54 protein-coding genes and 2 pseudogenes are annotated in these 46,373 nt (G+C 66.2%); 29 read left to right on the top strand and 27 right to left on the bottom strand.

Annotation, left to right across the window (positions count from 1 at the left end; all coding sequences use genetic code 11):
- A partial coding sequence (locus VQ02_RS39890) for a DUF6118 family protein (protein ID WP_048444556.1) occupies positions 1-218 on the bottom strand: 218 nt, incomplete at its 3' end.
- A gap of 71 nt (positions 219-289) precedes the next feature.
- Between VQ02_RS39890 and VQ02_RS40025 the strand changes: the two genes are divergently transcribed.
- Positions 290-379: an ATP-binding protein gene (locus VQ02_RS40025; protein ID WP_363325447.1), complete on the top strand. Its 90-nt coding sequence runs from the start codon at positions 290-292 to the stop codon at positions 377-379.
- A gap of 106 nt (positions 380-485) precedes the next feature.
- Here VQ02_RS40025 and VQ02_RS37045 read toward each other — a convergent pair whose 3' ends face one another.
- Positions 486-629, bottom strand: coding sequence for a hypothetical protein (locus VQ02_RS37045; RefSeq protein WP_157080608.1), 144 nt, complete (start codon positions 627-629; stop codon positions 486-488).
- Between the two features lie 3 nt (positions 630-632).
- Here VQ02_RS37045 and VQ02_RS37040 point away from each other — a divergent pair, with 3 nt between their 5' ends.
- Positions 633-875 (top strand): hypothetical protein, encoded by a 243-nt coding sequence (locus tag VQ02_RS37040; protein ID WP_157080607.1) that lies wholly within the window; start codon positions 633-635, stop codon positions 873-875.
- 175 nt (positions 876-1,050) lie between these two features.
- The gene (locus tag VQ02_RS12695; protein WP_048444554.1) at positions 1,051-1,482 is read left to right on the top strand and encodes a hypothetical protein; all 432 of its coding nucleotides are present in this window, start codon (positions 1,051-1,053) and stop codon (positions 1,480-1,482) included.
- A 215-nt stretch (positions 1,483-1,697) separates the two neighbouring features.
- Here the strand turns inward: VQ02_RS12695 and VQ02_RS39125 are convergent.
- Positions 1,698-1,834: pseudogene (locus VQ02_RS39125) on the bottom strand (tartrate dehydrogenase); the annotation flags it as partial.
- 242 nt (positions 1,835-2,076) lie between these two features.
- Between VQ02_RS39125 and VQ02_RS12690 the strand changes: the two are divergent.
- Both VQ02_RS12690 and VQ02_RS35605 read left to right on the top strand, forming a co-directional pair.
- Complete coding sequence (locus tag VQ02_RS12690) at positions 2,077-3,240, top strand: nucleoside triphosphate pyrophosphohydrolase family protein (RefSeq protein WP_048444553.1); 1,164 nt, start codon at positions 2,077-2,079, stop codon at positions 3,238-3,240.
- Positions 3,237-3,908, top strand: coding sequence for a uracil-DNA glycosylase (locus VQ02_RS35605; RefSeq protein WP_245239713.1), 672 nt, complete (start codon positions 3,237-3,239; stop codon positions 3,906-3,908). Before VQ02_RS12690 ends, VQ02_RS35605 begins: the two co-directional genes overlap by 4 nt.
- Here VQ02_RS35605 and VQ02_RS39120 read toward each other — a convergent pair whose 3' ends face one another.
- Genes VQ02_RS39120 through VQ02_RS40020 form a run of 5 tightly spaced genes read right to left on the bottom strand, consistent with a single transcriptional unit; the run spans position 3,909 to position 7,080 of the window.
- A complete protein-coding gene (locus VQ02_RS39120) occupies positions 3,909-4,688 on the bottom strand; it encodes a thymidylate synthase family protein (RefSeq protein WP_082167261.1) in 780 nt (259 codons plus the stop codon).
- On the bottom strand, positions 4,660-5,346 hold the full coding sequence (locus tag VQ02_RS35595; protein WP_082167260.1) for a C1 family peptidase: 687 nt from the start codon (positions 5,344-5,346) through the stop codon (positions 4,660-4,662). The genes VQ02_RS39120 and VQ02_RS35595 overlap by 29 nt, the downstream gene beginning before the upstream one ends.
- Positions 5,343-6,356 (bottom strand): ImmA/IrrE family metallo-endopeptidase, encoded by a 1,014-nt coding sequence (locus tag VQ02_RS12685; protein ID WP_083469185.1) that lies wholly within the window; start codon positions 6,354-6,356, stop codon positions 5,343-5,345. The genes VQ02_RS35595 and VQ02_RS12685 overlap by 4 nt, the downstream gene beginning before the upstream one ends.
- A 5-nt stretch (positions 6,357-6,361) precedes the next feature.
- On the bottom strand, positions 6,362-6,733 hold the full coding sequence (locus VQ02_RS12680; protein ID WP_048444552.1) for a helix-turn-helix domain-containing protein: 372 nt from the start codon (positions 6,731-6,733) through the stop codon (positions 6,362-6,364).
- Positions 6,733-7,080: a hypothetical protein gene (locus VQ02_RS40020; protein ID WP_048444551.1), complete on the bottom strand. Its 348-nt coding sequence runs from the start codon at positions 7,078-7,080 to the stop codon at positions 6,733-6,735. Before VQ02_RS40020 ends, VQ02_RS12680 begins: the two co-directional genes overlap by 1 nt.
- 162 nt (positions 7,081-7,242) lie before the next feature.
- Between VQ02_RS40020 and VQ02_RS40015 the strand changes: the two are divergent.
- The 4 genes and pseudogenes from VQ02_RS40015 to groL all read left to right on the top strand — a co-directional run.
- Positions 7,243-8,052, top strand: a pseudogene (locus VQ02_RS40015) (metallophosphoesterase); the annotation flags it as partial.
- A gap of 796 nt (positions 8,053-8,848) precedes the next feature.
- Entirely contained in the window at positions 8,849-9,457 is a 609-nt protein-coding gene (locus VQ02_RS39110; protein WP_048444549.1) for a hypothetical protein, read from the top strand.
- Positions 9,458-9,621: 164 nt separating this feature from the next.
- Complete coding sequence (locus tag VQ02_RS12660; protein WP_048444548.1) at positions 9,622-10,857, top strand: hypothetical protein; 1,236 nt, start codon at positions 9,622-9,624, stop codon at positions 10,855-10,857.
- Between the two features lie 2,597 nt (positions 10,858-13,454).
- On the top strand, positions 13,455-15,065 hold the full coding sequence (gene groL, locus VQ02_RS39105; RefSeq protein WP_280818943.1) for a chaperonin GroEL: 1,611 nt from the start codon (positions 13,455-13,457) through the stop codon (positions 15,063-15,065).
- A gap of 138 nt (positions 15,066-15,203) precedes the next feature.
- On the opposite strand, the gene VQ02_RS12650 is transcribed toward groL, so the two are convergent.
- A complete protein-coding gene (locus tag VQ02_RS12650; protein WP_048444547.1) occupies positions 15,204-16,265 on the bottom strand; it encodes a site-specific integrase in 1,062 nt (353 codons plus the stop codon).
- A 468-nt stretch (positions 16,266-16,733) separates the two neighbouring features.
- Here VQ02_RS12650 and VQ02_RS12640 point away from each other — a divergent pair, with 468 nt between their 5' ends.
- The 3 genes from VQ02_RS12640 (at position 16,734) to VQ02_RS12635 (ending at position 17,725) form a co-directional block, all read left to right on the top strand.
- Complete coding sequence (locus tag VQ02_RS12640) at positions 16,734-17,114, top strand: type II toxin-antitoxin system VapC family toxin (protein ID WP_245239711.1); 381 nt, start codon at positions 16,734-16,736, stop codon at positions 17,112-17,114.
- Positions 17,115-17,118: 4 nt separating this feature from the next.
- Positions 17,119-17,259, top strand: a complete 141-nt coding sequence (locus tag VQ02_RS37015) for a hypothetical protein (protein ID WP_156295498.1) — start codon at positions 17,119-17,121, stop codon at positions 17,257-17,259.
- Positions 17,260-17,365: 106 nt separating this feature from the next.
- Complete coding sequence (locus VQ02_RS12635; RefSeq protein WP_280818942.1) at positions 17,366-17,725, top strand: CrcB family protein; 360 nt, start codon at positions 17,366-17,368, stop codon at positions 17,723-17,725.
- Between the two features lie 105 nt (positions 17,726-17,830).
- Here the strand turns inward: VQ02_RS12635 and arsH are convergent, their stop codons facing one another.
- Positions 17,831-18,583 (bottom strand): arsenical resistance protein ArsH, encoded by a 753-nt coding sequence (gene arsH, locus VQ02_RS12630; RefSeq protein WP_048444545.1) that lies wholly within the window; start codon positions 18,581-18,583, stop codon positions 17,831-17,833.
- A 50-nt stretch (positions 18,584-18,633) separates the two neighbouring features.
- Between arsH and VQ02_RS12625 the strand changes: the two genes are divergently transcribed.
- Genes VQ02_RS12625 through VQ02_RS12605 form a run of 5 tightly spaced genes read left to right on the top strand, consistent with a single transcriptional unit; the run spans position 18,634 to position 22,437 of the window.
- Positions 18,634-18,993, top strand: coding sequence for an ArsR/SmtB family transcription factor (locus tag VQ02_RS12625; protein ID WP_048444565.1), 360 nt, complete (start codon positions 18,634-18,636; stop codon positions 18,991-18,993).
- Positions 18,986-19,513 carry an arsenate reductase ArsC gene (locus tag VQ02_RS12620; RefSeq protein WP_048444544.1) on the top strand — a complete coding sequence of 176 codons (528 nt, stop codon included), beginning with the start codon at positions 18,986-18,988 and terminating at the stop codon, positions 19,511-19,513. The genes VQ02_RS12625 and VQ02_RS12620 overlap by 8 nt, the downstream gene beginning before the upstream one ends.
- Positions 19,513-19,938: an arsenate reductase (glutaredoxin) gene (arsC, locus tag VQ02_RS12615; protein ID WP_048444543.1), complete on the top strand. Its 426-nt coding sequence runs from the start codon at positions 19,513-19,515 to the stop codon at positions 19,936-19,938. Before VQ02_RS12620 ends, arsC begins: the two co-directional genes overlap by 1 nt.
- Positions 19,939-19,971: 33 nt before the next feature.
- Positions 19,972-21,267, top strand: coding sequence for an arsenic transporter (locus VQ02_RS12610; RefSeq protein ID WP_048444542.1), 1,296 nt, complete (start codon positions 19,972-19,974; stop codon positions 21,265-21,267).
- Between the two features lie 6 nt (positions 21,268-21,273).
- Positions 21,274-22,437, top strand: coding sequence for an MFS transporter (locus tag VQ02_RS12605; protein WP_048444541.1), 1,164 nt, complete (start codon positions 21,274-21,276; stop codon positions 22,435-22,437).
- A gap of 14 nt (positions 22,438-22,451) precedes the next feature.
- Here the strand turns inward: VQ02_RS12605 and VQ02_RS12600 are convergent, their stop codons facing one another.
- The gene (locus VQ02_RS12600) at positions 22,452-22,679 is read right to left on the bottom strand and encodes a DUF1289 domain-containing protein (RefSeq protein ID WP_048444540.1); all 228 of its coding nucleotides are present in this window, start codon (positions 22,677-22,679) and stop codon (positions 22,452-22,454) included.
- Positions 22,680-22,772: 93 nt separating this feature from the next.
- On the opposite strand from VQ02_RS12600, the gene VQ02_RS12595 reads away from it, so the two are divergent.
- Complete coding sequence (locus VQ02_RS12595) at positions 22,773-23,051, top strand: metal/formaldehyde-sensitive transcriptional repressor (protein ID WP_048444539.1); 279 nt, start codon at positions 22,773-22,775, stop codon at positions 23,049-23,051.
- Positions 23,052-23,065: 14 nt separating this feature from the next.
- Positions 23,066-24,181: a nickel/cobalt efflux transporter gene (locus VQ02_RS12590; protein ID WP_048444538.1), complete on the top strand. Its 1,116-nt coding sequence runs from the start codon at positions 23,066-23,068 to the stop codon at positions 24,179-24,181.
- A gap of 65 nt (positions 24,182-24,246) precedes the next feature.
- Here VQ02_RS12590 and VQ02_RS12585 read toward each other — a convergent pair whose 3' ends face one another.
- Genes VQ02_RS12585 through VQ02_RS12575 form a run of 3 tightly spaced genes read right to left on the bottom strand, consistent with a single transcriptional unit; the run spans position 24,247 to position 26,017 of the window.
- Positions 24,247-24,444, bottom strand: coding sequence for a hypothetical protein (locus tag VQ02_RS12585; protein WP_048444537.1), 198 nt, complete (start codon positions 24,442-24,444; stop codon positions 24,247-24,249).
- Between the two features lie 18 nt (positions 24,445-24,462).
- The gene (locus VQ02_RS12580) at positions 24,463-25,197 is read right to left on the bottom strand and encodes a DUF4396 domain-containing protein (protein ID WP_048444536.1); all 735 of its coding nucleotides are present in this window, start codon (positions 25,195-25,197) and stop codon (positions 24,463-24,465) included.
- Positions 25,198-25,234: 37 nt separating this feature from the next.
- Positions 25,235-26,017: a glutaredoxin family protein gene (locus tag VQ02_RS12575; RefSeq protein WP_048444535.1), complete on the bottom strand. Its 783-nt coding sequence runs from the start codon at positions 26,015-26,017 to the stop codon at positions 25,235-25,237.
- A 58-nt stretch (positions 26,018-26,075) separates the two neighbouring features.
- Between VQ02_RS12575 and VQ02_RS12570 the strand changes: the two genes are divergently transcribed.
- Complete coding sequence (locus VQ02_RS12570; protein WP_048444534.1) at positions 26,076-26,513, top strand: MerR family DNA-binding protein; 438 nt, start codon at positions 26,076-26,078, stop codon at positions 26,511-26,513.
- Between the two features lie 206 nt (positions 26,514-26,719).
- Here the strand turns inward: VQ02_RS12570 and VQ02_RS38160 are convergent, their stop codons facing one another.
- Entirely contained in the window at positions 26,720-26,869 is a 150-nt protein-coding gene (locus VQ02_RS38160) for a heavy-metal-associated domain-containing protein (RefSeq protein WP_167350733.1), read from the bottom strand.
- A gap of 423 nt (positions 26,870-27,292) precedes the next feature.
- On the opposite strand from VQ02_RS38160, the gene VQ02_RS12565 reads away from it, so the two are divergent.
- The 3 genes from VQ02_RS12565 to VQ02_RS12550 all read left to right on the top strand — a co-directional run bounded on the left by VQ02_RS12565 (position 27,293) and on the right by VQ02_RS12550 (position 30,149).
- Positions 27,293-27,496 carry a heavy-metal-associated domain-containing protein gene (locus VQ02_RS12565; protein WP_053080351.1) on the top strand — a complete coding sequence of 68 codons (204 nt, stop codon included), beginning with the start codon at positions 27,293-27,295 and terminating at the stop codon, positions 27,494-27,496.
- Positions 27,497-28,326: 830 nt separating this feature from the next.
- Positions 28,327-28,788 carry a hypothetical protein gene (locus VQ02_RS12555; protein WP_048444532.1) on the top strand — a complete coding sequence of 154 codons (462 nt, stop codon included), beginning with the start codon at positions 28,327-28,329 and terminating at the stop codon, positions 28,786-28,788.
- 71 nt (positions 28,789-28,859) lie between these two features.
- Positions 28,860-30,149, top strand: a complete 1,290-nt coding sequence (locus VQ02_RS12550; RefSeq protein ID WP_053080350.1) for an adenylate/guanylate cyclase domain-containing protein — start codon at positions 28,860-28,862, stop codon at positions 30,147-30,149.
- Between the two features lie 1,368 nt (positions 30,150-31,517).
- Here VQ02_RS12550 and VQ02_RS12545 read toward each other — a convergent pair.
- The 10 genes from VQ02_RS12545 to VQ02_RS37005 form a co-directional block, all read right to left on the bottom strand.
- Complete coding sequence (locus tag VQ02_RS12545; RefSeq protein WP_048444531.1) at positions 31,518-31,898, bottom strand: hypothetical protein; 381 nt, start codon at positions 31,896-31,898, stop codon at positions 31,518-31,520.
- 232 nt (positions 31,899-32,130) lie between these two features.
- On the bottom strand, positions 32,131-32,766 hold the full coding sequence (locus VQ02_RS12540) for a c-type cytochrome (RefSeq protein ID WP_048444530.1): 636 nt from the start codon (positions 32,764-32,766) through the stop codon (positions 32,131-32,133).
- 105 nt (positions 32,767-32,871) lie between these two features.
- Positions 32,872-33,576 (bottom strand): copper-binding protein, encoded by a 705-nt coding sequence (locus VQ02_RS12535; RefSeq protein ID WP_048444529.1) that lies wholly within the window; start codon positions 33,574-33,576, stop codon positions 32,872-32,874.
- Between the two features lie 71 nt (positions 33,577-33,647).
- The gene (locus VQ02_RS12530) at positions 33,648-33,932 is read right to left on the bottom strand and encodes a copper-binding protein (RefSeq protein WP_048444562.1); all 285 of its coding nucleotides are present in this window, start codon (positions 33,930-33,932) and stop codon (positions 33,648-33,650) included.
- Positions 33,933-34,104: 172 nt separating this feature from the next.
- Positions 34,105-35,526: a multicopper oxidase family protein gene (locus VQ02_RS12525; RefSeq protein WP_048444528.1), complete on the bottom strand. Its 1,422-nt coding sequence runs from the start codon at positions 35,524-35,526 to the stop codon at positions 34,105-34,107.
- A 32-nt stretch (positions 35,527-35,558) separates the two neighbouring features.
- Entirely contained in the window at positions 35,559-37,103 is a 1,545-nt protein-coding gene (locus VQ02_RS12520) for a TolC family protein (protein WP_156295496.1), read from the bottom strand.
- A gap of 62 nt (positions 37,104-37,165) precedes the next feature.
- Positions 37,166-37,474 (bottom strand): hypothetical protein, encoded by a 309-nt coding sequence (locus VQ02_RS12515; RefSeq protein WP_048444561.1) that lies wholly within the window; start codon positions 37,472-37,474, stop codon positions 37,166-37,168.
- A 181-nt stretch (positions 37,475-37,655) separates the two neighbouring features.
- Positions 37,656-38,177 carry a hypothetical protein gene (locus VQ02_RS40010; protein WP_425339898.1) on the bottom strand — a complete coding sequence of 174 codons (522 nt, stop codon included), beginning with the start codon at positions 38,175-38,177 and terminating at the stop codon, positions 37,656-37,658.
- Positions 38,178-38,983: 806 nt separating this feature from the next.
- Positions 38,984-39,355: a DUF305 domain-containing protein gene (locus tag VQ02_RS12500; protein WP_048444525.1), complete on the bottom strand. Its 372-nt coding sequence runs from the start codon at positions 39,353-39,355 to the stop codon at positions 38,984-38,986.
- Between the two features lie 340 nt (positions 39,356-39,695).
- Positions 39,696-39,929, bottom strand: a complete 234-nt coding sequence (locus VQ02_RS37005) for a hypothetical protein (protein ID WP_157080604.1) — start codon at positions 39,927-39,929, stop codon at positions 39,696-39,698.
- A gap of 647 nt (positions 39,930-40,576) precedes the next feature.
- Between VQ02_RS37005 and VQ02_RS12490 the strand changes: the two genes are divergently transcribed.
- The 4 genes from VQ02_RS12490 (at position 40,577) to VQ02_RS12475 (ending at position 44,109) form a co-directional block, all read left to right on the top strand.
- Positions 40,577-40,924 carry a hypothetical protein gene (locus tag VQ02_RS12490; protein WP_048444523.1) on the top strand — a complete coding sequence of 116 codons (348 nt, stop codon included), beginning with the start codon at positions 40,577-40,579 and terminating at the stop codon, positions 40,922-40,924.
- A gap of 24 nt (positions 40,925-40,948) precedes the next feature.
- Positions 40,949-42,607, top strand: a complete 1,659-nt coding sequence (locus VQ02_RS12485; protein ID WP_048444522.1) for an ISL3 family transposase — start codon at positions 40,949-40,951, stop codon at positions 42,605-42,607.
- Positions 42,608-42,907: 300 nt separating this feature from the next.
- Positions 42,908-43,462 carry a sigma-70 family RNA polymerase sigma factor gene (locus VQ02_RS12480; protein WP_197093094.1) on the top strand — a complete coding sequence of 185 codons (555 nt, stop codon included), beginning with the start codon at positions 42,908-42,910 and terminating at the stop codon, positions 43,460-43,462.
- Entirely contained in the window at positions 43,459-44,109 is a 651-nt protein-coding gene (locus VQ02_RS12475; RefSeq protein WP_048444520.1) for an NrsF family protein, read from the top strand. The genes VQ02_RS12480 and VQ02_RS12475 overlap by 4 nt, the downstream gene beginning before the upstream one ends.
- A 66-nt stretch (positions 44,110-44,175) precedes the next feature.
- Here VQ02_RS12475 and VQ02_RS39090 read toward each other — a convergent pair whose 3' ends face one another.
- Positions 44,176-45,012, bottom strand: a complete 837-nt coding sequence (locus VQ02_RS39090; protein WP_245239709.1) for a DUF6036 family nucleotidyltransferase — start codon at positions 45,010-45,012, stop codon at positions 44,176-44,178.
- Between the two features lie 59 nt (positions 45,013-45,071).
- Positions 45,072-45,464: a hypothetical protein gene (locus tag VQ02_RS35575; RefSeq protein WP_157080603.1), complete on the bottom strand. Its 393-nt coding sequence runs from the start codon at positions 45,462-45,464 to the stop codon at positions 45,072-45,074.
- Between the two features lie 222 nt (positions 45,465-45,686).
- On the opposite strand from VQ02_RS35575, the gene VQ02_RS12455 reads away from it, so the two are divergent.
- Together VQ02_RS12455 and VQ02_RS38710 are read left to right on the top strand one after the other, a co-directional pair.
- Positions 45,687-45,971: a hypothetical protein gene (locus VQ02_RS12455; protein WP_048444558.1), complete on the top strand. Its 285-nt coding sequence runs from the start codon at positions 45,687-45,689 to the stop codon at positions 45,969-45,971.
- Between the two features lie 135 nt (positions 45,972-46,106).
- On the top strand, positions 46,107-46,373 hold a 267-nt coding region (locus tag VQ02_RS38710; RefSeq protein ID WP_048444557.1), incomplete at its 3' end, for a hypothetical protein.

Below are 46,373 nucleotides of genomic sequence, written 5' to 3'. Positions count from 1 at the left end.
CGGGAAACCCGGAGCGGTTCAACCCGGCACGACGCCACCGTCGCAGCGTTCGCTCGCACAAGTTCCTGGGCCGCGTAGATCCACTCGGCAGACTCAGGGTTGGCGAAGGCCATCAGGCGGGTGCCCGCATCCCAAGCGCGCTCGCCCATCACCGTTGCCACCCTCCGCTCCGCCAGCGAGAACGATAGGAACCGCGGCACCGCCAGCACCAGACCCATCAGGATCCCTGCCGCGCCGGCTCCCCCGAGCCACGCATTCCGCCGCCACCGCTCGCGTACGCGCCGGTCGGGTGGCCTTTGTAGAGTGGGCGCAGAACGTGGTGTTCCTGGGTCCGTCCGGCGTGGGCAAGACACACCTGTTGTCGCCCAACGTAATCTGACCCACACTCATGCCGGAACCGTTGCTTGGCGCACTGGCCGCCCTATCAATCTTCCGCGCTACTACTCTGGCTTGGGCAGCCCCCACTCAGGATCTCCGCTCATTTTTCAGTAGGTTGCAATCTTGGATTGCAGGATCGGATCGACGTGGCGAAGCCATGCGTAGTCCGGGAAGCGCAGGCCGTGCGCCTTTTGGGCCGCCTCCGCCAGCGCCGACGTTGCCGCGGCAAGATGCTCCTTGGCCTTGAGCACCTCGTGAACCTGGGCGAGGGCGGCGTTATTCCGCCCCTTTTGATCGGTGATCGCCTGGAGCAGGTGGCCTTGCAGGGTCGGCACGAGTGTGTCGGGCAGCCGCGCCTGCGGATCGGCGACCTGGCGGTCTGCGGCCGTCCTGGCGGCCTTCAGGACGGCCTGCTGGTCGAGGGTCGCGAGCGCATTCGCGACCCTGCCGTGGAGGAGCAGCTCGCCCGCCTCGGGGATAAGGAGTTCAAGGCATGAAGTGGATCCCGAGACGCTCGGTCACAGCCGACCCTCGCGCGAGCGGTCCGCCAGAGGGCAAGGCTCGCGAAGCCCAGGCTTTCCTCCCACTCTCGGACTCTGAGCGCAGATTCACGGCAGGATGCGACCCGAGGGGGATTCACCCTTAACTCGGCCGTGGTAGCGTCGCTTCACCGTGCCGATCCGCCCCGAACACCGCCACTTCTACCCGATCGACTGGCCGCAGCTCTCGGCGGTGATCCGCTTCGGCCGCGCCGGCGGACGCTGCGAGGCCTGCGGGCGGCCACACGGCCGGGTGATCGTCTGCCTCGACGGGGGAGCATGGTACGACGCCGAGGCCGGCCACTGGCGCTCAGGCCGTGGCCGGCCGCTGCGACGCCTGCCCGGGCTCGAGGTCCTAGCCAGCGCACGGCTGACTGTGCCGATCCTGGCGGCCTGTCACCGCGCGCACGATACTAGCCTGAACGGCGACCGGGATCTCGCCGCTTGGTGCCAGCGCTGCCACCTGATCCACGACCGGCCCGAGCATCTGCGGCGGCGGCGGCTGACCTATCTGCGGCGGCGAGCGCTGGGCGACCTGTTTCTCGGGACCTACCCGATCAGCTAGAGCAGCGCCCGATCACGTTGTAATCGGGCGCTGCTCTAGCTCTTTGATTTTACCGCATTTTCTAAGATGAACCGGTATCCACCTCGTCGGAAAATGCTTAAGAGGACAGAGCGGCAGGTTCGCTGCCGATGCAAGCGAGGCCGCCCGACCGGCGCGTCGGCGATGGAGCCCTCGATCAGCCTCATCGCGAGGGCAGTGCCGACGCAGGGATACCGCTACCCCAGGGCTTGCTCGACCGCCCTTCCGCAAGCCTCGGTGTCGGCATCGCCGCCGAGGTCGCGGTGCGCAGGGTCTGCTCGGCCAACACCCGCTCGATGCCGGCAACGATCTCCGCCGCGGCCTCCTTCAGGCCAGTGCGCCTCGTACCCGATTGCGGAGCACCCGTACTGGAGCTCAGGGTGAAGCCTCTGTGCGTCAGCGGCAGACATCTGCTCGCTGCCAAGCTTCAGATATTGACGCGCGGTCGATGGCCCTGCCAACGTCGCGCCCGACGAAGACAGCGGTTGCCCTCGTCGCGTCGCGGCGAATGGCTGGCGGCGTTGGAGGCGCTCATGCGGGGGCTGGAGGAGCTGTGACCCAACTAGCGCGTGTTGCATGACACACGAAGCCTTCGCACCGCTCACAATCGCCGAGTACGCTGCACAGGCAGCCCTCACCGATCAGCGCAGTGACGGCGGATCGCTGGCGTTTCCGCTCCTTGGCCTCTTCGGCGAGACGGGAAGCCTGCTCAGCGAGGTCAAGAAGAAGCAGCGCGACCGTACTTCCTATCGCGGCTACGCGGGTGCCGTCGTCGAGGAGCTCGGCGACGTCCTATGGTACCTCGCAGCGGTGGCATCCCGCACACGCGTGCCTTTGCCCGGCGTCTTCGCGGAGGCGGTCTCTAAGACGGGCAACAATGAAGCGATCACCCTGGCTTCGTTGCAGCCCGACATCATGCCTCGAGCTGGAGAACCGACTGCCGCATTCGAGCGCACATTGCTGAAGCTGGCCGGAGAAGTCGGAATCCTTGTCATGGACGCACAAGGACAGGGCATCGAGAAGGACATCAGTCTACTGCGAAGCCGTTTGGTTACGATTGCACAAACCCTAATTCAAGCCTCTAACGAGGCCGGCGTCACGCTCGAGGCAGCAGCCGTCAAGAACCTTGCAAAGATCAGCGACCGCTGGCCGCGCGAACGGCAATATCCCGCGCCTCTCGACGCCTTAGCAGACGCCGAGGAGCGCCTGCCACGCAGCATCGCGATTGAGATCTTCGAACGGGAAGTTCGTGGACGGACCTACGTTTTTCAACGACGTAACGGAATCAACATTGGCGATCGGCTGACCGACAATGCCATGACTGCCGATGACTACCGATTTCATGATGCCTTCCATTACGCCTATGTAGCTGTGCTAGGCTGGTCACCCGTCATTCGCGCTCTGTTCCGCCTGAAGAGAAAATCGGCACCGAAGGTTGATGAAGCGCAAGATGGCGCGCGTGCCATCCTGATCGAGGAAGGCCTGACAACCTGGATCTTCGGGCAAGCGCTTGAGCTCGATCTGTTCACCGGCATGAAGCCGGGTGATTTACCATTCGACCTGCTCAAACAGGTTCGCCAGTTTGTGGCTGGCTACGAGGCGGAGCGGTGTCCACTATGGCTTTGGGAAGAAGCCATCCTCCAAGGCTATACGGCGTTTCGCTTTCTGCGTGAACATCGACGCGGACGCCTCATTCTCGACTTGGACCAACATCAGATGACAATCGAGCCACTTTCGTGAAGACACCTCGTAAGTTTGCTGACGCCCTTGCAGGCATGTCCCTCAAGTCGGTGTTCAATCCGTATCGTGATCACTGCCCCCTTCACGACCGAGAAGACGGCGCACTCGTACGCAAACGCAACCTGATCCACTGTCTCGAAGCGGCCATTGAAGCGCGTGTCGATACGATCTGGATTGCGCGAGATCTCGGATACCGCGGCGGAAGGCGAACTGGCGTACCGCTGACCGATGAGGTTCACTTGGCTTCCGCCAGCGTGCTTCTGGGCGGCATAACCCTTGATCGCGCGACGCATGGCCCGATCGTGGCTGAACGTACAGCGGCCGTGGTTTGGCGGGTTCTTTCCCGAGTCGGAGCACCCGTCGTTCTCTGGAACATTTTCCCCTTGCATCCGCACGAGCCGGGGGACCCACTATCCAATCGCTGTCACAGCCGCTTCGAACGCGATGCCACCTGGCCATTCCTGACAGCGCTCATCGCGATGATAGCCCCGCGTCGGATCATAGCGATCGGGCGCGATGCTGGTCTGGCACTCTCGGGACTCGAGGTTCCGGTGATGACGGTTCGCCACCCAAGCTATGGCGGCCAGGCTGAATTCATCGCCGGTGTTCATGCTATCTACGGTCTGGATGGAGAGGATGTCGCTCCGCAGCTATCCCTTTCTGTCTGATCAGACCGTCGCCGGCGCAACTGGCGCGATTGCCTGATCGAACTGTGCGAGGAGAGTCTTGATCTCCCCGCGATTGGTCCTCGGTGGCTGGTCAACCTTCGCGTGGGTTGAGACGATCGTCAGCGATCCCACCTCTAGTTCGGCCTCTCGTGCGACAAAGCTCATAAGTCGACCCAAGCCGATGATATTACCGAGCAGCTTTTCCACATAGTAGTGGTTGCGGTACTGTGCGGTCAAAATCAGCTTGCGTGGAGCACTGGGAACGATCTTGAAACTGAGAAAACTGAGGCACTGACCGCCATAAGGCGAATTATCAACGTCGCGAACAGGATCGAACAAAGAGATTTCATATTTATTCAATGCTTTTACGCTTCTGTCGCCCATTCGCGTGACGATATTCCACAACTGATTTGGCGAATTTCCAGATGAAACGGGATAGTCAATCATCCGCTCGAAATAATATCCGGACCATCGCTCACCGCGCCGCACCTTTGCCAGGACGCGATGATTGAATACATCAAAAAATTCCGGCGCTCCGTGTCGGTAATAGAGCGCAGCCGGAAAAATCGTGTTGGCAACGGTTTCGATCGGCTTCGCACAGGAAGCTAGAAAGGCGTCGACGGCAGCAACACCCGGATGCGCGATCGTCGATCCCGCAGTGGGGTCAGCAACATCAATGATAACGTTGTAAGCCTCGTGACCCGGCTCGGCGTCAACGGCGCGCACCGCCTCACGCCAAGCGGTCGCGCAGTCAGGCTGCGGAGGAACTGGCAGATACATCGACATCCTCCGTGAGCAATGCGGCCGCGAACAGCCGCGGTGCGATGAACCTCTCGGTCAACCAAGCATGTCCGGAGAGGCCCCAGCCAAGCCCCCAGCTGTTACGCACGAGGATTGCGCGTTCAGCCTGTACCGTGCCGTGACCGACGGCGATCACTGCGTGCCGCCGGGCCGGCTCGGGCACCTCACCGGCCGCCGGCTGAACGACACCAGCCGGACTTGGCATGAAAAAGGATCGTGACAGCGTCATCAGCAATATGACGGGTCGTTGCGCGTCGATCTCGGCAATGATCGGCCCGACGTCGTAGGCGTGAGGCGCTCCAGCCCGCCGAAACCGGGCGCCGACTTCGGCAGGGGGCAACCAAGCGGTTAGATCCGCAGGGACTGCAGAGAGATATGGCCAGCCGGCCTCTTCCGGTTGTCCGTCGTGGCGCAATGTTTCGAGCATCGCTGGCAGCGTTGCGCCACGGTCCGGCGGACGGCTCGCGCGTTGCTGCGCTTGGTAGAAGGCGCATTCGCAAGACAGTGGTGACCAGCCCGGGCGCAACGCAGCGTGCGCGTCGCTGGCCGCGAAGGCGAGACAGGTTGGGCGCGAGCCCTGGTTGCGGGCCTCACCAAAGTGGGGCCGCAGGTCCTCCAGAATGGTGATCGAGGTCATGCGGCTTCGAGCAGCCTCCGCCGCTCGGCGCGCGAGAGGCCTTCCTCCTCCGGGCCCGTCAAGTCGAAATCGAGTTCCAGCCGGGACAGCGGTGGGTCAGGCTCCCATGGGCGCCGCTCATCGAGTTGCAGCAACCCGCGGCTGCCTTCTTCAGGCGCCACGGTCACACGTCGAATGACGGGTCCACCGATGCCATCGCTGTCCATGGCTTCCGTCGAGTCTCCCACGATTGCAAAGCCGCTCGCCGCCAGTTGATCGATATCCCAGAGATAGCCGCCTCCACTATGCTCCTCGAGGCGAAGTACGAAGAGGTCATTCCGGCTACCATCGATCCGTGTTCCGGCGTCGCGTTCCGTCAGCAGCCAGACATCACCGCGATAGTTCTCGGGTCGGTAGTCCTCAAGAAGCGCGACCTTCAGTTCGCGCGGCCGTGTTGTGACCAGATAACGCGCGAGGGCTGCAGAAATCATCTTGTGGCGAGCTAGCGTCCAGCAGGCCGCTTCGTAACTGGCGCCGAGCCGCAGGGAGAGCTGATACACTCGGTTCGGCCGCCGGAAGTCAGCTACTGTCCAGCCCTGACGCGCAGCATGCCACAGGATCAGCCAACGCGGCATCAAGAACTCGGTCGCGAATGCGTCGGCCTCAACTTCCTGAAAATCCTCGGTCGGCACACCCGCCATCGGCATGCGTCGCAGAATGCTGTCGTCGTCGAGGCTCGGGCGATGCTTCATGGCGTAGTGGCCAAGCTCATGTGCGGCGGTGAACCGCTGGATCGCCATTGGCCGCTGCGTTGTGACGAGGACGCCCGGAACGGGATCACTGAGGTAAGCGCCGAGCAGCCCTTGCAACGGTCGCAGGAGGAGCGGCAGATTGAGCGTCTGGATGGCCCCGAACACGTCGACAGCACCACCACGCGCGGTGATCAGCGTTCGCAGGCCGAGCGCTTGATGAATACGCGCCGCCGCCATAGTCCCAGCCCGCACCGCACCCGCGTAGTCGGAGGCGGCCATGCGCGTCAGTCCTGATTGGCTTGCGAACGGGTTCGCAGATAATCCGCGAACCGGCCGAGCTCGTTACGGTCCTGTAGCGACAATGCCGCGGCGCGGCGGGCAAGATGCGCAACATCGACAGGCAGGGCCGCCGCCTCATCTTCCCCTGTGAAGAACGCCACCGGCTGACGATAGAGCTTGGCAAGGCGGGTCAGCTCGATCGCCTCCACGCGTCGTTGGCCGTTCTCGATATCGGTCAGTGCGGTGCGAGGGATCTTGAGGTAGGTCGCGACCTCCTCCTGCTTCAAACCAAGATACTTGCGAGCTTCACGCAGCCGCTCGCCGAGTCGGCGACGCTCGACATCGTCGTCGTCCTGCTGGATTGCGACTTGGCTCATCACTTGCCCCCCTTTCGCTTCTTCCAAAAGGTCTCAATGTTCGGCAGCAGCTGCACGAGCGCCTGGTCAACTGAGCGATAACCACCAGTCCGAACCACATTCTCCGGCAGCTCTATGCCCAGGAGCGGCTCAACGATGCAGAGGATCGACACGACTACGAGGGAGTCAATCTGAAATGGCGTGCTCCCGATCGCAACGGGCGTCGGCGGCAAAGCAACGCCTCTGATCGCCGCCTCGGACTTGACTATCTCAATCAGCTCGCTCCGCAAATCTGCCTCGACGGCTGCCGAGGGGAACGGAGCAACGACAGGAGCTGAGACAGGTGGAGCAAGCGTGGCAGTAGCCATGACATTTCTCTTCGAACCGGAGTGAACATAATGTCGGAATAATCGACATGCAAGGCGACAAATGTCGGCACCGAGCGGTTGCACGCCGTCCAATTGGTATGCCCATAGAGCGGCACGCGGCTGCGAGTGTTCAGCAACCTCAGGGTTGGCTAGAACGAGGGTATGGCCGAACGCGCAACCTTCCTCCACATCACCGACCCCCACCTGTCCGGATCCGGCGTTCGGTTGGAACGAGACGATCGCAAGGTCGAGGTTCCGGGCATTCCAGCCAGCACCCGCGAGGAGGCGCTTGGTCTCTTGTTCAGGCGCTTGGCTGAGCGTCTGGCGAGAGAGGACAGGGCGCTCGATGGGGTGATCTTTTCGGGTGATGCCCAGAACAAGGGCGCGGCTGGCGGCCATGAGCTGGTCTTCAAGTTGATCGCCGAGCATCTCGGCATCGCCGTCGATCGCATTGTGTCGGTCCCGGGCAACCACGACGTGCCTCGCGACGCAGCTCCCGGCTCTGCCCAACGCTTCGAGGATTTCATACGAGTCTGGCGCGACCCGGGCTGTGTCGTACCATGGCTCGACGGCATCGATGGATGGCCGGCCATTATAGCTCCTGAGAGACATCGGCTGATTGCTACCGATTGCAGTTGGGCGGTGTTTCCGATCTACACCAGCAATTGGTCGCATGTGACCTCGGTCCTGCCTGAACCCCTGCGATCTTATTGGGATGCGATCCCCGATACGCTCGCGCCCGGCGAGACGGCGGTTGCAGCCCAGTTGCGGTCGCAACTCCAGGCCCTGACGCGGTACGACATGGCCCGTATCTCCGAGCATCACCTCGAGGCCTTGCGTGCGATCGTCACCTCTACACCTCAGCCGGACAAGGGCCGCCAGCTTCGTATCGCGGTGATGCACCATCATCTGCGCTCGCCAAGCCTGCGTGAAGAACTGAAGCCTTTCGCGGATATGTCTAATTTGGAGCAGGTGCGTGCTTTCCTGCGCGGCAGTGACATCGGGGTTGTCATTCACGGCCACAAGCACGAACACGCAGCCGATTTTGACCATATCTATGCCGGCGGCGGAGACGATATGCACCGCGTCCTGGTCATCTCAGGCGCGACATTCGAGGTCGGACGCGAAACCGACGCGGTTCGACTCATCACGCTCGATGGTCTTCCGCATACGCCAGAGGTGAGGATCGAAGCGATTCCGTTGCCCCGATCGGGCGCCGAGGATCATCGGCCAGCGCCGATCCTTCGCAGGCCATGGACGACGGGCGTCCGTTCCGCTGAGACCGTACTGGTTTCCTCTGGGGCGCCGGTGATTGTCGAAGGATCCGATCTGGACGAGGTCTATGCCCGCGCACTCGCAATCGCGAAGAGCGATGCGAGGCGAGGCACCCTGCTCGTTCACCTCGATCTACCCGACGACGACGGCAAGACGCTACCGTTGCCCAGCGCCTATGCGGTTCCAGACGACCTGCAGGGCGATGAGCGCCAAACCTGGCTGCGCGAACTCGTCGAGTGGTGGCAACTCGACCGATCGCAGCTGGAAACGCGCATCCCCTACCTGCACGGCGCACGCCTGAGGCGGTATGGCGGCAAGATCGACCAGATCGAACGCATCATCGCCCTTCTCAGGGCAAAGCCGAGCACCCGGGCGGTCGCCGTACTGGTCGATCCGTTCCGCGACTTCGCCCCCCAACGGGGCGGGGGAGGAGTTCGCGTCCTTCTGCCTCGTCGAATTCCGGCGAAGGGACGCGGATGCGGGGCGTATCGCCGTGGATGCAATCGCCTTCTACAGGGCGCAGGAGTTCGAACGCTGGTGGCCGATCAACATCGCCGAGCTGCGCTTTCTGCAAAGAGAGATCTGCGAAGAGCTCGGTTTTCGGCCAGGCCGCATCACCACGATTGCCGCGGATGCGAGAACGATCTCTCGATCGCCCACGCAAGTGGCGATGCCGATCGTCGACCGTTGGCTCGACCAGGCTCCGGAGCGGCTCCATCTCCTTGCCGATGCTCTCGTTCACAAGGCCATGCACGGGGTTGCGCAGAACAGTGCCGTTCGCGAATGGCGACGGTCCTTGGCAGAGTTGCGCACCGCCACGGATGGCTTCAACTCCGACGGCATTCCCGTCGCGATCGAAGGGTTGCTCACGCTCGCCACCTACATCAAGGTCACTGCGCCGGTGGCCGATGAGGAACTCTCCATCCTGGCGCGCAACCTCGGGGACCTTGCACGCGTCAACGAGACCTTCGAACATTCCACGCGGTCCCGGGCCGCGTTCAATCGGTGGTCGCCGGTTGCACAGAGCCTTCTCGTAGCGCTCGAGCGCCTGACCGATGCACGCCTGCCGGCCGGTCAGCCGGCAACTGCCAGGACGGACTGAGAGATTTCCGCCGATGAGCCCGACGACGCGTTCGCCCCACCGCGGCCGACCTCCCAGCTGACGCGCGCACGGCTTGACCACTCGGCTGCGGTGGGGCTTCTTCTCCAACAGAGCTCGGTTGGTAAGCGCAGCATAAGGCGCTCCACGAACGACGGGGGGTTGCGATGGCGGACGTGACGCTGCTTTTCGTACACGGGACCGGCGTGCGAAGCGCCGGACGGCAGCAGACCGTCAAGCGGATCCGGGAAGGGCTCGCAAAGGCCGGCTTAGGCGGCATCGAGCTGGATTTTGTGGACTGGGGCGAGACGCACGGAACGAAGGTCAGCAAGAAGGACCTTGAGGCTGTCCTGCCCCTCGGGGCCGCGATGGCTTTGGCCGGCACGACGGAAGCCGAGATCGAGGCCGCACTCTGGTCCGATCTGCTCGCAGATCCCCTCGTCGAGCTCCGGATGGCCGCGCTTAGACAAGCGGCAGCTCCTGAGGGCGCTGTTCCGTTGCCTGGCGGCTCAAAGCCCGCTGACTTCGAGCTTGTGCAGGCTATCCAGGCTCTCGGGACGAAGCTTGTCGATCCTTTGCCCGGCGAGGTGACAACTCAGGCCATTCGAGAGGCCGCCCGCTCACTGGAACGAGAGCCGCTCGTTCAAGAGGCCGCCCTTTCGGTCGGCTCCGCTCAAGACTCCGACCTGATCGGGGCGACCGCTCGCGCCATCGTAGCCACGACTCTGCGGGGAACTCGCTCGGAACCCGGTACCGGACCGTCAGCGCTCTATCTCCGATCCGAACGCGATGCCCTCGTTGAGGCGGTTCGTTCCGCCCTGGCGCCGATTACGATGGGGATTGGCAGCTGGCTGCGCGATAAGGTCAAAGACTTCGCAACCGCAAAGGCATCCGATTGGGCGATTAATCGCCGTGACGCCCTGATGCGGAGTTCTTCACCGGCCGCCGGCGACATCTTGCTCTACCAACGGCGCGGAGACGACATCCTGGCAATGATCGAGGCCAAGATCCTGGAGCTTTCAGGCAAGGGCAAGCCCGTGATTGTACTCGGCCATAGCCTTGGCGGCATCATGCTGGTCGATCTGCTCAGCCGCCCACGCGAAGAGCGCCTACCCGTCTCCAAACTGATCACCGTGGGTTCGCAAGCCCCGATGCTGTTCAAGTTCGACGCGCTAGGCACGATGCGGCCCGGGGGCGAGCGCTCAGAGGGAACACCGTTCGTGCCGTGGCTCAATATTTATGACCGCAGCGACCTCCTGTCATTCTGCGCGGCCCGAGCATTTCTGGGTGCTGTGGGCATCGAGGACCACGAGCACGCCTCCGGTGTTTCGTTCCCTGAGGCCCACAGCGCCTACTTCCTCGCTGACGAGGTCTACGAGCGCATCAAGCAGTTCCTCGGTTAGCTGTGCGCGACGCCTACGCCCTTGTCATCGGTATCGATCAGTACGAACGCGATGGCATCCCGACGCTTCCGCATTGCGTGGACGACGGGCTCGCCGCTGTCTCGTGGCTCCGCTCAATCGAGGTTCCGGACAACCGGATCCTTCTTCATCTCTCGCCGTCAACAGGACGCAACGTCAATGCTGGCGGCATCGCTGTCCACGGCTGTGATCATCGTAGCATCGTGCAATCGATCAACTCGCTGAAGAAAGCCAAGGCTGACCAGTTATTCGTCATCCTATCTGGCCACGGCCTGTACGCAATCTCGAAATCGGTCTTCCTACCTTCGGATTACGGCGTCGACGAAATCACCTCCAACAATTTTTGGCTGGATGAATATCTTCGCTATTTTATGAGCTGGGATTTCCGGAGACAATACATCATCTACAACGCCTGCAAAGAACCCATCGCTACGATCGGCAGAGTCCCACCCGTAATGGCCAGGGGGCCTGAAGCTCATCCAGACAGCTATAAACCAGCCGCCGGCAACGCGCTCACGGTGTGCCACGCTGCGGCGCCGGACGAGAAAGCATGGTCAGGAGACGCCGGGGGAACACTTGTATCGGAGCTTCTCGATGCACTCGCCCCTGAAAAGCTCAGCAGCATGGACCCGCTCGATCCTCTGCAGTCCGCCATCATCTACGATTGGGACACCGGGACACGCGAAGTCGACTTGAAAGAGATCTTTGATCAGGCGGTCGCGCCGCGCTTCGCACTCAGGGCTGCGGCGGCGAAGAACCCGCAGACCCCTTTTTGTCAACGCCTCGGGGTGGCAGAGCTGACGAATCGTTCGCCAATCATCGACCTCCCGCAAGACACCTACCTTCCGGTTGTTGTTAAGACCGATCCGCCTGAGGCGAAGCAGGCTATTGCACTGCTTACCCTTCGATCCCCGGTACCAACGCGACAGCTCGTGCTGCCTGGCCTCGGTAAGCCGATCAATCTGCCAATGCGCTGTTTTGGTCCTACCGGTGCGACCGTGTGGACCTCGTTCCTAACGGAGCCCATGAGCGAGTGGCGCAAGCGTCGGTCACCCGCTCCAACCCAACTCGTTGGTGACACCGTCGAGATCACTTTGGAACTCGAGAGAACGGATCCCCCACCACTCAGCACCGACGAGCCACCGGACGCTTCGTTCACCCCAGTCCCACAAGGCAGTTGGTCCAGCTGCGGCATCACACCCGACGCATTCAATATTCGAGCGAGCGGCACCGGAGGAGCATCGTACTCTCTGCCGGGCCCTGCATATGACTCCCTACTCTCCGGACCGTTTGCCCCGAGCGCGCCGCAGGCGGGTGTTATCTTTGAGAGGCATGAGTTCGGGCCCAACATTCGCCCAGACCCTGCGGTTCCTGATGCCGCCAGCGCTGCACGAAGCCACGCGCTGGACTGGCTTCATGCTTTGCGGTCCACATACGCCGGCAACGGCCTCGAAATCTATCTCTCGCCCATCGGCGACGACTTCGATCGTCCCGCTACGAATTTGCGATTTGTCCTGCCGGAGGGCGGGGCTCGGCGGCTCGGGGGACACTTGGCCGGCACTCCGCTCGTATCGATCGAGCTTATCGGTTTCCCCGAGCGGACGCGAAGGATGTCGCTCACCGACATCGAGGGACACCCGACCGAGTACCTCGAAGCGGGCTTCTATCGCGTGAGGGTGGACCTTCCCTGGGGAGATTGGGCCTGCAGCATCAGCGTGGGACTGTCGGACGGTGTCGCGGAATGCACGTTGCCGAAGCGGATCGGCGTTGAGCCGCTTCGCAACCTGGCTGCCTTCGGCGAGGCGTCCGAGCGCGCGCGGATACGGCAGAGCACGGCGGCGGCGGGAAAATCTTTCAATGTGATCGTCCGGACGGGTAAGCAGCGCTTTGCCATTCTGGGTGGTGGTATCGAACTTATCCTGAACCAGGATGTCAGCGGCTTTCGGATCGAGCCCCAGTCAGACGCGGCAGTGCCTGAGTGGGACGCGGCTTTCTCCACTGGTCGTGCAAGCGCGATCGAAACATCGCGCATTCGCGAACTGCTCGGGGATGGCGCGGCTGAGGCCTTTCGAACGTTGGCGGAGCGAGACCTCATGCTGCTCGCGTGCGCCTACGCGGCGTTCGGGCGGGACGAAGGGGTCCTCACTGTGGAGGCCCTCGACGCGATGCACGGCGCTCTTCGCGACGCTCCCGATGCAAGCCTCCTGAGGTTGGCGACCGGCGCGAGCGCAGGGGCTGATGTCCTCCATCGCTTTGCTGACAGCTCCCTCGTGCCCCTTCTGCGCTGGGGCGTACCCATCATGCAGACACTCTTGCACAAGCATAATTTTGCGGTGCCGGATTGGACGAGGCATCTGACCTTCACCTCCGCCTGGACCACAATTGATGAGGCCGGTATCAAGTCGCTGGAAATCGACGACCGGAAGGCCAACCGACCGCGGGTGTGGACGCAAACCGTCGATCTGGATGAGCGCCCTTCGGCTCCGGTCATCCGCACTCGGCAAACCCGATCGTCGACTTTGGCCGGAATTGCCCTCCGCTCTGGCGCGGCCGTCGCGTACCCCTCGTCCATCGCAGCGTTGGTCCGTGGCGTGGACATCCTGGCCGACGCGGTCAAGGTGACGCTGGGCCCGAAGGGCCGTACCGTTGTGATCGAGAAGAGCTTCAGCGCGCCCCGGATCACCAAGGACGGCGTGACCGTCGCCAAGGAGATCGAGCTCGCCGACAAGTTCGAGAACATGGGCGCCCAGATGGTGCGCGAAGTGGCCTCGAAGACCAACGACATCGCGGGTGACGGCACCACCACCGCGACCGTGCTGGCCCAGGCCATCGTCCGCGAGGGTGCCAAGTACGTCGCCGCCGGCATGAACCCGATGGACCTGAAGCGCGGCATCGACCTCGCCACCCAGGCCGCCGTGAAGGACATCCAGAGCCGCGCCAAGAAGGTGTCGGCCTCGGAGGAGATCGCCCAGGTCGGCACGATCTCGGCCAACGGCGACAAGGACATCGGCGAGATGATCGCCCATGCCATGCAGAAGGTTGGCAACGAGGGCGTGATCACGGTCGAGGAGGCGAAGACCGCCGAGACCGAGCTCGACGTCGTCGAGGGCATGCATTTCGACCGCGGCTATCTCTCCCCGTACTTCATCACGAATGCGGAGAAGATGATCGCCGAGCTCGAGGATCCCTACATCCTCATCCACGAGAAGAAGCTGTCGTCGCTCCAGGCGATGCTGCCGGTGCTCGAGGCCGTGGTGCAGACGGGCAAGCCCCTCGTCATCGTCGCCGAGGACGTCGAGGGCGAGGCGCTCGCCACGCTCGTGGTGAACAAGCTGCGCAGCGGCCTGAAGGTCGCGGCCGTGAAGGCGCCGGGCTTCGGTGACCGCCGCAAGGCCATGCTCGAGGACATCGCGATCCTGACCGCCGGTCAGATGATCGCCGAGGACCTCGGCATCAAGCTCGAGAACGTGACCCTCCCGATGCTCGGCCGCGCCAAGCGCGTCCGCATCGAGAAGGAGAACACCACGATCATCGACGGCGCCGGCGAGAAGGCCGACATCGAGGCCCGCGTTCAGCAGATCAAGGCGCAGATCGAGGAGACCACCTCGGACTACGATCGCGAGAAGCTTCAGGAGCGTCTGGCCAAGCTCGCAGGCGGCGTCGCGGTGATCCGCGTCGGCGGCGCGACCGAGGTCGAGGTCAAGGAGAAGAAGGACCGCGTCGACGACGCCCTCCACGCCACCCGCGCTGCAGTAAAAGAGGGCATCGTCCCAGGCGGTGGCACCGCGCTTCTGCGGGCCAAGAAGGCCGTGGCGGCCCTGTCGAGCGACAACGCCGACGTCCAGGCCGGCATCAAGATCGTGCTGAAGGCCCTTGAGGCCCCGATCCGCCAGATCGCTCAGAACGCGGGCGTGGAGGGCTCGATCGTGGTCGGCAAGATTACCGACAACACGGGCTCCGAGACCTTCGGCTTTAATGCCGAAAGCGGAGAGTACGTCGACATGATCGAGGCCGGCATCATCGACCCGGCCAAGGTCGTGCTCACCGCTTTACAGGACGCGGCCTCGATCGCTGGCATTCTCGTGACAGTAGGAGCGATAATCGTCGGCGAGGTATCTCCGAAGCAGAGCGACAATGGTCACCGGGCGATGGAAGCATCCACCAGGGCGCCAGATGAGATAGTCATGTGAGGCGGATCATTATTTATCCCGCCTTTGTCGAGCTATTCCAATAGTGACTTGATCCATTTAGACAATTATAAGCTATGAACGACGCATGCTTGACAATCAAACGCAATGGCAAGTCGTGCCATCAGCGTTTAGCAAGACTTATGCCCTGTTTTGCAGTGTCGCGAGCTTTCGCGCCGCGCCGCGTTGCGCCCGAAGGCGTTCGCCGTAGCGAGCCGGCATGGCTGGCGTCTTCCATGAGCCAGCCTGCATCACCTCGAGCAGCTCGAACCCGGCCGCGAACATGTCCTGCGTAGCACCGACTCGAGTCGAGTGACCGGAGGGGAGGCGTGGGATTTTCAGCCCGGCCGCCGAGGCCAACGCCCGGTAAATCCTCGCCACGTCCCTGTCACCGAGCGCCCGTGCCCCGACCTTGCCGCTCTTGGTGAGCGGCCGGAACAGTGGTCCGCTCTCCAGCCCGGCCGCGGCGAGCCACGCCTCGACATGAGCCATGGTGTCGGGGGCCAGGTACTTGATGGCGCCTTCGCCCTCCTGGTCGGCTTTCGAGCGCCGTACCAGGACAGTGCCGGAGCCGTCGGCACCGCGCTCCAGATCCTCGATCGACAAGGAGACGAGTTCGGAGCGGCGCAGCAGGGTGTCGTAGGCGACGGCGACGAGGGCGATGTTTCGCAGCGCGATCAGTGGAGCCCCGTGCTCGCCTTCTGACACGCGCCGATGCAGGCGCTCTACTGCCTTCACGGCGATCATGCGGTCGATGCTGGTGCGGTTGAGGGGCTCGGCCTGCTTCTGGCGCCGGCCCTTGGCCCGGTTCATCCGCTTGACCGCCAGCCGGACGATCTCGTCGGCACAGGGGTTGGCTAAGCCGGCGGCCCGGTGCAGCGCAGCGATCGAGGAGCGGTAGCGCTCGACCGTGGCGCGCGACTTCGTCTCGGCCTGTGCGTCGATGAAGGCGGCGATCGTCTCGGGCGTCGCCGGCAGCATCGTCCGGCCGGCCTCCCGGCACCAGGCGGCGAAGATCCGGCTGTCGGCGGCGAAGGCCCGGACGGTGTTGTCGGCGAAGGCACCGTGTGCGGCGCGGGCGTGGCCCTCGAGCCGTTCGATCAGGATCTCGTCGGTCGGCGGCAGGCCAGCGGCGGGCGGGACCGGCAGCGCCAATGCCTCGAGAGGGGATTCAGGGGTCGGGTCGGCGCGGTCGAGGTCCATGAGCCGAGCCTACCCGGTCGGGCCTTAACGATCCACTAATTATGACCGATAATCGTCATTATCGGCCATAATCGGAGCGGTGAATTCGGCTATGACACGGTTGCGCCTTGTTGCGAATATCAAGATTGTGGAGCAACAGACGTTCTCTCCCTACGAGTTATATGAGGCCCTTGGTTATGGTTGAACCCCTACGCCGAACGGTACAGGTTGCGGAGAATGGGAGAATGAACCTCCCTGCGGACATGCGTCGCGGATTAGGCCTGAATGGGGCTGGGCGCGTGATCCTTACACAGGATGAGGATGGCATTCGCATCTCGACGGTCGATCAGGCCTTGAAGCGTATCCGAGCCCTAGCGGCTCCGTTCGCCCAAGGGCGAGAGTCCGTGGTCGACGAGTTCTTAGCGGAGCGTCGCGCCGAAGCCGCGCGGGAGGATGGTGAGGATTCGGATGCCGGACGCAACTGACCCCGTGCTCGATGCCTCGGCGGTGCTGGCCGTCATATTCGGCGAGGCGGGTGCCGATCGGGTGGCGGAGCATCTACCGGGCGCGCGGATCTCCGCGGTGAACGCTGCGGAGGTGATGACCAAGCTCGTCGACCTCGGGATGCCGGAGGATACCGTCGACGCGGTCTTCGCGGGACTGCAGCTCACGGTCGTGCCCTTCGAGATGGCCCATGCACGTGACAGTGCGCGCCTTCGAACACTCACCCGGGCGACCGGTCTGTCGCTGGGCGATCGCGCCTGCCTGGCGGTGGCAGGTCAGCTCGATGCCCCGGCGTTCACGACCGATCGGGCTTGGTCGCGGCTGGACGGCGCCGTCGTCGGCGTCACGATCGAGCTGCTGCGTTGAGGCAATGGCTGGCACCGCCACGCTCCAGGCGATCGCGACGGGGCTCAACGAGCGCCAGCGGGCCAATCTGCTGGCCGCCTACGAAGAGGATCAGGCCCGCGAGGCGACGCATTGCGGGCTGGGCGATCCTCCAGCCTGGCGCTGACGCGCGGACTGAAGATCCGGTAGCGAGGTTTTCCTTACATTTGATAACATGGCAGTTTTCTCTGATATCCGCCGCCACTCAGCGCACACATATCGCAGCCCTGCGGGTGCTGGGGTCAGGAGCGTTTCCCTGCGGCACACTCGGCATCAACGTGCTGGGGTCATTTTTGATGGGCCTCGTTACCGAATACTCTACTCTCAAGTCTGGCCTGCCGATACAGCTCCGACTCTTTCTGACAACTGGCATCCTCGGCGGGTTCACCACCTTCTCGGCGTTCTCGCTGGAAGCTGCGCTGCTGTACGAACGCGGCCAACTGGGCGCGGCGCTGGCTTACGCGGTCGGCTCGGTCGCGTTGACGACCGGCGCGTTGTTCCTCGCCCTCGCCCTGGTGCGGCTGCTGGTGAATGGGGGGCTGCATGACCCCGCTGGGCGTCGCAGGCGGCGAGCGATGCGTCCAGGAAAATAGCTCCCGCGATCGGCGGCGGCGCGGTGATGAGGGGCGTCGGGGCAACGTCAAGCATGGGGCCCCTCCTCGTCGAGGAATATGCCGGGGCATGCGCCCCGGTTAGCGTTAGCGGGGACGCTTTTCAAAGCCGATGTCGGCCGCGACGGCCTTCAAACGGTCCGAGCCACGCTCCTTGCGTTCGCTGTAGCGGTCCACCAAGTAGCCGGCGCGCTCGCGGGTCAGCAGCGTGAACTTCATCAGTTCCTCGCAGACGTCCACCACGCGCTCGTAGAGCGGCCCTGGCCTCATCCGACCGGCGTCGTCAAACTCCTTGTAGGCCATTGGCACGCTGGACTGGTTCGGGATGGTGATCATCCGCATCCAGCGGCCGAGCAGGCGCAGGGAGTTCACGGCGTTGAAGCTCTGCGAGCCGCCGGACACCTGCATGATCGCCAGGGTGCGGCCCTGGGTCGGGCGCACGCTGCCCTCGCTCAACGGCAGCCAATCGATCTGGCTTTTCATCACGCCGGTCAAGTTGCCGTGCCGCTCCGGCGACACCCAGACATGACCCTCGGACCACAGCGAAAGGTTGCGCAACTCCTGCACCTTCGGGTGGTCGGCGGTGGTGTCGTCGGGCAGCGGCAGCCCGTCCGCGTGGAAGATCCGCACCTCGCCGCCCATCGCTTCCAGCAGGCGAGCGGCCTCGTAGGTCAGGAAGCGGCTGAACGAGCGCTCCCGCAGCGAGCCGTAGAGGAGCAGGAAGCGCGGGGCGTGGGTGAACGGCTGGGCCACCTGCAGATGCGCGCGGGTCGGCAGCTCGAAGTGGGCCTCAGACAGGTTCGGCATACCGTCGGTGAAGGGGTGCAGGGGCTTGTCCAAGAGGCGGCCTTCATCTACATTTCAATAATGATTGAGATATTGCATAAATGATGGACCAACGGCAAGCCGTCGCCGCCTTCGCGGCCCTCGGCCAGGAACACCGCCTACGCATCGTGCGGGCGCTCGTCACCGCCGGCCCGGACGGCCTGGCGGCCGGCGTGCTGGCGCAGGAGGTCGGCGTGGCCGGCACCAACTTGTCCTTTCACGTGAAGGAACTGAGCCATGCCGGGCTGATCCAGTCCCGTCGGGAGGGGCGCTCGGTCATCTACACCGCCACCTTCCCGTCGCTGGGCGATCTGATCGCCTTCCTGATGCGCGACTGCTGCCAGGGCCGTCCGGAGGTCTGCGCCCCGGCCGTCGAAGCCCTGGCCGCCTGCCTTTGCACTCCCGGAGACACCGCCCATGCCTGAGCGCGTCTACAACGTGCTGTTTCTCTGCACCGGCAACTCGGCCCGCTCGATCCTGGCGGAAGCTATGCTGAACAAGGACGGGCAGGGGCGCTTCCGGGCCTTTTCTGCCGGCAGCCAGCCCAAGGGCCAGCCGCACCCCCTGGCGCTCGAAGCCCTCCGCGAAACCGACTATCCGACCGAGGGCCTGCGCTCGAAGTCGTGGGACGAGTTCGCCGCGCCGGGTGCCCCGGTGATGGATTTCGTGTTCACGGTCTGTGACAACGCGGCCGGCGAAACCTGCCCGTTCTGGCCCGGCCAGCCGGTCACGGCGCACTGGGGCATCGAGGACCCCGCCGCGATCGAGGGCCTGGACTACGTGAAGGCGGCGGCCTTCCGCCAGGCGCAACGCTACCTCAAGAACCGCATTTCCGCGCTCATCGCCCTGCCGATCGCCAGCCTGGACGAGTTCGCCCTGACCGCCAAGGTGCGCGAGATCGGCCAGCAGGATGGCGCCACGTCGCCCCGGCCGGAGGTCGCGTGATGGACGTGGTGGTCTACCACAACCCGGCCTGCGGCACCTCGCGCAACACGCTGGCGATGATCCGCAACGCCGGCATCGAGCCGCACGTGATCGAGTACCTGCAAACCCCGCCCACGCGGGCACTGCTTGTCGCGCTGCTCGACCGCGCCGGCCTCACAGTGCGCGACGTGCTGCGCGAGAAGGGCACGCCCTACGCCGAGCTGGGCCTTGGCGATCCGGCCTTGACCGACGCCCAGTTGCTCGATGCCATCGAGGCGCACCCGATCCTGCTCAACCGGCCGCTGGTGATCTCGCCCAAGGGCGTGCGCCTGTGCCGGCCGTCCGAAGCCGTGCTGGATCTGCTGCCGGCGCAACAGGGCGAGTTCGTGACGGAAGACGGCGAGCGGGTCGTGGACGAACACGGCCGCCGCATCGCCTCCGCCTGAGCGTCATCCCCAACCAGAACAAGAAACGTCCCCATGCTCGCGCTTGCCATCTTCCTCGTCACCCTCGTCTTCGTCATCTGGCAGCCCAAGGGCCTCGGGATCGGGTGGAGCGCCCTGGCCGGCGCCGCCGTGGCGCTCGCCACCGGTGTGATCCACCCCGGCGACATTCCGGTGGTCTGGCATATCGTCTGGGACGCCACGTTCACCTTCGTGGCGCTGATCATCATCTCCCTGCTGCTCGACGAGGCCGGGTTCTTCCATTGGGCGGCGCTGCACATTGCCCGCTGGGGCGGTGGGCGGGGCCGGCTGCTCTTTCCGCTGGTGATCCTGCTCGGCGCGGCCATCGCGGCGGTGTTCGCCAACGATGGCGCCGCGCTGCTGCTGACCCCGATCGTGCTGGCGATCCTGCTCCGCCTCGAGTTCAAGCCGGCGGCAGCGCTGGCGTTCATCGTCGCCTGCGGGTTCGTGGCGGACAGCACAAGCCTGCCGCTGGTAATCTCCAACCTGGTCAACATCGTCTCGGCCAACTTCTTTGACGTGACGTTCGGACGGTACGCGGCGGTCATGGTTCCGGTGAACCTGGTGTCGCTGGCGGCGACGCTGGTGGTGCTCGGGCTGTATTTCCGGTGGGTGATCCCGGCAGCGTACCCGGTGGCGGAACTCGCACCGCCCCGGCAGGCGATCCGTGATCCGCTGGTGTTCCGGACGGCGTTTCCGCTGCTCGGCGTGCTGCTCGCCGCCTACTTCATCACCGCGCCGTTCGGGGTGCCGGTGTCGGTGGTGACCTGTGCCGGCGCGGCGGTGCTCCTGCTGGTCGCCAACCGGGGCCGTGTCATTCCGATCCGCAAGGTGCTGGCCGGCGCCCCCTGGCAGATCGTGCTGTTCAGCCTCGGCATGTACCTGGTGGTCTACGGCCTGCGGAACGCCGGCCTGACCGACGAGCTCGCCAAGGGCCTGGTCTGGCTGGGCGGACAGGGGCCGTGGGTCGCCACGGTCGGCACCGGCTTTGCCGCTGCCATCCTGTCGTCGGTGATGAACAACATGCCGTCCGTGCTGATCGGGGCGCTCTCGATCCAGCAGGCCCCGGACCTGTCGCCGCTGATCCGCGAGCTGATGATCTACGCCAACGTGATCGGCTGCGACCTCGGGCCGAAGTTCACGCCGATCGGCAGCCTGGCGACCCTGCTCTGGCTGCACGTGCTCGCCAGCAAGGGCCAGAAAATCACCTGGGGCCAGTACATGAAGGTTGGCCTGGTCATCACCCCGCCCGTGCTGCTGGTCACGCTGCTGGCCCTGGCGGCCTGGCTGCCGCTCGTCGGCACCCGGTAGCCGCCGATGCCTCCGGCCCGGCGCTGGCCGGTGATCTCCGCCCTGGGCGTGGTCGAAATCCTCGCCTGGGGGTCATCATTCTACCTGCCGGCGGTGCTCGCCGGCCCGGTCGCAGAAACGACGGGCTGGCCGCTGGCCGGGGTGGTCGGCGGCCTGACCCTCGGGCTGCTGGTTGCCGCCGCCGCCGCACCACATGTCGGGGTGGCGATCCACCGCCACGGCGGCCGGCCGGTCCTGACGCTCGCCGCGCTGCTGCTGACGGCGGGCCTCGTCACCCTGGCCGTGGCGCCGGCCTTGCCGGTCTATCTGGCCGGCTGGCTGCTGCTCGGCCTCGGCATGGCGTGCGGCCTGTACGACCCGGCCTTTGCAACCCTTGGCCGGCTCTACGGCGCCGAGGCGCGACCGGCGATCACGACCCTGACCCTGTGGGGTGGGTTCGCCAGCACCGTGTGCTGGCCGCTCTCGGCGTTCCTGGTCGCGCAGGTCGGCTGGCGGGGGGCGTGCCTGGCCTATGCCGGCCTGCACCTGCTGGTCACGCTGCCGCTGGTGCTGCTGCTGATCCCGAAAGCTCCGGCCCTGCCGGTGACGGCGGAGCCCCACCAGGCGACGACCGGCCCACTGACGAGACAGGAGCGGCGGGCGTTCCTGCTGTTCGCCGGTGTGCTCGTGCTCGGCGGCGCGATCATGGCGCTGGTGTCGGTCCACCTGATCACGCTCCTCCAGACGCGCGGCGTGGCGCTCGCCTCGGCGGTCTCCTACGGGGCGCTGATCGGCCCGGCGCAGGTCGGGGCGCGGATGGTGGAGATGGCGTTCAAGGGCCGGCATCATCCGCTGTGGACCCTGACGGCGGCTCTGATCCTGGTGGCCCTCGGCCTGGTGCTGCTCGCTCTTGGCCTGCCCGGTGTCGGGGTCTGGCTGGTGCTCTACGGCGGCGGCAACGGGATCTATTCGATTGCGCGGGGCACGGTGCCCTTGGCGCTGTTCGGCCCCGTCCGCTACCCGGTCGTGGTCGGCCGCCTGGCCAGGCCGGGACTGATTGCTCAAGCCCTCGCGCCGCCGGCCGGCGCGTTCGTGCTGACTCATGCCGGTCCGGATGCGCTGTGGCATCTGCTGCTCGCCCTGGCCCTCATCAATGTCGGGCTGGTCGGGGTGCTCTGGCGGGCGCGGTAGCCACCATTCGCAGCTCACGAGGCATGAGCGGAGCGTCGCGCCTTCTCGGCCGGCGCCTCGACCGGCTGCTGTTTGCTCAACTGTTCCATCCGGCGCGGCAGCTCGCGCAGGAGAGCGGTACGCCGGTAGGGCGTCAGCTTCCGCCACGCCTTGATCTCCGGCACGGTCCGGCCGCAACCCAAGCACCAGCCGGTCTTCCCGTCCCATGCGCACACCCCGATGCAGGGGTCCTCCTTCTTCATGCTAGGGGCCTCCGTGCCCCGATCACGCAATTTGTGCTCGACAACGCATAGGGTAGCCCCCTATGTATCACCCTACAAGCGAAAGCTGACCCGATGGCCCACACGATCAAGGAAAAGACCAAGCTGCTGGCGCGGGTGCGCCGGATCAAGGGACAGGCGCAGGCGGTCGAGCGCGCCCTGGAGGCGGAGATCGGCTGCGCCGATGTGCTGATGCTGGTCGCCTCGATGCGCGGGGCCATCAACGGGCTGACCGCCGAGTTGATGGAAGATCACATCCGCCACCACGTCGTGAACCCGGACAACGAACCGGATGCCGACCGCGCCAAGGGTGCGGCCGAGCTGATCGAGGTGGTGAAAACCTACCTCAAGTAACGAAAGCTCATGCCATGACCCCTTTGACCGACCTGCTGCAGCAGGGGACGGCGCACGCCTGGCTGTTCGTGCCGACCGCGATCCTGCTCGGTGCGCTGCACGGCCTTGAACCCGGCCACTCCAAGACGATGATGGCAGCGTTCATCATCGCGGTGCGCGGCACGGTCATGCAGGCAGTGCTCCTGGGGCTGGCAGCCACCCTCTCGCATACGGCGGTAGTGTGGGCGATTGCCCTGGGCGGGCAGTACTTCTGCCAGCAATACGCTGGGGAGGCGTCGGAGCCATACTTTCAGCTCGCCTCTGCGATGCTGATCGTCGGCATCGCTCTCTGGATGGTGTGGCGGACGTGGCGCGAGCAGCACCATAACCACCACCATCACCACGACGCGGCGCACCACGTCACCACCCGCAGTGGCCTGCTGACGCTGGAGATCTTCGAGGACGGCGTACCGCCGCACTGGCGCGTGCGCAGCGAGCGCGGCCCGCTGCCGGAAGCCGTGGCGCTGAGCGTCGAAACCCAGCGCTCGGACGGCGCCCGGCAGGTGTTCGGGTTCGTGCGCAACGGCGAGTTTCTCGAAAGCCTCGAGAAAATCCCGGAACCGCACGCGTTCACGGCGCGGCTGCACCTCGATGCCCCGGCCGGTGCGGAGGTCCACGAGGTCGCGTTTGAGGAACACGACCACGATCACATGAACCTGGGCGACGAGGACGATGCTCACGCCCGCGCCCATGCCGACGACATTCGGCGGCGCTTCGCCGGTCGCACCGTCACCACGGGACAGATCGTCATGTTCGGCCTGACCGGCGGCCTGATCCCGTGCCCAGCCGCGATCACGGTGCTGCTGCTGTGCATCCAGCTCAAGCAGTTCAGCCTCGGGTTCGCACTGGTCGTGTGTTTCAGCATCGGCTTGGCGCTGACGATGGTGTCGGCCGGGGTGCTGGCCGCCCTGAGCGTCAAGCACGTCGCCTCTCGTTGGACGGGGTTCAGCACCTTCGCTCGGCAGGCGCCCTATGCCTCGGCCGTCTTGATCGTATTGGTCGGCCTCTACACCGGCTGGCTCGGCTGGCAGGGCATCCAGCACGGCCCAGCGGCGCACGCGGCTGAGGCCGCTGCCGTGCGGAATTCTTGAGTTGTAGCAGGGATTAGCCAAAGCAGACCGGGCCACGTAACCCGGTCTGATCGGCGGGCGGGTGCTCAGCCGCGCTTGCTCATGTTGCTGGCCATGCCGTCACAGCAGCCGCCGCCTTTCTTGCCCGTCATGCCGGCGTGGGTCATCGCCATGCCGCCCTTGCCGCACATCATCGCGCCTTTGCCGCCGCAGCAGATCATCGCCAGGGCGGGCGTGGCGGCCAGCATCAGCAGCGTGGCGTTCGTCACAACAGGCGTCTTCATCGGGATCTCCGGATCAGCTCACATCCGCTCTTTGATGCCGACGCTGACCAGCCACCAGTTGACCGGGTAGCTGGTCAGAAACCCGGCCACCATGGCGAGCTGCATGGCGAACCAGAACTCGACCGAGTTGACCGGCGCCGGCCGGCCCGCGAGGTACGGGTAGAGGTAGAACTGCACGAAGGCCATGAAGCCGTACATGCCGACCTGCCAGGCGATCAGCGAGGCGGTGTCGGCTTTGACCGCGGCGATCAGACCCTCCCTGGGGGACAGGCCGCGCATCGGCACGATGGCGTAGTACTGGAACACAATCCCGAGCACGTAGGCGAACACGAAATCGAGCACCCAGACCGCGTACATCTTTTCCGCAAACAGCGAGTGCCAACCGAACCAGACCGCCACCCCGGGGACCAGGAACGCCAGCAACTCGGCGGCAACATCGCCAAGCATGCAGCCGCTGCCGCAGTGGAGGGCGCCCTTGCCGACCATCACCGGGAAGGGGGTCTGGGTCATGTTGGGCGGCTTCTCGCCGTGCGCCTTGGCGTGGTGGTGCGCCGCCATGGTCGCCAGCCGCCCGTAGCGGAAGTATGCCCAGACGGTCGCCACCGTGCCGAACAGCGCACTGACCGGCCAGACGATGTTCATCACCGTCATGTGTTGCGGCTGCCGGATTACCTGGACCGACAGCAGCAGCGAACAGGCGCCGCCGAGCAGCAGGGCGAGGATCGCGAGGGCATGGAACCAAGCCGGGAACATGGACAGTAGCCTTTCGTGGACCTGCAGAGATGGCGGCTTACATGCCCGCCATCGCCGGCATGCCGCCGGTGAGGCTCACGGCCAGCATCCACAGCGCCATGGCGACCATCATCACGTTCTCGGTCAGAGAGACGAAGCCGAGCGGGACGTTGCTGCTACCACCGACGCAGGCGCACTTCAGCTCGCGCCGGTCGAGGTAGACCGCCTTGAACACCGACACTGCGCCGACCGTGCCGATGAACAGCGCCACTGGAATGCTGAGCCAGTTCAGCGCGCCAGCAATCATGAGTACGCCTGCCAGGCCCTCGGCGAAGGGGTAGATGTAGGAGTAGGGCACCCATCGCTTCGCCAGCAGGTCGTAGTTGAGGAACATGGTCGCGAAGCTCTCGACGCTCTGGAGCTTGAGCAGCGCCAGCACGGCCATGCTGAAGGCGATGAACCACTCCCCGGCGCGCACGGTGAACGGCGTGCCGTAGACCGCGTAGCTGGCGGCGAGCGCCATCAGCGCCGTCATGCTGAACAGCGCGATGACGGGGGTGTAGGTGGTGGCCTTGGGGTTGGCGATCGACTTGCCGAAGTAGCGGCGCAGGTCGTCGTAGCCGCCAATCCGCTGGCCGTCGATGAAGGTCTGCGGGGTCGTCTTGACGCCGTGCTCGGCCTTGAACGCGTCGGTCGCCTCCCGCGAGGTCAGCCACTTGTCCTCGACGGTGAAGCCTTGGCGGCGCAGCAGATCCTTGGCTTTCAGGCCGTAGGGGCAGGTGTGCGCCTCCATGACCATGCGATACAGCGTGGCCTGACGGGGTTGGGTGGAGGAAGTCATTGCAGCATCTTTCGGATTTGAGTTGTTGACGTGTTGCGTCTGATATAAGGTCCGTACCATGGTACAGGGTCAAGCAGTGCTCGAAATCACGATTGCAGGGCTGGCCCGCGCCGGCGGCGTGGGTGTTGAAACCGTGCGCTACTACCAGCGGCGCGGACTGCTGCAGACGCCAGCACGTCCCGGGCCTGCGGGCTACGGCGGCGGTATCCGCCACTATGGGGCGGACGACCTGCGCCAGTTGCGGTTCATCCGGTCCGCGCAGGTGGCTGGGTTCACCCTAGAGCAGATCGCCGAGCTGATCGCGCTTGATGCCACCGACGACCGCCCCCGCGCCCAGACGCTGGCCCAAGAGCGGATCAAAGCCCTCGATGCCAAGATCGCCGAGCTGCAGGCAGCCCGGCGATTGTTGGCGCGCTTGGCGGAGACCTGCCGCGCCGGCAGCGCCGGCCCGTGCCCGATCCTCTCGGCCTTTGAGCACCAGGCCGCCGAGCCCTAAGCCGCAGCGAGGTGCGATCCCATCTCGACAGCGACCAAAGGGAGCGCGAGGGCGAGTGCGACCAGAACGTCGCGGCGCAGGCCAGCCGCCTCGCCCTCGCGTGCCAAATCGGTGTCTCGGCCTTGCCTAATTCCTCGTGCCTCGTAGCCCGTCTCATCCACGGCCTCCAGGAGGTCCGCCTCCGTGACCGCGCTCGCCAGGTGACGCTACTTCACGCGTCCCGTGGTTAGGTTCACGGCGGCGCCAGTCACCCCGCCGACGCGGGCAAGCGCCCGCTCGACGCGCGAGACGCCGGGCGCGCAGATCATGTCGGCGACGGCGACCTCGGTCCAGGCCTCCGGCACGGAGTAGCCCACCTCCTCGATGGCTCGGAGGGTAGTCGGTGCTTCGGGGGGCTGGAGAAGCGCACGTGGGCGCGTGCGTTCGCCAGGTTGACCGTCCGTCGGCGACGCCGGGAAGCCGTTCGAGCGCGGCCTCGACCCGCCCGACGCAGGATGCGCAGCTCATTCCTTCGACGGTCAGGCTGAGTTGCTGCCCCAGGCCGCATGCCGTCTGGAAGTTTAGACGACGTCTTGGCCCATGACCCGTGCCCTCCTCTGTCTCGGCTCCCACAGATAGATGGGGGTTCCAACGATGGGAAGGTCAGAGGGACCCGGCGATGCTGGGCACATGGACGACGGGACCGGGCCAGTGCCTGCCAAGGGAGCGGCTACCTCCCTTGACCTTCCCATCATTGGAAGGTTCATACAGGGCGGGAACGCGCGAGAAGGAAGACAGTGATGTTGCATTTCCACGTGTCCAACATGAGCTGCGGCGGCTGCGCCAAAAGCGTCACGCGCGCCGTCCAGGTACTCGACGGCAACGCGAAGATCGACATCGACCTGACGAGCCGGGAGATCACCGTCCGCGGCGCGGTCGACGCACCGAGAGTGGTGGCGGCGCTCAAGCGGGCGGGGTACGAGGCCCGGATGCTGGGGGCCTGACGCACGCGCCCGAGGGGTCCATTGGCAGGGAATGCCGAGACCGCTGCGGCCCGTGGCTTGCGTTGTGCTGCCTGGCCGTGAGACATTTCGTGCAGGCGTATTTCGAAGTGGACGAACCTTGCTTTCGTTGAGGACCCTCCTGTTCGCGGTGGCTGCGACGTTCCTGGCCGCCTTCCCGGCTGGTTTCTGGCGCGTATCCGCGCCAGTCGGGTTGACCGCATCCCAGGCAGAGAGCGGCTTCCAGTACGTGCGTGGCGGAACGGCCCACCTCCACGACATGGCCGTACACTACGAGAACGTCCGGGCGTCCGTCACGGCCGAGCCCGAGGACGACGCCTGTATGCATCACGCGTCCGGCGGCAGGAGCTATGCCTCTAACTGTTGCGGCTTCGCCTGCCACGCCTTAGAGCCGGCGCTCCCGCCCGGGCTTATGGCATATCCCAGCCGCACATCCGATTGCTGCGTCGTGGACGACGAGCAAGTCGACGGCTGCACCCCTTTGCGCATCGAGCGCCCACCCAGGGCGGCCTGAACCTGAACGGGTCCACTTCCCTCCAGGTCGATGGTTCGCATTCTTGCCCGCAGGCAAGGCCGTGTCCCGTACCTGACCTCCTTCGGCCGTCTTCCTGACGCTGAACGGCGCCGCGACGGGAGCAGCCTCTCCATCGCGGCGGGCGACGTAGCGGCATGGCGGGACCACCGACCGCCGCTCATTCGCGTTTCCGAAAAGGACTGTCCGGCGCCGCGCTCCGCCTGCCTTTGTGGCGAGGCTCGCGTCGGTTGATCGTGCCGAGGTGCCGACCAGGCCAACGCACCAGGATTGACTTGCGATGATCACGAACTTGTTCCGGGCATTTGCCGCGACGGGGGCGTCTGCCCTGATGGCCAGCACCGCCCTGTCGCACGACGAGGGCGCCACAGCGGGCGAGATCCACATCGAGGGGATCGCCGCCACGCCGGCGAGATCTGGCGAAACGAGCCGAGTCACGTTCACCATCGAGAACGACGGGCCTGATCGGGCCGTGCTGTTGGGACTGCTCCTCACCACGGGCGAACCATCGCAGGTGCGCGGGTTCCTGGGCGTGAGCCATAGCGCCGCGGTTGCCGGCGTGGGCGTCGAAGCTGGCGACGTCTACCGGCTGGGCGACCGCACGGCGTGGATTGATGTCGGACCCCTCCGGCATGATCTGCTGGAGGGCGCGAGGGTCTCGGCCGTCGTCCGGTTCGACCGCTTCGACGTGCCGGTCACGTTGCATGTGGACGGCTCACCCGCCGCCCGGAAGTCCCGGTGAGCGGAATGCCCTCACCTCCGGCATCATCGGCCGACCCCGCCGGGCTGTTCTGGGCGGAACTGCCTGCCCGAATGGAGCAGGACTTCGAGCGGCGGGCGCTAGCTCCGCGGCTCGGTGTCGTCCTCATCCTCCTGCTGGGTGCCCTCGCCGACTACGGCCACGGCAACCGCGCGGGCCACTGGGTCGTGCTCGGGGCCTACGGCGTCGTCACGCTGCTGGCGGCTGCCGGCGCCCGGGCGCGGTCCGACCGCGTCCGCGCCTGGCTCCCGCTCGCGGCCACGTGCGCCGATGCGGCCATCGCGGTCTACGTCGTCGCCGACCACGTGCCGCGGTATGCCGGCGAGGCCCATCTCGCGACCGACTCGGTCAGCCTCCTGCCGGCGTACTTGTTCCTGCTGCAGACCGGCATGCGTCTCCGGCCTCGGCTCGCCGCGCTCTTCGCGGTGCTCGTTGCCGTCGGGTGGGCGGCCGCGCTGGCCCTGCTCATGGACCCCGCGCGTCTCGGGCCGGACGGCACCCGCGTCCTGGTCCGCCAGGGCATGGGCCTTGCCGCGTTCGCGGTCGCGTCGGGCTTCGTCGTGGCAACAGCCGCGTGGATGCGTGCGTCGGCCGCAGCGGTGTTGCGCGCCGGGGAGGAACGGCTGATGCTGTCCAGGTTCCTGCCGGACGGCGTAGCCACGGAGGTCGTCCGCACGGGCGGCACGGCCTCCGTGGCCGAGCGCCATGCGACCCTGCTCGGCGTCGATCTTCGGGGCTCCTCGGCGCTCGCCAGGACGTATCCGCCTGCGCTCTCGGTCGCTTGGCTGCTGGACTTCCGGCGCCTCGTCCACGACGCGGTGACGACCCATGGCGGCGTAGTCGACAAGTACGTCGGCGACGGAGTGCTGGCGCTGTTCCTAGACGGCGACGCCGGCGAACAGGCCGCACGGGCCGTGGCGGCCGCGGAGGCGACGCTCGCGACCCTGGCAGCGTTGAACCGCGAGCGGCACAGGACTGGGTGCCCGACGCTGCGGGTCATCGCCACCCTGCACTGCGGCCCGGTCCTGGCCGGCGTGTTCGACGATGGCCGGCGTGCCGAGTTCACAGTGCTCGGGACGGTCATGAACGACCTGTCGCGGATCGAGCGACGTGCCAAGGAGGACGACCTGGACATGGTCGTCAGCGCGGACGTCCTGCGTCAGCTCGGTGCTGAGGCGCCCGCACGGCTGGGGGCCCGCCCGTTGCCGGCCTCGGTAGAGCCGACGCTGCCGCGCCTTTTCGCACTCTGCCCCGGCGCAACCGGACAGGCGCCAAAGGATGTCGGGCGCGGCCCCCTGTCGGCTTCACCCACCATGCTCACCAACTCGGTGGATACGCCGTGAACCCCACCCTGCCGTCCGGGACGGCCATTCCCTCCTCCCGCGACAACGGCACGCATGACCTTGTCGGCGTCGACCGGGGAACGTCGCCGCACCCGCGGGAAACGCGGCGAGCTTCCGTCCGCTCATCGCGAGCGGCTTGCGGCTTTCACGGCCATGGTAAGCCACGGACATGCAGGAACTTGCCCTGGACGCGCGGGGATGACGCATCGGGATCAAACGATCAGGTAGACTGCCACAGCCGTGAGAACGAGGGTCAGAGCACACTTCCAGAATGGAAAGCGGCTCGACGCCGCTACCTCCGTCTCAGTGTCGTACCAGAGCGGATCATCCTGATGTGTCACGACGGCTTCCCTCGGTGCGGCTCCTGCCGGAAGGGAGCACGCCTAGCCAGAGCGTCAAGTCTCGGCATTAAAGAATGAAAAATGCCGTCCATTGGAACGGCGAAAGGTCGCTGCGCGCGCGACTCAAGGTTAACTGAGGCATCGGATGGATAAGGATGACGTTGGGTTAGGCCACGATGCCTGCCGTCGTTTGCTCCAGCTATGTTCTTGCACGATGTCATCCTTGAGGTCCTGCTTGCCGGGTCCATCCACCATGGGCCATACGCACCTCCCGGACCACCCCGCCCTCGACGCCATGGTCCTGCTGGTTGACCAAGCACGGCGCAAGCTCCAGGCTGCTTTTTCCGCCGGCTACCCTTGCCGCGAAAGCCGGGCAGGCCAAGAAGAAGTGCGCCTACATCGCCAACCTCGGTAGTCGGACAAATGAGGAGGATCGGGGCGATGAAACGCTCCGTCCGGTCGCCATGCGAGACGGAACGTTGGGATCTGCGGCGGTCGTCGCCGCTCCATGCCGCCCTGACAGGCAAGCACGAAACGCGGATGTTTCTCCCGTGCAGGCCACCTCCCTCCCCTGCGCCGTCGACGCCGCCGACCACGAGTTCCTTGTGAGCCCGAACCCAACGACCTGTCCAAAGGCCTCGACGCCGCCGTCGAGGCATTCGCGGGCGACGTCTGGAAGCGCGCCAAACAGGAAGCCACCCCCCGTGTCGCGCGCGAGCGCGGCCGGGCCATCCGCGTCGCAGAGGACGACGGCGGCGAGCATCTGCTCTGCTTCGTCGAGCGGCTGCAGCCGACATCGACGCCCTTATCGCCCGCGCCGAGGCCGCCGAGGCCGATGGCAGGAGCGTCCAGACCTGCCTGACGACGTAATAGGTACCCTCGCCCGACCGGCCGATGCTTGCCGTGGCCTGGCTCCGCGGCCTGCCGAGCAGTGCCTTCCCGGGACGACCGGCGAACTGTTCTGCCTGACAGCCAACCACCTCGCCGACCGCAACCGCATGTGCCGCAGGCTCGCGAACCCAGTCAATCAAGCCTTTTTCGTGAACCGCGCGGACGCGGCCCTTCCGCCGACCTTCAACGAAACCGTCGCCACGACCTGGCTGGTTGCCGCGACGGGCAGCTTGCCCTGGACGCTGTTGGTGCCCGCTGGGCTCAGGTCAACCTTGTAGCTTTTGCCACCGACCAGCACCGTGGCGGTGCCTGAGATCTGTGACGCGGGAACGGGCTTGCGCATCTCGTCCAGGACGTAGACGGTTACATCGGCATCCTTCACCACGAGTTCCAACCATAGCTCCTGCGCCTCTTGCACGAGGCCGCCATGCGCGGCCTGGGGTGCCTCGCCATGGGCGAGGGCGGACCCGGATGCGAGGCCGAGGGCGAGCAACAACGGTATCGCGTATCTCTTCATCGTAGATCTCCATTTGCTCTTGTATTTGCCTGGTCGTTGGTCGCCCGTGTGGCCTTGGCCGTGGGAGACCACACGAGTCGGAGCGGCTTCCGACCAGTGCCCGTCCTGGTGCCCGATCCGGCAGCGAGCGTGTGCAACGACAGCGTGTTTGGGGGCTTCGGATCCGCCCTCACGGCGCCACCCGACTGGTGTGAGGCGACCTCAAGGGCTTTCGCGTGGCGGGCCGCGACGGTCAATGGCTGTGCTTGTGCCGCGCGCCGTCTGGCTGCGATGCGGTGGACGGCTGGTCGGTTCCCTTCGTACCTTCCGCTGGGGCGGTGCCATGGTTCATGCCGCCGTGGTCGCCTGCTGCCTGCGCCTGCATCCACATGTCGTTGTACTCGTCGTTGGACAGGCCCGGCATCTTCTGCAGCAACGCTACCGTCGCCCAAAGCATCTCGTCACCGTCACTCGCCATCGACGGCATGCCGCTCATCTTGATGCCGTTCTTCAGGATCCAGAACAGCTCGCCTGCGGTGTAGCGCCTCGTAGCCTCCTTGAGGTCGGGCGGCTCGGGGTACATGCCGTCGGCCACCTCGCTGCGCTTGGCGCCAGGTCCGCCGTGGCACGTGGCGCAATGCTCCGAAAAGTGTCCGACGGCTGACACGAGCTTGTCTTGCTCGTCGTAACCTGGGGGGGGCGCCAGACCAGCCGCATGCGCACGGATCGAGCGCACCCGTGCCTTCTCCAGCACCCACGTGGTCAGAGCCCAGTGGGGCTCAGTGGCCGCGACGTTGAAAACGCCTGCGTAGATCACGGCAGCAGCGGCGAAAGTCGCCAGGGCGCCGGCCGAGAGCAGCGTGAGAAGGACGATCTTGGCAGTTCGCATGAAAGTATCCTGGGTTAATGGGCCCGAGCCGGACTGCCAACGCGTCGGGTGCAGGATGCCGTCGGCAGAACCGGGTTGAGTGCGCGCTCGATGTCCTCCGTCGCCTCATCGCGCCTTCTGGATGCGCGTGATGGCGAGTTGCCCATTCACCCGGTCGGCGGAGAACCGGACCCGGTCCCCGGCCTTCACTCCCTTCAGGATGGCGGGGTCGGCAACCCGGTAGGCCATGGTCATGGCGTCCATGTCGATGTTCGGGATGCGCTCGTGGTCCAGCGTGACCTTGCCGGCGGCTTCGTCGACCTTCTGGACGGTCCCGCTCACGAGAGGCGTGTTGGCAGGGGGCTGGGCTGCGGCAGGTTTGGGCGGCGGCGCGGGAGAAGGAGACGCAGGCTGGCGCGAGCCGCCCGCCTGGGCTTGGCGGTCCAGCGGGCCCTCGCCGGAAGGCGTCTGGTTCGGCTGTGACCGGTAATCCGATTGCCGGCTCCGGACTTGCCACTCCTTGAGAGCGTCGATCTTCTGCTGCTGCTCGTCCTGGATCTTCTGCGCCGTCTCGCGCAACTGCCGGTCGCCGCCGTATTCGAGCTGTGCCTTGGCGAGGAAGAGTGTCTGCTCGTAGCTCGCGATCAGGAGTTCGGCGAAGTCCCGGTCCGGATCGCCAGTCAGCTTCAGGTTCCTGAAGCGGTCGGCCATGACCTCGCGCACACGCTCAATTGCGGCCGGGGCGCCCTTGGCGGGTTGGGCCCAGGCCGCCCCCGAGAGCGGGCTTGCCAACACCAAGCTCACGGCAGCCGACAGGAATAGATGTCGCATGTGATTTCCTCTACGGCAGGGGCCTGCCGCGCGGCATCGTGCGTGTCCGCGCGGCGGGCCGGTTCGGGGCGCTACTTGGCTTTCCGAATCTTCGTGACAGTGTACTGACCGTCGGCCTCGTCGACCTCGAATTCGATCTTGTCCCCGGACTTCAGATCCTTGAGCATCACCGGATCCTTGACCTTGTAGGCCATGGTCATGGCGTCCATGTCGAGCTTCGGGATGCGCTCGTGGTCCAGCGTGACCTTGCCAGCCGCCTGGTCTACCTTCGTGACCGTGGCCTTGACGGATTGCGCCCAGGCCGGGCCCGCCAGGGCCAGCAGCGCGGCGAGGGCGTAGAGAGGTATCTGCCTCATCGTGTTCTCCTGATGGTCGCTGTGCCGCTGCACGGGCACCTCTTGAGGGGCCGTGGCGAGGCCCGTGCAGCGGCTTTCGGGGGACTAGGTCCGCCCGAACCCGTCCGCCAGTGCGCGCCCGCGTTAGGGCACCGTCGTGGCAGAAGCCTGGAAGACATCCGGCATCGCCGGCTCAGTGGTTTCCGTGACCGCCCGGGTTGGCGGCCGTCCGACGCTTTCGCGGGTCGACCACGCGCAGGTCGGTCTCACGCGCGCGCTTGCCACGCGGAGTATTTGGATCGCGGCTAGGCTCGGGTAGGGGCTCGCCAGTCCACTCGTAGGCCTGCGTACCCGGCGGATGCTGATACCAGCCCGGGTCCCTATAGTCGCCTGGCGCCACGTCCGGGCGGACCTTCAGCACGGTGAACATGCCCCCCATCTCGACCGAGCCGAACGGACCGGTACCGGTCATCATCGGCAGCGTGTTCTCGGGCAACGGCATCTCCATCTCGGCCATGGCGCCCATGCCGGTCGAACCCATGGGCATGTAGCCCGGCGCGATCCTCTGAATCCGCTTAGCCGTGCTCTTTAGGTTCACGCCGATGTATGTGCGCACCGAGTGGCCCATGGCGTTCATGGTATGGTGCGACTTGTGGCAGTGGACCGCCCAGTCACCGAGTGCGTCGGCGTTGAACTCGATGGCCCTCATCTGACCTACGGCCACATCGGCGGACACCTCGTACCATTGCCGCTCGGGCGGGATCCAGCCGCCGTCCGTACCCGAGACGTGGAAATCGACCCCGTGAACGTGGATGGGGTGGTTAGTCATGGTGAGGTTGCCGAAGCGCATGCGCACCTTGTCGCCCTGGCGCGCGACCATGGGATCGATGCCCGGCCAGACACGGCTGTTGAAGCACCACATGTTCATATCGAGCATCGTGTTGACCTTAGGCACGTACGACCCGGCCTCGATATCGTAGGCGTTCAGGAGCCAGACGAAGTCGCGGTCGACCCGCCGCTCGGCTGGGTCGCGCGGATGCACGACGAAGAAGCCCATCATGCCCATCGCCATCTGGACCATCTCGTCCGAGTGCGGGTGGTACATGAAGGTGCCCGAGCGCCTCAGGATGAACTCGTAGACGAAGGTCTTGCCGGTCGGGATGCCGGGCTGGTTGAGCCCGGCGACGCCGTCCATGCCGTTGGGCAGCGTCTGGCCGTGCCAATGCACGGAAGTCGCCTCCGGCAACCGGTTGGTGACGAAGATGCGCACCTTGTCGCCCTCGACGGCCTCGATGGTCGGACCCGGCGACTGTCCGTTGTAACCCCAGAGATGGGCCTTCATGCCCGGTGCCATCTCGCGTACGACGGGCTCCGCTACGAGGTGGAACTCCTTCCAGTCCCCGCGCATGCGCCACGGAAGGGTCCAGCCATTCAGCGTCACCACCGGATTGTAGTCGACGCCGGTGGTGGGCACGAGCGGCGGCTGCGTCGTCGCCTTGTCCATCGAGGGCGCCTCGGGCAGGCCGGCGGCCTGCACGCGCCCGCTGATCATCGACGTCCCTGCGAGGACCAGTCCGCCGGCCCCGAGCAGGTTCCTCCGCGAAATCTCAGTCATTGGTCTCTCCATGTGTCTCGTGCGAGGTGGCGTCAGCCGCCCGGGGTTGCGGCTGCGAGGGTCTCGCCCCCGCCGCCGGCAACCCCCTCGACGCCTGCGCTCTCGCCGCCGAACCCCTCTCCGCTGAAGCCGCCGCCTATCACGGCCGCCCTGAGGTCGGTCGCCGCGATCCAGAAGTCGCGTTGGGCTTCGATGGCCTGGATGTTGCTCAGGATCCGGGACCGGGCGTCGATGATCAGGGTGGTGACATCGATCAGCATTCCGCTGTACTGCAACAGCGCTTGGTCCTGGATCGTCTTGCGCAGGGGCAGCACGCTGCCCTGGTAGTGGCGGGTGATGTCGTACTGGCCGCGATAGCGCTGGTAGGCCTCGCGCACCTCCGAGCGGGCGTTGACCGCCTTCTCAGCGAGACGGTGGGCAGCGCCGAGGTATGCCTCCCGCGCACCGCGCACCACCGTCGTCCCAAAGTCGTAGATGGGGATGACGAGGTCGACGGAGTAGCCGCGCCCGAAGCTCTTGTCGCGCGTGACGTTGAAGCCGCCCTGCTCGTTCGGCTCGAATGCCTTCGAGCGATCGAAGCGATCGGAATATCCGACATCAAGCACGTTGATGAAGCCGCTGACCTGGTTGAGGCCGTACTGGCCCGCGAGCGACTGGAGTTCGAAGCGCGCCGTCTGGATGTCCGCCCGCTTCTTGATCGCCTCGGCCTCGATTAGGGTGCCGCTCACCAACCGGCCCGGCAGCGCCGGCAGACTGTTCGGGAGCTTGAAGTCGATCTCGCGTCCCCAGAGGCCAAGCAGGCGGATCAGTTTCTCGCGCTCGACCCGCTGCAAGACGCGGGCTTTGGCCAGCTGCGCTCCGAGTTCGCTGTAGAAAGCGTGCTCGCGCGCCTGTTCCAGCTTGTTCAAGGCGCCCGTCTCACCGAGCTGCTTGGCCAGGGTGGACGCGGAGCCGGCGCTCGCGAGCGCCTGCTCCAGGTAGGCGATGGACTGGTTCGCCGACACGGTCCGGTAGAACTGGCGCCGGGCCTCGCCGGCGAGCCGCAGCACCTGTCCGACCGCGCGGTACTGCTCCGCCCTGAAACGGTTCTGCGCGATGGGTATGCGGACGGGCAGCGTCAGGAGTTCGATAAGGCTCGCGGCCACCGAGCGCTCGATCTCCAGCGTGAAATCGCCCCCGGTACGGCTGAGAGAGAGCCGCGGGACTGGCGGCAGGGTCGCCTGGACGAACTCGGCTTCCGACACGCCTAGGTCGTTGAAGGACGCTTGCAGGGCGCGGTTCTTCAGTAAGGCGACCTGAACCGCGCCGTCGGGCGTCAACGGGCGCCGCAGCAGTTGCTCTGCACGCGTCGCTGCGCCCGCCGCGGCGGTCTCGTCGGAGACTTTCACGATGCCCTTCCTCAGCTCCAGAGCGGCATAGCTGTGCGCCGGGCCGAGCCCACCGTCGGCCGAGAAGCCCAAGCAGCCGCCGAGCGGCACCCCGACGACCGCCAGCAGGGCGGCCGCCCGGGCGCGGCGGCCGAGCGACGCTTCGGCTCCCCAGCATGCGCCGGACCAGCGAGTCTGAGCCGAGGTCATCCGTGAGTTTCCTTTGAGGCCTAGTCCGGCGGCGAGCTGGGATTGGTTACAGGGGCGGCGCATCATCGCCCTCCCGTGTCGCGCCTGCCGCCCATGCCGGGCATGTTCATGCCGGGCATCCGGGAGTAGTCCATGCCCTCCATGCCGCCCGAGCCTGGCTTCGGCGTCACCGCGCGGTTGAGTTCGCGCCAGTCCTTGGGATCGACCACGTCGTAGCGCGCCACGCCGGCGGTGACCGCGGAGTAGTGCGGCGCGCGCACGGCGACGGCGGGGTTGGCGGGCAGGACGAGCCAGTCCGGCGCGGCGGTGGGCACGCAGGCCGCAAGCGGCAGGGCCGTGAGCGCCACGGCCGGCTTGAGGAGGTTGAGCATCGGCTTGGATCCCGAACGGGGGCTGGCGGCCGCGACGGTAGGCGCGGACCGGCGGACAGGGGGGGGGGCGAAGGCGCGGCTGTGCCGACGATGCGGGGCACGGCCTTGTGCAGGAAGGGGCCTGGTCAGGGCTCGGCCGGAGGCGGCGTACGGGAGCGGGCGGGCGGCGCGCCCGCCGCGGTCAGGCGCGGTACCTGGGTGGCCGCTCGATGCGCAGGGGACGCGGCTCGGCGACGCCGTCCTGCTGGGCCAGGCCGAGGGTCTCGGAGGGACGCAGGCTCAGCGCGTCGCCCGACCAGGGCGCGTCCGGCACGGCTGCCTGGCAGGCCAGGGGACAGCAGGTCGCCATGCAGCCCGCCGCACGCTTGTGATGACTGTGCGCGCCAGGAGACTGCTGGTGACCAGGGCCGGCGGAGGCGTCTGCCGCGGCACCCGGACTGGAGAGCGTGCCGGTTCCGTGCTCCGCTTGAAGGGAGACCCCGGACGACGCATCATCGTTGCCTGCACGCGCATGATGATGACGATGGTGCGCGTGGGGCTCTGACGCCTTGAGGGCAACCCCCAAGTGGTCGGCGGCGGCATGCCGCATCATCGTGCATGGCACTGCCGGGGCGATGGCAACCGCCACCGCCAGAATGGCGAACACCACTGCGCGAAGACGTGCCAAGGACCGTGTGACCCTATGCGAACTCGGTGCGACCATCGCACGGATGGACTGGACCGGCAACGCACGAACACCTTAATTTAAGATGAGCTCGGATTGGTCCGCGTTGCTGTTGGAAATCGGCCACAGGTCGTACTCGCGCGGCGGACGACAGACGTCCGGCCTTCGGCTGGGCTTTATCTTGACGCGGTTCTCGGCGACCCGCGACGTGGCCATTTCACGCCGCGCGCGAGTGCTTGCGCCTGCGGCCTGGGCGGCTGGCAACGGCAAGGATCTCGCCGGAGTGCCACCGGAGTGCCAGGGAGGTTGGCGGATCAATGGAGCGCCGACACCTCCGGCAGAAAGCCGCCCTTTCCTGAAGCCGATTGCAAGGGGGTTGTCTGCTGGGAACCCGCCTACGAAGCTCGGTGCCGCCCAAGCTCAAGACGTAGCAAGCGCGGCATCAGGCACGCGAGCCTGGATACAAGGGCAACAGGCGGCCCTTCCTTGTATGGAGCGCCACGAAGGAGCCGCGGGAAGCAGGCCGAACGGCCGAGGCATGTTCGAACCCAACTCGCAACGCCCCGTGACGCCGCCCAGCCGCTCCCGACCTTCTGCCGCGTCCGTGGTTGCTTTCGGTGGCAGGTAGAAGCGGTTCGGCGGGTCCACCTGGTCCGGACGTACTCGGATGCCAGCTAATTCTTGCGCGCCGACGCGAACGAACGCAACAGACGCTCACCCTCCATCCGTTCGCAAACCCGCGAGAAGTCGCGCCGCACGCGGTGGATTTCGTTGACGCTATTGCACTAGTCGGGGCATTTTCCCAACTAGTCTTTGGGCCGATGCCGATTGAAGGATAGACTATTTTATTTATCCTTCCGGATTTTGGCCTGGATTTCGCGCAGACTCTTCTCGTTTTCGTCCTTCGTCTTCCGAGCTTCCTTCACGACCGTCTCGTCCTTGGAGTGCTTGATGGCGGCCTCGGACATGTCCACCGCCCCCTGGTGGTGAGCCGCCATGCCCTTCATCCAAGCCAGATCGGGGTCGGGATCCATCATTCCCTGCATCATCGCCTTGTTCATCTTTTCCATGGCCTCCATGGAGCCCTTCTGCAGAGGCCCCATGTTCTTCATGTCCAGACCGGGCATGGACGCGCCGTGGCTGCCTTGGGCAAGCAACGGAGTTGCGCCGGAAGCCATGATTGCCATGGCAAGGAGTGCAGTACTCACAGCCTTCATTCGAGCCTCTCTCTTCGCTTACCCTACTGGGGTATAATAGGTTGGAATGGGTCGGGTTCGCCGTTCCGTCGCGCTTTACTCCTACGGTCCGGGTCCCTGCTGAGCCCGATCTCATCCGATGCCCAGCCGGACGGCGTGCCTGGCTGACCACCCGCGCAAGGCAGCCGCGGTCCGGGGCGATGCTATGGGACCGCTGCGCTTCCGGCGAGCGCGCTCCGCCCGGTCCGGGCGGGGTGCACCCGCCGACGGACATCTCGCCTGTGTTTGGCGGAGTACCCGTCGCCGGGAAAGACCCATACCGTGGGGCGAAATCGCGGTCAGTTAGGTTTCGCTTCCCGGGTCAGTGACGCTCTTCGCCGTGATGGCCGCCCTCGTACACGACCTCGCGATGCTCCTCTCGATGGCCCGGTTCGCCATGGTGACCTAGCGTCTTCCTGTGCTCGATGACGTGTTCGTGGGGCTCCGCGCCATGGCGGTCGGCATGAGCGGCTCCGACTTCGTCGAGCGCTCGCGCCGGACCTGCCGCGGACCCGAACGCGGCCGCGGCGAGCACGAGAACACCGATCTGCAACATTCTCGACATCTCCTCACCTCCATCTTCGCTCGGAGGACTGAGGAACGCGCCTAGCCCCGCATACGATCCGGGGGTATATGAGCATTTTTTGGCTAATCGAATTTCAGCGTGGAAGTGCGTGTCGGTTCCGCACCCTGCACCGAACTGTCATGCCGTGTCCCGGGCCGCGCGACCGGCCGGGCGACAAGCCCCAGCCGATGGCGCAGACCCAGACGACGCATCGCGTACCCTGCCTGCCTCGCAGCCTGCAGGGGGCCCGGGATCCGGTGCAAGCTCCGGATGCGGGCGGCGGACGCCAAGGGCCGCCGCTTTGATCGCCCGGTGGAGGTCCGCCCATCCTTCCGCACGCCGCGGCAGCACCGCCGTGGGCCAGTTCCGATCCTTCCATAGGCCGGAGACGACCTCGTGCGTGAAGAGCGGCAGAAACTCCTTGATGCCGTGTGCCACGGCCAGACCTCGGCGGCCGACGCGTAGGCGTCGGGCATCGGATGCGTCATGTTACAAATGGTGGTGGAGTAGCCGTCCCAGACTTGGCGCACTGCAATGCCGGCCAAGCCGCAGCGGCGCTTGAGCATGGCGCCGAATACGCGTGGTGCCCAGTGGTTCGGCAGGCGGTTGAGCCGCCTGTTCCGTCCGGCCGAGCGCAGGTGGCAGAGGCCGCGCTCCAGAACCGCCTCGCCGCAGCCCCAGACGCGGGCGAGCGCCAGCGCCTGCCCCACGGCCGCAGCCAGGGTTTCGCGCACCTGCTCGGCGCCGGCCTCCGGCGGCACGGCGAGCCGGACCAGCCGGTGGTAGAGGAACTTGGCGTCCCGCAGGTCAGCTGGGTCGGCACCCGGCGCCACCTCGACGACGGACAAGCCGATCCAATCCAGGTTGAGGTGAATGCCGAGCGCCCGACCCGGCACGGCGGGTACGGGTGGGATTGCCCCGGATCGGTGGTTCTTGCTCACTTTGCGTGGATGGCGGTGGATCGCCTCGGGCCGATGATGGTCTGATCCGCCCTCCCCATCGTGGGAGGCATGAACATTCCCTACGCCATCCCCGAGTGCCGCGTTGCGCATCTCGTCGAACGACACCACGATCACCTCGTCGTCCCGGTGCGACTGGACGCAGCCACAGGCTGCTGCCCAGAGTGCGGGCATGCGAGCCGGTCCGTCCATAGCCGCTATCACCGCCAGCCCGCCGATCTGCCGCTGTCAACATCGCAGACCAAGCTCCGCATCGAGGTGCGGCGGTTCTACTGCCTCAACCCGACCTGCCGACGCCGCATCTTCGCGAAGACGCCTACGGACCTCCTCGCACCGCACGCCCGGCGCACGCGGCGGCTTGGCGAGGCGCAGGCTAGGGTCGGCCTCGCCTGCGGCGGGGCAGGCGGCGCGCGTCTTCTCGCGCACCTCCACATGCCGGCAAGCCGCGCGACCGTGCTGCGGCTCGTCACCCGCATGCCGATGCCCGACACGCCGGCTCCCATCCGGGTCGGTATCGACGACTGGGCGATCAGGAAGGGCAGCCGTTACGGCACGATCGTCGTCGACCTCGACCGTCACCGCGTCGTCGATCTCCTCCCGGATCGCACGGCACCCACGGTGGCCGGCTGGCTCGAACGGCACTCCAGCGTCGCACTCGTCGCCTGGGATCGCTCGACGGAGTATGCCCGAGGCGCAAGCCTCGGCGCTCCCCAGGCGCAGCAGGTCGCCGATCGCTGGCACCTGCTCACCAACATGCGGCAGGCCGTCGAACGCTGGCTCCACGGCGCCCATGCCCGGTTGCGCAGCCTGCCGCTCCTCCCTGGCTCGACCGTTCGTCCCGCCCGGCGCAACCGCGCCTTTGCCCGCTCTACGACGGAGTTGGAAGCGGCGGCACAGAGCCGGATGCGATGGCAGGTTGTCTACGACGAGGTCCGCCATCGGCACGCCGCCGGAAAGCCCCTGCTCGCGATCGCCCGTGCCCTGGGGCTGGCTCGTGCGACGGTGCGCAAGTATGCCAGCGCCGAGACGTTCCCGGCGCGGTTGCCTCACGGTGCCGGGCCGAGCCTGCTTGATCCGCACGTCGCATACTTGGCGGGACGGATCGACGAGGGCAGCGAGAACGCCATGGCCCTGTGGCGCGAGATCCGGGAGCAGGGCTATCCGGGGACGAGCCGGCAGGTGCATCGCTTCGTCGCCGAGCGCCGGACGAGGCCGGTCCGATCAGGCCGCAAGCCCCGCAGTGCCAAGGCTTCCGCTTCGGAGCCGCCTGGATCGGAAACCCTGTTGCCGCCAGCACGGCAGCTGGCGTGGCTGCTCGTGCAGCCGACCTCGGTGTTGAATGAGAGCGAAGCGGCTGTGGTGAGCCGCGTCGAGCAGGACGACACCGCCCGGGCCGTCACGGGGCTGGCCCGCCGCTTCACCGCACTCGTGCGCGCCGCCGGGAAGGGCAATCCCGTGGCCGATGATCGGGACGCCGCTGCAGACATCGAGGCTTGGATCACGAAGGCCCGAACCTGTGAGGCTCCTGCGATCGCGACGTTCGCCTCAGGATTGGAGGCGGACATCGCTGCCGTCCGGGCTGCTCTCATGGAGCCATGGAGTAGCGGCCAGGCTGAAGGCCAGGTCAACCGGCTCAAGCTCATCAAGCGCCAGTGCTACGGACGGGCAGGCCTCAATCTCCTGAAGCGCCGCATGGTTCTGGCCGCATAATCCACGTAAAACGAGCAAGAACCAGAAACGGGGCAATCCCATGTAACCAGTCGCCCGTTTCCTACGGATTGCTCCTGGCGGGCAATCAGTTCAAGATGGGCGGCCGGACGACCGCGACTGCTGTTGTCGTCCAGCCGCCCCGCCTGTCCCAGGTCGGTAGGGCGCTGGCGTCCCTAGGCTGCACGGGCTGCTGGACGCTTGTCCTGGGGCTGCATGCTCGGATCGGACGCGACGCGTGCCGCGGTGACGTGCAATTGCCGGGTCGGACGCGACTTCCGCGGGTCGGCCGAGAGAGGCCTCTTGATCAGTCAGGAAAACGAGTTGCGGGCATTGCTGTCGTCCGGCCTGGCCGGAAGTGCGGCGGATTACCGGGCGTTTCTGGAGCGGCTCGGTCCGCACCTGAGGGCCTACTTCAAGGGCAAGCTCGCCCGCTCCGGACGCGCAGCGCCGGAAGCGGAGGATCTCGTCCAGGAGACGCTGATGGCGGTTCACACCCGACGGCACACCTACGATGTCGGCCAGCCGGTCACGCCCTGGCTTTACGCCATCGCTCGCTACAAACTCATCGACCATTTGAGGCGTACGCGCGCTTCGCTCGCCGACGTGCCTGTCGAGGACGCGGGGGAACTGGTCGCGCGCGACGACCACGTCGCAGTCGAGAGCACGCTCGACATCGAGCGCCTGCTTGGTCGCCTTCCGGGCAAGATGCAACAGGCGATCCGGGCCATGAAGGTGGAAGGCTTGAGCGTGGCCGAGGCAGCGACGCGCTCCGGCATGTCGGAATCGGCCATCAAGGTCAGCGTCCACCGCGGATTGAAGGCGATGGCCGCCTTGGCAGGAGGCAGACGGGAATGAAGACCGACGAACTCATTGGCTTGCTTGGCGCGAGCTTCGCCAGCGAGCCTGCCAAGTCCCCCAACCTGCTGAGGCGGATCGCGCTTTGGGCCGCGGCCGGGGCTGCAGGGGTGCTTTGCCTGGCCCTCCTCGCGTTGGGCGTCCGGTCGGACTTGGGCGAAGGGCGGGCACTCACCTTCCTGCTGGCGAAGCTGGCCTTCGCCTTCGCCGTCGGAGGCCTGGCCTTGCGCTACCTGGGCCGCATCGCTCGCCCCGGGGGCGAGAGGAGGGTGAACCTCGGGATTGTGGCCCTGCCATTCGCGGCGGTCATGGTCCTCGCTGCCTTCAGTCTCGCCAGCGCGCCCCCGGCCCATTGGGGGACCATGCTCACCGGCCATATGTGGCTCGAATGCCTCGTCTCCATCCCGGCGATTGCGGTGGTCCCCTTCGCGACCCTGACGTGGGCAGTCCGGAAGTTTGGCGCACCGACGGACCTCGTCCGGGCCGGAGCCTTGGTGGGGCTTGCGTCGGGAGGCGTGAGCGCGATGGGCTACGCGATCCACTGCATGGACGACACCGTACCGTTCGTGGCGGTTTGGTACGGCGGCACGATCGCCCTTTGCACGCTGGCGGGCGCGCTTCTCGGGCCTCGCCTGATGCGCTGGTGAGGCGATTGAGCCGCCCGCTCGGGGCCGGACCACTTCAGTCGCGTCGCGGTCTTCGAGGGATGCGGGTCAGTCCGGGGGTGCCCAGTTCGGTCGCGGGTACCCGGAGAGGTCACCTCGTCGCGCGGCGCGGACGCGCGGATGTGTGTCCCACACCTCCCGGGGCAGCGCCTTCCCGTCGATCAGGAAGGCGCTCGTTCCGTCCTGCGCAACGACGGCCGGGCCGAGAGGATTGTCGAGGACATCGTAGAGCCCGGCCGCTTCGTTCCAGGCGCGGACCGAAACCGAACGCCCCTCGTCCATGAGGAAGGCGCAGTGCGTCTCGGCGGGATGGGACGGCACGGCTGCCGCTGTCCGCACGGGTCCGGCGGGCGTGCTCTCGCGGGGCGTGGGAAGGCCGGCGAGGAAGGCGAGCGCACGCCGTGCCGGAAGCTCCTCGAGCCCACATTCCGCCATGCGGGCCTCGATGACGGCAAGGTCGAGAGGCCGGGCCCGGTGGTAGGCCGCGATGTAGTCCCTGTCCTTGTCGGCGAGGCGAGCGAGCTTGGAAACGATCAGGTCCTCCGGCCCGGGAGCCACCACCGTCACGGTCGCCGTGCCGTGGCCACTCACCTCCCGGACCACCGCGCGCGAGGGCCACGAGGGCGGCAGGCGGGCGGTGCGGTCGTCGACGCCGTCGATGTAGAAACCGTGCGCCGTGTGGAAGAGCGAGCCCTCGCCGAAGAAGACGGAGATCTCCTCGGATGCCTCCGCGAGGTCGTCGTCCTGGGCGGCCTCCCAGGCCCGAGCGTTGGCAGGATAGGCATCGATCTCGGGCGACATGCACATCGTGACCGGTGCGCCGGGCCAGCCCACGAGGATGCCCTGGCTGCCGACGACCACCACGGTGCGGGTCTTGAAGTGCAACGCCAGTGAACGGGCGGTGCGGTCCAGGTCCGCGACTGTCCTGATATCAAGGGGACATTTCACGTCGGTGCGGAGAAGCCTTGGCGACCGGCATGCGTCGCCCGTTGAGCGGCCGCCCCTTTGCGTGCAAGGCGCCAAATCCGCTTTCGGACGTTTGGGTCGCGCACAAACGACACACCCTCTCCTTCCAGGAACGGCGAGGAGAGCCGAAGCCGCTGCATGCCTTCGTCCCGTCGGGTGAGGAGTTGCCGGATCGTCCCGGGTGGCTGCCCGAGGATCTCGCGCCATTCGGATACGAAGGTGCGCTCGGGGTAGGCCGCCTCAAGCCGCATGACAGCCATCTTGGCGCTATCGAGGATGCCCGGATCGTGCGCGAGCCGACGCGCCACGAGCCGATGGATCATCAGCTTGGCACGATCGTTCACGACTTCCCTGTTCACCTCGGGACGCACGGGATGCCTCTGAAGCCACGCGTGTTTCGGAGCGAGGGCATTATGCCCGACACCCGGGAACCCGACAACGTCGGAATCGAGGCCCGGTTCGACTTCCACAAGGCCTTGGTTCGCCGCGGACGCGGGTCCCCGCACAGGTCCTCTGTAACGCATCATCCGCGGGTCCCGAAGTCGTCGGTAGCGGCGCCGTCAAGGCATACGCGAACGACGATGGAGCATACGATGAAGTACATCCTTGCGACCTTGGTGGCCTCCACCATCATGGCAGGCGGCGCTGGGGCGCACCCGAGGCTGCCCGGCGAGGCCGTTCCTTTGGCGGGCTGGAGCGTCCTGGAAGGCGCGACGGGAGCCGCGCCCGAGGCGACGGGGAGCCTCGGGCGCATTTGGGAGGGGCGCGATGCCCAAGGACGGGACCTGAGGAGCAGCACGCGCGGGAATGCCCAGTTCCCCGAGCGCCCCACCGCGGCCCAGAACCTCGGCACCACTTCGGGCGGACCCGCGTTCTGATCACCGTCGTGCAGGTCGCGGTGACGGATGTAACTTGCGGGGCTGCGCCCGCGAACTTGTATTCGTCGGGCTTGTCGCGAGCCCGGCGCGTCCGGGGCTAGGCAAAGCCCCCGAACAGTGGGATCCTGGGAGCGGATGTCGATCCGATCCGCCATAGCGCGCCTGCTCACGGCTCTTGCCGTGCTCGGCCTTGTCGCAGGGGCGTCCGTCGCCCCCGCGCAGGCGCGCGCCCTTCCGGGCGGGACCGTCCACTGGGACGTGGCGAACCAACCGGACCGCGTCGCGACGCCAAACGTCGCACCGATGCCCGACGACATGCCGTGTTGCGATCCCGAGCCCTCAAACCCGGACTGCCGCGACACCAAGACCTGCCCCTTCGCCGCGACGTGCGCCGCGAAGATC

Source organism: Methylobacterium variabile (assembly GCF_001043975.1).
In the GTDB taxonomy this organism is placed as follows: domain Bacteria; phylum Pseudomonadota; class Alphaproteobacteria; order Rhizobiales; family Beijerinckiaceae; genus Methylobacterium; species Methylobacterium variabile.
Note: the sequence above shows the minus strand (reverse complement) of the source record. Positions and strands in the feature narration are given on the sequence as shown.

Coding starts and splice junctions, on each gene's coding strand:
- VQ02_RS12690 (WP_048444553.1), top strand. CDS start 2,077: ATGACACACGAAGCCTTCGCACCGCTCACAATCGCCGAGTACGCTGCA.
- VQ02_RS39120 (WP_082167261.1), bottom strand. CDS start 4,688: ATGTATCTGCCAGTTCCTCCGCAGCCTGACTGCGCGACCGCTTGGCGT.
- VQ02_RS35595 (WP_082167260.1), bottom strand. CDS start 5,346: ATGACCTCGATCACCATTCTGGAGGACCTGCGGCCCCACTTTGGTGAG.
- VQ02_RS12685 (WP_083469185.1), bottom strand. CDS start 6,356: ATGGCCGCCTCCGACTACGCGGGTGCGGTGCGGGCTGGGACTATGGCG.
- VQ02_RS12680 (WP_048444552.1), bottom strand. CDS start 6,733: ATGAGCCAAGTCGCAATCCAGCAGGACGACGACGATGTCGAGCGTCGC.
- VQ02_RS40020 (WP_048444551.1), bottom strand. CDS start 7,080: ATGGCTACTGCCACGCTTGCTCCACCTGTCTCAGCTCCTGTCGTTGCT.
- VQ02_RS12660 (WP_048444548.1), top strand. CDS start 9,622: ATGGCGGACGTGACGCTGCTTTTCGTACACGGGACCGGCGTGCGAAGC.
- VQ02_RS12650 (WP_048444547.1), bottom strand. CDS start 16,265: ATGGACCTCGACCGCGCCGACCCGACCCCTGAATCCCCTCTCGAGGCA.
- VQ02_RS37015 (WP_156295498.1), top strand. CDS start 17,119: ATGGCTGGCACCGCCACGCTCCAGGCGATCGCGACGGGGCTCAACGAG.
- VQ02_RS12625 (WP_048444565.1), top strand. CDS start 18,634: ATGGACCAACGGCAAGCCGTCGCCGCCTTCGCGGCCCTCGGCCAGGAA.
- VQ02_RS12620 (WP_048444544.1), top strand. CDS start 18,986: ATGCCTGAGCGCGTCTACAACGTGCTGTTTCTCTGCACCGGCAACTCG.
- arsC (WP_048444543.1), top strand. CDS start 19,513: ATGGACGTGGTGGTCTACCACAACCCGGCCTGCGGCACCTCGCGCAAC.
- VQ02_RS12610 (WP_048444542.1), top strand. CDS start 19,972: ATGCTCGCGCTTGCCATCTTCCTCGTCACCCTCGTCTTCGTCATCTGG.
- VQ02_RS12605 (WP_048444541.1), top strand. CDS start 21,274: ATGCCTCCGGCCCGGCGCTGGCCGGTGATCTCCGCCCTGGGCGTGGTC.
- VQ02_RS12600 (WP_048444540.1), bottom strand. CDS start 22,679: ATGAAGAAGGAGGACCCCTGCATCGGGGTGTGCGCATGGGACGGGAAG.
- VQ02_RS12595 (WP_048444539.1), top strand. CDS start 22,773: ATGGCCCACACGATCAAGGAAAAGACCAAGCTGCTGGCGCGGGTGCGC.
- VQ02_RS12590 (WP_048444538.1), top strand. CDS start 23,066: ATGACCCCTTTGACCGACCTGCTGCAGCAGGGGACGGCGCACGCCTGG.
- VQ02_RS12585 (WP_048444537.1), bottom strand. CDS start 24,444: ATGAAGACGCCTGTTGTGACGAACGCCACGCTGCTGATGCTGGCCGCC.
- VQ02_RS12580 (WP_048444536.1), bottom strand. CDS start 25,197: ATGTTCCCGGCTTGGTTCCATGCCCTCGCGATCCTCGCCCTGCTGCTC.
- VQ02_RS12575 (WP_048444535.1), bottom strand. CDS start 26,017: ATGACTTCCTCCACCCAACCCCGTCAGGCCACGCTGTATCGCATGGTC.
- VQ02_RS12570 (WP_048444534.1), top strand. CDS start 26,076: ATGGTACAGGGTCAAGCAGTGCTCGAAATCACGATTGCAGGGCTGGCC.
- VQ02_RS12565 (WP_053080351.1), top strand. CDS start 27,293: ATGTTGCATTTCCACGTGTCCAACATGAGCTGCGGCGGCTGCGCCAAA.
- VQ02_RS12555 (WP_048444532.1), top strand. CDS start 28,327: ATGATCACGAACTTGTTCCGGGCATTTGCCGCGACGGGGGCGTCTGCC.
- VQ02_RS12550 (WP_053080350.1), top strand. CDS start 28,860: ATGGAGCAGGACTTCGAGCGGCGGGCGCTAGCTCCGCGGCTCGGTGTC.
- VQ02_RS12545 (WP_048444531.1), bottom strand. CDS start 31,898: ATGAAGAGATACGCGATACCGTTGTTGCTCGCCCTCGGCCTCGCATCC.
- VQ02_RS12540 (WP_048444530.1), bottom strand. CDS start 32,766: ATGCGAACTGCCAAGATCGTCCTTCTCACGCTGCTCTCGGCCGGCGCC.
- VQ02_RS12535 (WP_048444529.1), bottom strand. CDS start 33,576: ATGCGACATCTATTCCTGTCGGCTGCCGTGAGCTTGGTGTTGGCAAGC.
- VQ02_RS12530 (WP_048444562.1), bottom strand. CDS start 33,932: ATGAGGCAGATACCTCTCTACGCCCTCGCCGCGCTGCTGGCCCTGGCG.
- VQ02_RS12525 (WP_048444528.1), bottom strand. CDS start 35,526: ATGACTGAGATTTCGCGGAGGAACCTGCTCGGGGCCGGCGGACTGGTC.
- VQ02_RS12520 (WP_156295496.1), bottom strand. CDS start 37,103: ATGACCTCGGCTCAGACTCGCTGGTCCGGCGCATGCTGGGGAGCCGAA.
- VQ02_RS12515 (WP_048444561.1), bottom strand. CDS start 37,474: ATGCTCAACCTCCTCAAGCCGGCCGTGGCGCTCACGGCCCTGCCGCTT.
- VQ02_RS40010 (WP_425339898.1), bottom strand. CDS start 38,177: ATGGTCGCACCGAGTTCGCATAGGGTCACACGGTCCTTGGCACGTCTT.
- VQ02_RS12500 (WP_048444525.1), bottom strand. CDS start 39,355: ATGAAGGCTGTGAGTACTGCACTCCTTGCCATGGCAATCATGGCTTCC.
- VQ02_RS37005 (WP_157080604.1), bottom strand. CDS start 39,929: ATGTTGCAGATCGGTGTTCTCGTGCTCGCCGCGGCCGCGTTCGGGTCC.
- VQ02_RS12485 (WP_048444522.1), top strand. CDS start 40,949: ATGAACATTCCCTACGCCATCCCCGAGTGCCGCGTTGCGCATCTCGTC.
- VQ02_RS12475 (WP_048444520.1), top strand. CDS start 43,459: ATGAAGACCGACGAACTCATTGGCTTGCTTGGCGCGAGCTTCGCCAGC.
- VQ02_RS12455 (WP_048444558.1), top strand. CDS start 45,687: ATGAAGTACATCCTTGCGACCTTGGTGGCCTCCACCATCATGGCAGGC.